Origin of the sequence: Xenorhabdus yunnanensis (assembly GCF_028598805.1) — a bacterium.
GTDB lineage: Bacteria > Pseudomonadota > Gammaproteobacteria > Enterobacterales > Enterobacteriaceae > Xenorhabdus > Xenorhabdus yunnanensis.
Genome location: NZ_JAQRFI010000004.1, coordinates 115343 through 167365, shown reverse-complemented (window position 1 = coordinate 167365; position 52023 = coordinate 115343). Strand labels below are relative to the sequence as shown.

The window sequence follows — 52023 nt, the reverse complement described above, 5'->3', positions numbered from 1 at the left end:
ACTCCAATTTAAATTCGGGGCTGAAACTTCTTTTCATCATGTCACCTGTTGAATTATCGAAGTGAGCATATCACCTCTATAACGGTGACCAAAATCATTGAACCACATCAGAAAACTCCAGAGGCATGAAGGAACGGAAGAATTTTCTGACCAGTTTAAGGCTATCGAGTATGTCAATGCGGCTCGCGCCCATTTCAATATGTCACGCGAAGAGGCTGAACAGTTAACGATGACCGAATTTCAGATGATGCTGAAAGCCAAGTTTCCCGATGAGAAGGGTTTCACCCGTGAAGAGTATGATGCCGTTATTGATGCTGATGATCAGCGAACTAATGACCTGATGAATGGCAAGCGAAGACTGGTTAGCATGAAAAAATAATAGCTTTAAACACCCAATATTATGTATATACAAAATTTATGGCTTAATGATTTATTTTATTTATTAATTACGCGACATTTATCAATATTTCATGAGTCTTTTTGAGTTGTTTGGATCTATTTCGTGGTGTATTCTGTATATACAGATTAACCATAGGTTAAAGATGCCGATACATGAAGCTCTTAATATCATCAAACATTAGGTTGAAGTTAGCAGGCAAGAACCCGCCTGTTAATGAAGAGGATATACTCCAGTGTTTTTCTAATCGGATTGGGCGTTTTCTTGAAGACACAAGAGAAGATAATAAAACTGACCCACCCACTAAATGGTTTATATCTGAAACTGATTATGGTGTTAAGTTGAAGATAGTCTTTATTTACTACCCTGAGAAAGGGGTGGCTATCAGGACAGCTTACGCACCTAACGAAGATGAATTGAGAATTTACAAAAAATACGGCCTAGGAACAGAGAAATGAGCAAACAAACTGATAAGCGAACAGACCTGATAGCTTCCACCGATGAGGCGTGGGAGGATGGTGAGCTTGGTCGCAGTGAAGCTCACATTAAAGTATCTGACGACATCACGGAGGATCTGATTAACGAGGCGCTGGACTTACAGCCAATCTCAATCAGGTTAAATAAGTCTCTGATAGAGGACTTGAAAATGATAGCTGACCTTAACGGCTTAGGCTATCAGCCATTAATCAGACAAGTTTTAAATCGTTTCGCCAACAGTGAAAAGAAACGGATACTCGCGGAAACTCACAGTAAAGCGATGAAAAGCGAAAAAAGAAAGTCAACCAATAAGCGACACAAGGCCGCTTAACCCAATAGCAGAAAGAATAGGAAAACAGCCCCATCACGGGGCTTTTTTGTTGAGTAGTTGCTCAAGCATGGATTCGATTTTGTTGAGTCGATCATTGATAGTATCTAGCTCATCCTGAGGGATATCTATATGAACATCCCCCCAAGCAAGCTTCTCATCTGCTGGGTTCACAGGGAGATATGGAGATACAAACAGATGTCTTGGGTCACCATCCCTTAAGTCAAGTTGATAATGAATAGCAACAGCTAATATGTCTGTTTCTCTATCCATTGGCATTGGCGAATACATTGAATTTAAAGGGCGGAAGTATTTATTGTCAGTATTTGAAATGTACTGCATAAAATAAACTTTTCTTTCTAACTGATGACTTACAAGAACGAAATCACCATATCTTGGACGTAATTGTCTTTCGAAAGTAACAATAGTACTTTCAGGGAAGTTAACACCAAAGGAGATCATTGAATCACCCTTTACCTCGACAGCAAATGCATCATTATCTGCAAGCAGAGGTGCTGGAATAAAACCAGAGATGCAATTATTCGATTTTTCGCTATCAGAATGTAAGTAATCATAGGCATTAGAAAGAGATATAACAGGTATTTCACGAATCGTTACTGTCTTCTTGATATTACTCAAATCAGGAGATTCTCCATCACCCTGAGCCAGCCATTCAATAGATGCACCTAATGCCGCTGATAAATTATTAAGTACCTTATTTCTCGGTTTAGATTCACCACCTTCATATGCAGCAATTTGTCTGCGGACTACGCCCACCCTTTGAGCAAGTTCCTCTTGCGTGAGATTTAACGCTTGTCTCGCCATTGCTATACGCTTGGGGAAATCGTTATCAAACTTCATTTGTGAGTCCTTAAAATGCATCTTGACACAATCGGGTTCTATAGTAATAATGAGTATACAATATGAACTTATGCAGTAACAAACAACAAAGGTGAGATATATGGAAAAAAATAAGAGAATTGCACCGTACCCATTCCGAATGAAGCCAGAAATGCGCCAATGGCTAGAAGATAAAGCCGAAGAAAAGCGTCGTTCAGTACAGGTTCAATTGGAATATATCGTAGATATCGTGATGGAAATGGAGAGAAAAGGTGAATTGCAGCTTCCATGAAAGCGAAACCCCAACTGCGCCAACAGTTGAGGCTTCTAAATCTTCAAACCGTACAAAGTAATTAAAGATTATGTCAACCCATAACAGAGAGTGACAATATGAATAATGTAGCAAATAAAAATCTTCCTGTCATTGCAGGCGTAGAAATCACTACCGACTCAGAAGGCCGTTTTAACCTGAATGCTTTGCATAAGGCTAGTGGTGGAAACGATAGCAAAAAACCAAGTGAGTGGTTGCGCCTTTCATCATCAAAAAGCTTAATAAATGAGCTAAGCGGGAATTCCCACTTAGGTCAAGAAGTACTCAAAGTACAAAAAGGCGGCATTACTCCAGGCACTTTCGCTCATGAACTTCTCGCTGTTTCATACGCAGGATGGATAAGCCCATCATTCCAATTGCAGGTGAACCAGACTTTCATTGATTACCGTTCTGGTAAGTTGGCACCAGTAACTACAGATCCGATGCAGATGTTGCGTGACCCCGATACGCTGCGTGGGATACTCCTTACCTACACCGAGAAAGTGATTGCACTGGAAGATCAGGTCGCTGAAATGAAGCCAGATGTAGATGCCTTTGAACGCATAGCCAAAAAAACTACTGGCAGTATGTGTGTTACCGATGCCGCGAAACACCTGCAAGTAAAGCCGAAAGTTCTTTTCGACACCTTGTCTTCAAACAAGTGGATTTATCGCCGCTTGGGTAAGAAAAATTGGGTTGGGTATCAAGACAAAATACAGCAAGGGTTGTTGGAACACAAATTAACCACTGTCACAAAAGATGATGGAACGGAGAAAGTTTGTGAGCAGGTTCTCTTGACTGCAAAAGGCATTTCCAAACTGGCTAAGATGTTGAGTGTGAAAGAAGCTGCTTAAGGATTTTGGAGGTCAAGGATGGCTTTGAATCAAATAACCATCACACAAATGCCACTTAAATGTGGCGTTTTGCGTTGTTTTACGTAAAAAGGCGGTTATTCCGCCTTTATTATCAAACAGAGGATTTCATTGATGGATAATACTGATTTAAAAAATAATCAAGGTGATCAAAAACCCAAACGATACCCTCAATCTCTAAGGTCTGAAATGTTACGCAAAATTTCTCGTAGGTTTCCCCATATATCTCAAGAGGCGTCCACTCCCAGACAAGTACAGACTGAGTGTATTCGATGGCCTGCTGAGGGTTTTCCATTCCCTGTGAGATCATTGAATCACGGAGATATTGAATAAATAACTCATCCATTATCTTGATGTCTGGCCTGTACTCTATTGGGGATTCCGGTCTTAACGATAAATCTACATAACCCAGTATTGAGTTGTTATCTCCAGAACCTTGAGCACAACCAAAAGACATAAACAGCTTGCTATTTGAGTTAGTATTGACAATGAAATTTTCTAACCAAAAAGCTCCATTTAGTTCATGTATCTCTGAGATTCGGTGTGGTTCTTTTACTAAATCTATTCCTCCATTATTGATATCGTCATCCCTCACTTCTTTTCTGTATGGAAATTTTGTGAAGTGATCGTTATATTTAGAACGTTCCATGCGCCCTCCGAGTTGGTTATTAGGCGCATTAAACTTAATAGATAATGATCAATTGTATAGCCTGATGTTTGTACAGTAGGTGGCTTTTTGCGTTCTTTTGCGCTAATTGGTTGGTATTATGAGCAAAATTTGATGATGAGGGATGGTTATGTTAACGTCAGAAATACCAATACTAGGGTTACCGACCGACTATTATGAAGAAATTAAGACTAACAGCGGAAGTGTGGTTTACAAAGCCAACAGGAACAAGATACGAGAGTTATTGTCCTTTAGAAAGGAATTCATAGATACATCTATTGCTGGTGGTACTGATGAGATGCAAGCAGCTATGAACTGGCTAGATTTGCTAGATATTTTTTTATTAAATGAACCCATAGAAGCGAAAACGGATATATACGAGGTTCTAACTCAAGAGCTAAACATAATAACTCAACAATTAGATAACAAAACAAATGAAATTTACCAAAAGATAAATGAGGAAGAAGCTACCGCTGAAAGTATAGGCAAATGGATAGGTGCTGGTATATTACTTATCTTTATTTTGTTTGTATTTGTTTCAACTAGATAATATAAGTTAACTTAATAGATATTAAAGGGTGTGGAATGAAAAATATTTTAGTTGTTGCATCATTACTGCTATCAAGTTCGGTTTTCGCTTCTAATTATGAAAAACTTGGCGATTGGAGTGTAAGAAAAGAAGAGAACAAACTGACTGATCAAACTGATTACTATGCGATTCTTCCAGCAACAGATCGCGATGTATCACTTGTGCTGCGGTGTCAGAATAATAAAACAGAGGCTTATCTTTCTATGAAAGATTACATGGGAGGAGGTCACGGTTCAAAAGTTACACTAAGGCTAGACAAGGGCAAACCTATTGTACAAACTTGGGGTATGGGTGAAAGAGGAACATCTTTGTTCGCACCCAAGTCACTACAATTGATTCAAAGTCTTGTTGGTAAAAAAAATATGATTGTTGGCTATGAGCCATATGGTAAATCTCAAACAATTGCAGAATTTAACATTGATAACATAGATGTTATTGCTACCAGTATATCCTCTGCTTGCAACTGGAAGATGTAATAATTAGGTATCAATATGACAAAGAAAATTGTTGCTGCATTTATAGTTATCATTATTGCTATATCTATATTTGCATATAACAAAATAATTATTTTTACTGTTCAACCAATAGGTGCCTTACCAGATGGAGCCACTATTGTGATGTGGAAAAAAGACAACATGCGTTTTTTTGAAAGTCCAGACGGCATGTGCCTGCAAAGAACAGGTGGAGTGAGTTTGCTGTGTAGAGCGACAGCTTTAGGTAGCGGCATTGATAAAGATAAAATTATTTTTAGGTTGCCGTACATAGAATATGCATACCTTCAATCAACCAATGGAGAAAGGTTTGATAGATAGGGAATTTGAGTAGGCTAACCCCTTTCTGGGAGTTTTTGCGTTTTTTGCATCAATAAACCCTGCCATTCGGCGGGGTTTTCTTTTTTCAGGAGCTAGAAAATGGCTGAACATCAGGTAGGCAACATTGTTTATCAAGTATCAATGGATGTAGCTCAATTGTTGACCGCACAACGGCAATTAGATTCGCGCTTGGGACAGGTAGAGCAACGCTTTAATCAAACGGGACGTTCAGTTCAGGGAGCAGAGAAAGCATTATTAAGCCTATCAAGAGCTGCCACTGCGGTAACAGCGGCGTTATCCATCGAGAAAATAGCCAGCTATGCGGATGCATGGGTTGTAGTTAATAACAAACTGGTTAATGCCGTTAAAACAAATGAAACGCTGGCAGAAGTGACTGAGCGTGTATTCAATATCGCCCAGAATTCCCGTGCGAGTTTGGATTCTACGGCTGCACTGTATGGTCGCCTTGAAAGAGCTACTCGTAGTTATAGTATGTCGGCTGATGACGTGGCGAAATTAACTGAAACTGTTGCAAAAGGGCTGGTTGTTTCAGGTGCAACCTCTGCGGAATCATCAAGCGTCATGATTCAGTTTTCTCAGGCTATGGCCTCTGGCGTCCTGCGCGGTGAAGAATTTAACTCCATGTCTGAGAACGGAAGTCGCTTAATTGCAGCATTGAGCGATAACCTCGGTGTTAATATTGGTCAACTAAGGAAAATGGCGGCGGAAGGTAAGTTAACGGCTGAGATTGTATCGAAGGCTTTTCTGACTCAGGCCGGAACTATCGCTAAGGAATTTGATAAAACATCAGCGACAATGAGCCAGTCAATGGAAATGGCAGCTAACAATATGACTAAGTTCTTTGGTCAATCAACCACAGTTCAGACAGCACTTAAAGCGTTTAATAGCACTCTGGTTACTGTCAGTGAAAATATGGATCTTGTTGCTGGTGCTGCAACTGCCTTAGCCGTTGTTATGGGGTCAAGGATGGTTGGTGCGATGATATTAGCGGCGCGCCAAAAAATAACAAATGTTAGGGCTTCTATAGCGTCAGCACAAGCTAATAAAGTGGAAGCACAAAGCGCGTTGTATGCCGCCAACATGACATTGCGTAAGGCGGAAATGGATAAAATTGCTGCGATTGAGGCGTTACGCCACGCTGAGGCTGAATACGCAGTAGCAAAGGGAACTGACGCAGCTACAGTAGCACTTGCCAGATTAACCACCGCCAGAGCCACAGCAACTACGGCAACAGCCACATACAAAACCGCGCAAGATGCCGCCACTGCCGCCCAGATCGCAATGAATGGACTCAAAAGTGTCGTTTCTTTTTTAGGTGGGCCGCTTGGTGTGATTACCCTCGCCGCCAGCGCGTTTTTCTTTTTTAAACAGAGGACAGACGAAGCAAGGCAATCTGCCGATCAGTTCTCAGCATCCATTGATAATCTGTCTCAAAACCTGAGCAACATGAGTGAAAAACAACTCAAGGGAGCTAGAGTTATTATTGCTAATCACATAAGAACTCTGGTTGACAAGAAAAAGGAACTGGAAAGCGGACTGCGTGGTGCTGAGACGGATTATAATGCGGCAAAATTCGCTCGTTATCTTTCGCCGGAAACTAAACAGAACAGGATGAAAAAGGCAACCGAGGAAATGGATGCCTACAAAGCTGAAATTGAAAAAACAGAAAACGAAATAACAAAACTTGAAAAGGTATCCAACGACGCATCAATAGCAATTCATGAACAGGGTAAAAAAGCTGATGCCGCTGCCAATTCTACAAAGAAACTGGGTGATGCAATGGGTGGTGCGTCGAAAGAGGCTGGTGACTTTCTTAAAAAATTGGATGATCAGATAGAGCTTCTTAATATCGTAGACAAAAAGCAGAGGGAAATAAGAAAAGCAGAGATGCAGGCGGCTGATGCTGGTGGGAATAAAGAACAGCAAGACAAAGCAGGCAAGAAAGCAGATGAAATACACAATCTCCAAGAGGCTGAAAAGAAACGAGAAGAAGCTAAAAGAAAAGCTGAAAGTGCAGCGGATAAAGCGGCAAGTGATGCTAAAAATAAAGCCAAGGAGATTGAGGAAGCTCTAAAACGTCAACAAGAAGCCTTAGATCGTCTCAATACCGGATATAAAAAAAATAGCCTTGAGATGGCTAAATACGACGCCCGCAAAGCGATGCCAGAAGGTTCTAGCGAATCCCAGCTAAAATCAGCGGAAGCTAATGCCGAAAGAATTTGGCTGGCTAATCAAGAAAAAGACGACAAGATTAAAGCATCTGAACTTGATGTTGCCGCTCACTCTGCCATGCTTCGCAAGAAAGAGGAAGATGACCTCAAGAGGATGTACGATAAACGCCTTATCGACGAAAAAACGTTCCAAGAGCAGATGAAAGCAATTAAGGATAAAGCCGCAGAAGAGGAACGACAACGCAAAGTCAATGAGACCGTATCGCCTGCCATGAAAACCCTTGGGGAATTCGATCCAGTACAAAATCTCATTAATGAGCATGAAAGAAAAATGGCAGCTATTACCCATTTCGAGCAAGAACATACCGAGCTTAAGGAGCAAGCAGAGGCAGCCAGAGCAGCTATCACCAAGAAATACCAAGAAGACCTTACCAACGCCCAATGGGATCAATGGAAGAGCCAAAATGAGATGTATCAATTTCTAGGTGATGCTGTTGAATCATTGGGGCAACGCTCTGCCAATTCCATAACAGGGCTGTTAACCGGAACTCAGACGGCTAATGAAGCCATGAGAAATTTGGCGCTTACTATCACGAATGAGGCGGTCTCTGCACTGGTTCAGATGGGTATGCAGCAAATCAAGAATATGGTGATTGGTAAAGCATTAGCGACAGCATCGACAGCAACAACTATGGCTCAAGCGGCTGCGGCTCAAGCGGCATGGGTACCTGCTGCTCTTAGTGCATCCATTGCGACATTGGGAACGGCGGCGACTACAGGCACCACCGCTTACATGTCTTCTTTGGCTGCAAGTAAGGCGTTTGCAATTGCTGGTGCTCGTAAAAATGGTGGGCCAGTCAGTCCGAACGGGGCTTATCGTATTGGTGAAAATAACAAGCCTGAAATATTCAAGGCTAACAATGGTCATCAATATATGATACCGGGTGACAGGGGTAAGGTGGTTAGTAATAGGGATATGGGGAAAGGGGGTGGTGGAGTTTCTGTCGGCGATATCAATATTTCGTTTAGTGTGCAGACACAAGGTAACTTTTCTGAACAGGATGCGCGATTAATGTCGGGAATGGTGAAAAAATCCATTTATGACGTGCTGATAGATGAGCGCCGACCGGGTGGAATGTTGAACCAATAACCCCCTTTGGAGGGTTATTCATTTCTAATCTCTATATTTGTGAAGTTTTGGCACTAACCGTTTGGTATCATACGGGAAATTTAACGATGAGTGATTGTAATGAAAAAAATATTATTTGCTGCAACATTAGCTTTATCATCTCTGGTTTTAAGTGGTTGTGTAATGCCTCAGCCGCCAACGCAGGCAGAAATGGCTTCAGCTAACTATGGTGAATTGCCCGCCAATTATGAAGCGCTAATTCAAAACTTCTTGTATTCAAATTTAAAAGATCCATATACAGCACAATATAGATTCTTAAAGCCATTTAAGGGTTATGCCCAAAATGGGGCATGGGTACAATCTAAAGAAAGCATTAAATACGGCTGGATAATACCTTTTTATCTAAATGCGAAAAATAGTTACGGTGCTTACATCGGAGAAAAAAAATATTTCTTCATTTATTCTAATGGCAGACTGTATGACGTTACCTTATATACTGGATTTAATGGAATTCATCCAGCTCCTAATCAATAAAATTTGTGCTAATCAACCCTCTTCGGAGGGTTTTTTATTGGGTGAAATATGACAAAACCAGAATTCAAATGGCGGCCTCAGGATAATTATGAGGTTTCTCATGAGCCGCGTGTCAGGGTCGTGAAATTCGGTGATGGCTATGAGCAGAGAGTCAAGGACGGTATCAATAATCAGTTGAAGCGCTATCAACTCAGTTTTGTTGAGAAAGTGGATACAGGGCGAGCCATTGACGAGTTTCTGCGAGTCAGAGGTGCAGTCGAATCATTCACATGGCGAACCAGTGACGATAACCAACTGCGTACTTTTGTTTGTCGTTCTTGGACGGTAAACAGGCAGCGGGTGATCTGGTCTATCAGTTGCACCTTTGAGGAGGTAGTAGCGTGAGAGACATTCCAAAAGAGATGCGGATTGAAGTTACTGAACTGAGTCAGAACGCCATTCTTAATCTCTATGAAATTGATTTAACGGCCTTCGGTGGAGATATTTATCGCTTTCATGATGGCCTGAATGGGAAGCTGGAGCCTGTCGTCTGGCAGGGAATGCGCTATGAGGCTTACCCTGTTGAAGCGTCGGGTTTTGAGATGAATAGTAAAGGGCCAAGCGCCAGACCCAAAATGATATTTGCCAATGTTAACGGATTCATTCCTGCAATAAACCAAGACTTCAATGATGCTTTGGGAGCGGTTGTGACACGTCATCAGGTGCCGGAAATTTATCTTGATGCGGTCAATTTCCACAATGGCAACCCACAGGCAGACCCAACTAGAGAAGCCGTGAGCAAGTACCTGATAGAGCAAAAGCAAGATTCAAACGCTGACTTCGTAACTTATGTGCTCGCATTACCCAGTGAAACCGATGGCGCTTTGATTCCGGCGAGAGTAATTCAGGCTGATATATGTAGCTGGCAGTATCGCTCTGCTGACTGTGGTTATGATGGCCCGCCTGTGGCAGATGAAAAAGACCAGCCAACTACAAATCCACTCAAAGATCGGTGCTCCAAAAAATATACTGGTTGTATCCTGAGATATCCTCGTCCTCAACCCATGCCTATTGGCTGCTTTCTGGGTTCTAACAAGCTAGGTTAATCATGATTGAAAAAGACATTATTGCCCACGCGAAAGCGGAAGGGGTGAGGGAATCGTGCGGCCTGATTTCAGGTAATCGTTATTTTCCATGCCGCAATATTTCGGCAGATCCTGAGAATTATTTCGAAATTAACCCCGATGACTGGATAACGGCAGAGTGTTTTGCGGATATTGAGGTCATTGTTCACAGTCACCCAAATGGGCGGCCTCGCCTGAGTGCAGGAGACCGGGAGCAACAAATTAAAACCGGGTTACCGTGGTGGCTGGCCTGTAGTGATCGGGTTCATAAATTCCGCCCCGTTCCGCGTTTATTAGGCCGGGAATTCATGCATGGCACACAGGATTGTTATTCATTAATCCGTGATGCCTATCACCTCGCTGGTATCGAATTAGACGATTTCAGTCGTGACGATGAATGGTGGAATGCAGGGCAAAATCTTTATCTCGATAATATAGCCAGTCAGGGGCTTGAGCAGGTTGATGAGATAAAAGCAGGCGACATTATTCTTATCTGTTTAGGCAGTCAGATACCTTGTCACGGTGCGATTTATATCGGTAATCAGCAAATCCTACACCACAGGCCAGATCGTATCAGCAAACGCGATGTTTATGACGGTTATTGGCTCAGATACACCCACTCAGTATGGAGACATAAACAATGGTCAAGCTCCAGCTTGGAGGCCATCTTAGAAGATTTGGTCGGCGCTACGAATTAGAAGTTCGTGATGCAGCGGAGGCGGTGAGATGCTTGTGTTACCAGCTAAAAGGCTTTCAGCAAGCCCTCTCTGATGGGCATATCCGCGTGCGCATTGCAGGGCGGGATATGACAGAAAATAGCATTCCCGTTGGTATGAACCATCCTCTCCATGATGGTGACACCGTTACTATCGTTCCGGTTGTTGGTGGTGCTGGTGGTAATGGTGTCGGTATGGCTATTTTGGGCGTTGTAGCTGTTGCGGCTGCATTCTATACGGGTGGTGCATCTATGGCGGCATGGGCGGGTATGTCTGGCGCAGCGGCAACTGGCTTAGCTATTGCTGGTATTGCATTAATCGGCGCGGGTCTGGCCTCCATGTTAACCAAAATGCCTCAAGCCCCTGAAATGGGTTCAAGCAAAGCGGATGGGAACCAGTATTTCAATTCATTAGAGAATCGTATCGGTCAGGGCTATCCGGTTCCCATTGCATACGGTGAGATGGTTGTAGGCTCGAATGTTATTTCTCAAGGCTTGGAGACGGAATAATGGGTAAAGGTGGAGGCGGTGGCAGCACACCAACATTAGTCGATGACAATCTAAAGAACAAACAGTTTTTGAGAGTCGTCGATCTGATTAGTGAGGGACAAATTGAAGGGCCAGTGGGTGGGCTGCATGGGTTCAGGGTTAATGGAACTCCTGTCGTTGATAAAAATGGCAATCCCAATATTAATGGTGTCACTGTACAGTGGCGTGCGGGTACTCAATCCCAAGAGCCATTAAGCGATTATCCATTTATTGAAAGTGAAATTCCTGTCAGCGTTGAAGTAAAAAATGCCACTCCAATTCTCAGGATGGTTTCAAATAAAGATGTAGACAGAGTCAGGTTCACTTTGGGCGTTAGTCAATTAGTTCAGACAGATAGCAAGGGCAACCAGAGTAATAGCACGGTACAACTAGCTATTGCGGTGAATGATGGAGGAGGATGGGTACATGCAAAGACTGTTCAGATAGGACCCGGTAAAATTAGCGGGCAATATCTTGAATCCCACACTATTGATGCGCCCAAGAAAAAACCTTTCCAGATCAGGGTATCTCGCCTAACGGATGACAGTAAAAGCGACCAACTCCGTAACGGTACGGTATGGGCCAGCTATACCGAAATTACCGACACTCTAATGAGTTATCCTAATAGTGCTGTGGCTGGCATGCGCATTGATCGTTCATTGTTTGCTGATACACCCAAGCGTACCTATCACATCAAAGGTGTGATTGTTCAGGTTCCTGATAATTATGATCCTGAGACACGTGATTATAAGGGCGTATGGACAGGACGTTTTAAGCCCGCATATACAAATAATCCAGCATGGATATTCTATGATTTGGTGACCAATACCCGCTATGGCATCGGGAAGTTGATGGGGTCATTTGGTTGTGAAAAATTCGCACTGTATGCCATTGCTCAGTATTGCGATCAGTTAGTTCCTGATGGATTTGGCGGAACCGAACCTCGTTTTACCTGCAATGTGTACATAGCCACTCAACGCAAAGCGCGGGATGTTCTGGATGATTTGGCGTCCGTATTCCGTGGTATGCAGGTATGGGACGGTTTGAAACTTACTGCATTTCAGGATAGGCCATCCGATCCGGTATGGACATTTACTAACGCTAATGTGGTTGAAGGGAAATTTAACTACAGTTCTGCTGCAAAAAAAGCACGCCACACCATGATTGAGGTTACGTGGACTAACCCAGATAACGGCTGGAAAGACGAGCGGGAAATTATCCAAGATGATGAGCTGGTGGCCCGCCTTGGAATCAATATTAAAAAGGTGGCTGCTTTTGGTTGTACCAGTCGCGGTCAGGCCCATCGTGTCGGCAAATGGATAATTGAGACTGAAAAGCTGGAAACTGATTCAGTGACATTCAGTGCAGGTAAAGAGGGGATCAACTGTATTCCGGGCGATATTGTTGAGATTGCAGACAATACATTTGCTACTGCGCGTATTGGTGGTCGCGTTCTTTCATTTTTAGGTAAAGCTGTTCATATTGATGCCCCTGCCGAATTCGCAAAAGGTGAGTCAGGTTATTTTTCCTATATGGGTAGTGATGGCAAGTTCATTCGGGTTGATATCGAATCCGTAAACGGAGATGTTGTCACTCTGAAAGATGCGCCTACGGGATTACGGCAATGGGGCGTGTTCTCAATTTCTAAAAAATCATTGGTCACTCGTCTGTTCAGGGTCATGAGCATCGCCGAGGACAATAAAACGGGCAATTACAACTTCACCTGCATTCAGCATGAGCCGCAAAAAGAGGCAATTGTTGATCACGGGGTTGATTTTAAAGGCAGTCCAGCCACACAAAACGTTATCCGCATTCCTAACATTGAGCGGTTGAGCATTGCCTATATTCTCGATAGTTCCCAGATACAGGCTCGTGCAATGTGGGCTACAACAACTATTAACCGCAATATCACTTTTGATGCATCGGTATATCGTGACAATAAAGTGGTATCGAGAGGTAATACCAAAGAACTTGAATACTACTTTAATGGCCTAGATGCTGGCATTTACATGGTTGGCGTTCGTGCCCGTGACGATAGCGGCATGCTGGGTGATGAATCTAAGGTTCAGATGGTAATTGGCGCTCCTGCCGCACCTTCTGTAGTTAACATTGAGCCGGGATTTTTTGAGTTAAAAGCTATTCCTCATATTAGCGCACCCAAAACTCTTGATACTCAATTTGAGTTCTGGTTTTCCGAAAAACAAATCACCAACATCAATGAAATTGAATCTAAAGCCGATTTTTTGGGTATTGCAAAATTTTGGATAAAAGGCCAGTTAAAAGCGGGAACGCCGTATTGGTTCTATGTTCGCAGCATAAATGAATTCGGAAAATCACATTTTGTTGAAGCGGTTGGTGCGCCTGATGATAACACAAAGGAAATTTTGAACGAGTTAGGCAACAAGTTCCTCACTGCCGAAGCCGGAAAGCGGTTGCAGTCTGATATCGATTTTACCAATGAAGCCATCATGGAAAGCGCCGCCATGACAGGGGCCGTTGTCCAGCGTCAACTGGCAGAAAATGACAACATGCGGGCGGAAATCCTGGAGGTAAAAACGACGCAGATAAGTGACAGTAAGGCGTTCGCTGAGAAGATGGAAAAAGTGCAGGCCGATGTGGGGGAGAATGCGGCTGCGGTGCAGACCAAGGCCACGGCGGTCTTTGATATCGACGGGAACGGTTATGCCATTAACTATGTCGGGGCGGGAGTAAAATACAACAACCAGTTCTATAAAGCCGGGATGGTTATCGGGGCTGAGGTGAAGAACGGACAGGTCAGTACCAATATTGGCTTCAATGCCGAGAACTTCGGCTGGTTTAATCCGGCCAGCGGAAAGATGGAGCCGTTTATGATGGCGAAAAACGGCCAGTTATTTATCCGTGACGCCTTTATTGATATGGCCAACATTCAGAAATTATTGGTGGGCATTGATATCAAGTCCACAAACTATATCCCCAACCAGCGGGGTTTTCGGATTGATGCTGCGACAGGGGAATTTGAATTCAATGACATGCGCTCTCGGGCAGGGTTGCGCTGGGTAAACGGGGCCATTGCCTGCTATGACCCCAACGGACGGGTTCGATCGGCAATGGGGTATCTGAGACAATTTCGATGAGTGATTACGGTTTTGGAGTGTGGGACGAACAGGGGCGGCAGCGTAATACCGGCATTCGCCCTTTTCTTTATGCGGGATTTATGAAACTGGACAGCGGGCAGACAACCGGTGCACTCACTGTCCCCAGAGAGCCGATGAGCGAAGGCCTGCATTTGTCTTATGTTTTTATGTGCACCCAAACGGGGGATTGGCCGAATGAAAAACGCCAGTTTTTAGTGAAAGACAATCAAATCATAATTTCAACGGGTCGCAATACTGCTGCTGAGGGGTGGCTGATTGCGTATTACACAGTGTGAGGATGCTATGGACTGGGGGGCATTTTTAACGACAAATGAGGGGGTTCCGTGGTGGACGCCCAAAACGACACCGCTGTCTTTTGTGAGGAAAGCATCGGTCACAATTGGCCGCTGGCATGACAGCATAGACACCCATATTAGTACGACACAACCCTGTATGGCGTTTATGTGCGCCCGTACGGGTAACGTATTGAATGCGCCCTATGGTGAATTGATGAGCAACAACGGACGCTGGCGCATTGAATTATCTGCCCCGGAGGCTCGCCCCCCAGTTTCGTGTGATATTTATATATTCACACTGGTTTACCCGCAGCCGGTTCCTGACTGGGGAATTGCTGTCTGGGATGAGAGCGGAAAATGTGTCATTACCAGCGACACAAAGCCGTTGGTTATTGAGGGGGAATACAGCACCAACCAACAAATGACATTGCAAGGGAAAAAAGCCATATTAACGCAAACAACAGGGTGGATCAGTTCGACGGTCGATTCACCAGACGAGCCCCTGTTAAAGTATGTCGACACGTCATTTTCTGCGTTCTTCAATGGTCAATCCACACAATTCATCCCAGCGGCCGCGTCAGGTGCGATAGCACTGGTGTCAGAAGTCAGGGTGGATGAACTCGTCAGCCCCTACATCGACTGCGCTCTCTACGATTAACTGCTAACAGGACTCACACCATGTACTATTCACAAGGCACAATTCTCACTACGTCCGGCTCGGCGATTGTCCGGGGAACGGGCACAAAATTTAAATCAAACATTAACGGCGTTGCACCCAGACAGATGATGTTAATTCAGTCCGGTAACAACAATTTTATCCACATGATTCAGGCGGTGAATTCCGATACCGAACTGGTACTGACCGATACGGTCAAGACCACCCTGAGTAACGTGAAATACCAGATTCAGACCACGGTGCCTGATTCTGTTTCCGATGGCGTCCGGCACATGGTGGCGATTTACAGCTATACGCTCAATTTCCTCCAGAACATGGATGAATGGATGTCGAAGTTTGGGACGGTTAACGTGACACTGCCTAATGGCCAGACTGTGTCACTGCAATCGATACGGGCCTTGCAGGCGGCGGTGGATGGAAAGCTGGATCAGGCCAGAAACGGCGCGGATATCCAGAATAAAGCGGCGTTTGTGCGGAATATTGGGTTAGAGAATGCAGCCATCCAGAACTCCAGTGCGCAATTTACTGATACTGTGACGGTAAACGGCGGGGGATGGACTAATTTTTTAGCCCAACATACAGGAACGGGACTGAAAACTAACTTCGGCACGCAGGGGGAATTCAGTTACATTATCATACAAACAGATCGCTATACCCATTCAACTTATCGTTTTACAAAAGGTGTTAACGGTGACGTGCTGGCACTAGGTGGCAATTGCTGGCGTGATAACAATGGATTTATTAAGCAGGGTTCCCCCATCATTGAAATTCACTCTGACGGTAAATTTGAGACCAATGACGAATCCGAAGGGGCAACGGTTCAGCGTCTATCCGAGGGCGTCTATCTCATCAAAAATGTGCTGGGATTTAATGCCGATGCGGCATGGGGTGGTGTCGATGGCGGCGTTGAGATACCGATGTGCAAAAATAAATTACCGTTGATTTGGGTGGATTACAAAGTGCTGCCTGATGGCACCATTAAATTAATGACCTACCACCGTGAGCACCCAAACGCACCAGAATTCGCCCGAAATGTGCGTCAGGGTTATTCGGATGGTGATTTGATTGATATCCCTGTCGGTCGGTCTATTTCTGTCCGCGTCCAGATGCCGGAGGATTCGGTGTGGAATTTGGGGCGGGGGAGAGTGAGTTGGAGTTGTGATGGGGAAAAGTGTCAAGACTATAAATTCGGTGTTCGACCCCAAGCCACGGATGGCTAAAAACTGAAACAAGTTGATACATTTTAATCATCAATGAAACAAAAGAAATACAGCCTACGCTGTTGAACTTAAGGTTCAATGACACTAATATAACCATAGTTATATATCAATTTGATAAATTTGGTGTGTAGTATTTTATTGATTTTATTAAATTAACATGGAGAGTGTTATGCCTACTTGCTTTGATGTGGCTGAGTATTTTTTGACTTGCTGTAATGAGGAAAGCGGCGACACTATTTCCAACCTGAAATTACAAAAGCTGGTTTATTACGCGCAAGGCTTCTCTTTAGCGTTACTGAAAAGGCCGTTATTTGAGGAGCAAATAGAAGCGTGGATGCATGGCCCCGTGGTTCCAGCGATTTATAGAAAATATAAAAAGCATGGCAATCAAGCGCTGCCTATTCCTGCCAGCCTTGATTTAGATAAATTTTCCGATGATGAAAAAGAACTTCTTGATGAGGTTTATAGTGTGTTTGGTCAGTTTTCTGCTTGGAAACTGCGTAACATGACTCATGAAGAAGCCCCATGGAAAGATAACTACATCGAAGGTGTGGGATATCAGATTATTCCTCATGATGAGCTTACGGTTTATTTTCTTACGCGTATAAATTGATATGGCGAAGAACAAGCCCAAGAGAATAAAACCCCCTCAGGATATTCAAACAAATATCGGCAGGCTTAGGCTTGGCCCTGAATTTGATGATGATTCAGAAAATAGACCACCAGAATTTTCTCTGAGGTACTTACAAAATAATTATTGCGTTACTAGCTGTCAGAAGGATGATAAAGCTGCTTTATCCCAGACGCTATTTCAACTTAGTCAATTGACATGGAGTCAGATAAAGCAACAAAATCGACATAAGCTTGGGTTTGAAAAAATCCATAGAACGGCAATAAAGCCAGCCATGCCTCCTCATATCACAGAGGATGTTAACCTGATTGCATTTAGGTTTAGCGGCTTGAAGCCCATGGTTGGCTATAGACGTGATTCTACTTTCTTCATTGTATGGTTGGATAGAAATTTTACCTTATACAATCATGGATAATAACTAAACCCACGCCGGCGGTTTATACAGTTAAATCCCCTTCCTCCCAACTCCTTGATTCCCTTAATCTCTGGCACAGTGATAGAATTACGTAAAATCAATCACTTAGCTAAAGGGGAGAATTGTCCCCTTTTAACTCCTTGATTTAATTGAATTCCGTCTCTGTGCAGGAAATAAGTAAAATCAACAAGTTATCTAAAGGTGGGATTTCTCACCTTTAACTTCTGCATGGTGCAGGTATCACCATGTTGTTCATGCCTTTTGCTCATGTGGGATTTTCACAACTGAAAAGTTTTTTGCAGTTGATGTTTTTGTACATGCGGGATCTTCCCGTATGTGACTGAATGGCTACCGACTAATCTGACGGTAGAGCAAAGCCCGAATTCGGGCTTTGGTGATAACCCATTGATATTTAATCAGACGCCAGATTTGGCGTCTGGTCATAGTTTGGCTGCCCCAATAGTTTTTGGTCAGTTACTTAACCCATTGATATCTAGTCAAGCTGCAAATATGCAGTCTGCTTATAATTTGAACGCCGAAAATATCGGTATGCAAACTGATTGTTATTTGAACCGACGAAAATCATCGATGCAAAATCCAATATCCGATAATCGGACTTTGGGGGTAACTGATAGTTACTCGCAAAATTTGCAGTCATCATTTAGTGGAGCACAAAAAGAAAAGGATAGCATGGCGAATACTACCCTTTGGGATAACGCAAATTTGCGTCATGATATAAATCAATAAGTTAGACAGCTATGGTGAAGATCACCACGGTTGCTTTATCGCTAGGTGATAACTATTTTATTCCTGATATCTTATCAATATGATCAGCGAACCATTGCATCATTTCTCGACGCTTGTCTAGGTATTGAGCGTGATTATATATACCGCGAATACTATTGCGATCAACATGCGCCAATTGACGTTCAATTAGGTCGTGACTAAATCCATGCTCATTAAGAATGGTACTGAACTGGTGACGGAAGCCGTGGCCGCTAGCGATTCCATCATAACCAATTTGTCTAATTACCAATAGAACGGCATTCTCGCTAATGGGTTTTTTCTTGTCATTTCTACCAGCAAAGACGAAATTAGAGATACCGGAAGTCATGGGGTGAAGGATTTTTAGTAAAACAACAACCTGATTTGACATGGGAACTACATGTAATTTTCGGTTTTTCATGATTTCAGGTTCTATAGTAATGAGTTTGTTGTCAAAATCGACTCCACTCCATTTCATGCTGCGCAATTCATTTGTACGCAATGCTGTATACTGTAAAACCTGAGTAGCAATCCTTGAAATAATGCTGCCGGAATATGAAGATAATGACTGATTAAATGCGGGGATTTGGTCTGCTGTTAGAAATGGAAAATGCCTCTTCTTGTATCCGGTCATTGCGCCAGCTAAATCTGGAGCGGGATTATATTTCGCCCTACCAGTTACTATCGCATATTTAAACACTTCACCACATCTGCGCCTTGCCTTGCTCGCTCTTTCCATGGCTCCGCGCTCTTCAAACTGGCGAATCACTTTGAGTAGAACCATCGGTTCTATTTCTTCCATTGTCATATGGCCAATGCTTGGCAAGATGTCGGCTTGAAACATGCTTTGCAATTCTCTTGCGTATCTTTCAGACCAAACAGCTCGTTTGAATTGATACCATTCATTATATATGGCAGCAAAAGTGTCTGTAGTTTCACTATCTTTCTGTTTTGGTACTACAGGTATTAAATCCCCACCGTTGGCAAGAATAGATTTAGCTTCGGCATGTTTTAATCGAGCTGTAACCAGTGAAATTTCTGGGTATGCACCAATAACATAGGTTTGTTCTTTCCCATTTTTGCGGTATCTAAAGCGCCAAATTTTACTCCCTGTTTTCGATACAAAAAGAAATAACCCTCCTCCATCAACAAGGCGATAAGCTTTATCTTGGGGTTTGGCTGACTCAATCTGCTTTATTGTTAACATGTGGGCATCCTAAGTGGGCATTAAAACCGATGCCCGCAAATATGCCCACATTTTATCGGTGTAGTCAAGTTATGTTGGGTAACGGTGGGTAATGCTAATACCGCTTGAAATAAGGATTTTTTTGGGGAAGTGGTTATGGCGGGTAATGCGAGGTTACTTCATTCTGGCGCCCCCTGCAGGAATCGAACCTACAATTAGCCCTTAGGAGGGGCTCGTTATATCCATTTAACTAAGAGGGCAACGAAACACAGTATACCTGTTTTTCTTGTCAGAGATAAGGCATGACGAATCGTTTGCCTATATAATCATCACTCTTTTTGATTACCGCTAATGAAAAATTGGAAGTATATTTAGCATATTTGGGACATTAGCTGGTTTGTAGCGGATGGTCGATGTCGAAAAATAATTATGTGGAGAACAATATGAAGTATCGTCTGAGCGGGGTTGCTCTTACAGCAGTCTTACTTGTGGGATGTGCCAGTTCATCGAACACGATGGAACAGGGGCGTTCTGATCCGCTGGAAGGATTTAACCGTGCTATGTTCAACTTTAATTATGATGTTCTCGACCCTTATGTTTTGCGGCCTGTTGCTGTTGCTTGGCGGAATTATGTGCCGATGCCCGCACGAAATGGTATTAGCAATTTCATGAGCAATCTCGAAGAGCCTGCCAGCATGGTTAACAGTTTTTTACGTGGTGATATTCATGAAGGAGCAAAACACTTTAACCGTTTCTTTTTGAATACCCTTTTGGGAATAGGGGGGCTTATTGATGTTGCTTCCATGGCGAATCCTAAACTGGCAAAAGAAGATTCGATGCGTTTTGGTAGTACATTAGGACACTATAATGTGGGATATGGCCCATATGTTGTTCTACCGGGCTATGGCAGTTTCACATTGCGTGATGAAGGTGGTAACTTTGCGGATATGACTTATCCGGTACTGAATTATCTTACTGGTTGGATGTCGGTAGGAAAGTGGATGTTTGAAGGTATAGAAACCCGTGCCCGCTTGCTGGATTCTGATGGTCTGTTAAAGAACTCTTCCGATCCTTATTTGATGATGCGTGATACTTACTTCCAACGTCACGATTTTATGGTCAATGGGGGCAAGTTGGAGCCAGAAAAAAATCCTAATGCCGCAAGTATTCAAGATGAATTGGATTCCATTGATTAAGTACCCATAATCAAAAAAGGATAGCGAGTGTGAGTGCTATCCTTTTTTAGATCACAGAATTCGGTTAGAACGTGTATTAGAACGTATAGTTAAAGTTCACACCGTATAACCATGCGGTTCCTTTGGAATCGAACTCATAAGGTGCAGTGAATCCTTTTTCCTGGATCTCTTCTGGCAGTTTTTCGCTAACATGTACTTTCTTACCGCGCATATAAGAAACACCAACATCTACAGAAGCATCTTTATTGAATGCATAAGTGGTTCCTACGCTAAACCAGAAACGATCTTGATCGGGAATTGAAATTGAGCGGTTTTTAGCTGGTACTGGGCTTTCATCAAAGGCAATACCTGTGCGGAATGTCCAGTTATCGTCATAGTAGTAAGTCGTACCTAGCGAGATACGATAAGCATCACGAAAACCTTCATGTTTATCAAATGCAACTTTACCTGTATCACTTCTCGTTGCTTTCAATTCTTTGAATTCACTCCAGCCTGTATACAAGAAGCTATAATGAATTGCCCATTGTGGTGCAACACGGTTATAGCCAGAGAATTCCCACATATCAGGCAAATTCAGATCCAATTTACCTTTGACGGTTTTCCCGTTAGTACCACTATCAAAAAGGTTAGGTATGTATGGCAAATCGTTGCTGTAGTCCCCGCTCTTGAACTTAACTTTGACTTTTGAGCGGTAAGTCAGGCTATAACGGTTATTTTCATCATACTGATACAGAAGCCCTGCGTTCCAACCGTAGCCCCAATCTTTGCCTTCTAAGCGGGCAGCTTCATCACTATCTGAGATTGAAAGGTGTTCAAGAGCTTTATTCTTAGTCGCTTTTCCAATAGCGTTTATTTTCTTAGTAGCCATTGGGCCGATTTCACCCATATGGCGAACGATCTTAGCATCGGCATACACAGCATTGACACCTAAGCCAAAGCTGAACTGGTCATTGAATTTGTAAGCACCGCTTAGGTTTAGGTTCATGGTCTTAAGATCTGTCTTACCACCAAGCAGGCCAGCAGAATAGTTATTACTGAAATTAGTTGCTAAGCCAAAATTGGAAGTCGCAGATGCGCCAACAAACCATTGGTCGTTGATCGGGGTAATAAAATGCAGATTTGGGATCCATGCATGTGGTGCGATGTTTTTAGCATCAGTGCTGTTCTTGGTAGGGTATGGAGACTCCCCAGTGATATCAACGTTTGGGTTAACATACACCAAACCGCCAGAAAACGATGGACTATTAAATAAGGTCATGGCAGCAGGGTTACGACTCCCCACGGAAGCGTTGTCTGCAACGACACCTGCCCCAGAAAATGCACGACCTAGTCCTGATGATGAATATTCATTCAATTGAAAACCGGCAGCACTAGCATTGGATGAGATAATTGCAACCGCCACTGCTAATGCTGAACGTGTAAATAGGTTTTTCTGGTTCATAACCAAAACCTCATTGTTTAATTATTATTAACATGCTACTCAAGTAGCTGAGAGCGCGGAATTGTAGATTCGGTTTGTCTCAATGACAAATCAGACCAGTGCACGAAGTATAGGCCTGATAATAGATTATGTTGCAATAATGTTTTCAAGATATAACTAAAATGATTGTTAAATTGGGACTTGCTTAACAAAAAATCGACAACTTGAGTTAATGAAATGTAAATGAATTTTTGTTGACGTGATGAGATCAATGAATAGTGAGATAAATAGTTTCAAATAGCATAAATGCTGGTTATCAATAGTCAGAAGAACGTAGAATTATTAGTAAGTTTTTATTGTCGGAGAAATAAAATGCCTGATGCAATTAACCGCTGTAATGCCGAAGAGACCGCTGCTTGTTGCTGTGTTGATGTGGGAACAGTCATTGATAATGAAGATTGCACTGCTTCTTACCAGTGTGTTTTTGCTAGTGAACAAGAAGCTGAATTAATGCTTAATGCATTGATAAAAAAGGAAAAAGAATTGGAGTCTGATCCATGTGTTATACGCCATAATATCAAAACGGTGGAAGGTGGAATGCAGTTGTCTGTTGATTTCACTTTTAGTTGCCAAGCAGAAGCTTTAATTTTTCAGTTAGGCTTGCGTTAATTCCCCCTGAACAATAGTTTTCTCACTGTTTTGTGATATGAAACAGTGAGAAAACTGCTTGTAAACGATTGCAAGTAGCAGTCTTTTCTTTGTATTTTTGTCGCATATTCTTCATTTAAGTTATATAAATTATAAATCTCTTAAAGTTGAGTTTGTTCTCATTTTTAGTTTATTCCTGTTTGATATTTTCCAACATTGCGTTAACAATGCAAGATCAGGTCTGACCTCTTATGAGGTGAGTAAATATTTTTAATCAATTGATTTAGTTAATGATAATGATTAGGAGTTGCTATGGGTCGTTCTTCAACACAAGTAATAATGCAAAAGGAACGTATAGCTATTGTCAGCGGGTTGCGCATTCCTTTTGCGAAACAGGCAACTTTCTACCACGGTATTCCGGCTGTCGACTTGGGAAAGGCTGTCGTCAGTGAGCTGGTCATTAGGAGCGGTTTGTCGCCTGAGAAGATCGACCAATTAGTTTTTGGACAGGTTGTTCAAATGCCGGAAGCACCGAATATTGCAAGGGAAATTGTTTTGGGGGCAGGCTTAAGTGTGAATACTGATGCCTATAGTGTTTCCCGTGCCTGTGCAACAAGTTTTCAGGCAATTGCAAACGTGGCTGAAAGTATTATGGCAGGGGCAGTCAATGTGGGAATCGCTGGAGGTGCTGATTCTTCATCCGTTTTGCCTATCGGAGTGACTAAATCATTGGCTCGCACTTTAGTTGATATGAATAAAGCTAAAAGCCTCTCCCAGCGACTAAAATTACTCAGTCGATTGAAATTACGTGATTTACTGCCTGTATCTCCTGCTGTTGCTGAATATTCCACGGGATTGAGAATGGGGGATACCGCAGAGCAGATGGCAAAAACTTACCATATCAGCCGCGAAGATCAGGATGCATTGGCGCATCGTTCTCATGTATTGGCAGCTAAAGCTTGGGAGCAGGGGCTTTTGAAGGAGGAAATTACCTCGGCATATTTCCCGCCATACAGCAAGACATTGGCAGAAGATAATAATATTAGAAAGAGTTCAACTTTAGCTTCTTATGCCAAATTGCGTCCGGCCTTTGATCGTAAACATGGCACAGTCACAGCGGCAAACAGCACACCATTGACTGATGGCGCAGCGGCAGTGATGTTAATGCGTGAATCGGTTGCCAAAGAACTCGGTATGGTTCCATTAGGGTATTTACGTAGTTATGCATTTTCTGCAATTGATGTTTGGCAGGACATGTTATTGGGACCATCCTACGCAACGCCGCTGGCACTGGATCGTGCTGGCATCACTCTGAATGAACTCACTCTCATCGACATGCATGAAGCGTTTGCAGCTCAAACACTGACGAATTTAAAAATGTTTGCCAGTGAAAAATTTGCCCGTGAAAAATTGGGGCGTGCTCAGGCAATTGGTGAAGTGGATATGGATAAATTCAATGTATTAGGTGGATCAATTGCTTATGGGCATCCATTTGCGGCGACAGGAGCCAGAATGGTTACCCAGACGTTGAATGAATTGCGTCGCCGTGGTGGAGGGCTTGGGTTAACGACAGCTTGTGCCGCTGGTGGTTTGGGTGCAGCAATGGTATTGGAGGTGGAATAATGACTCAAGCTGAAAAAGACACGGCTGTGTCAGCAATGCAACCGGAGCAATCGGTATTCAGTTTTTCTGTCAGGGACGATAAGGTGGGAATTATCACCATTGATGTACCGGACGAAAAAGTCAACACACTGAAAGCTGAATTTGTTGAACAGTTCTTGATGATGTTTGAAAAAGCGCAACAAGTTTCAGGTTTGAAAGGATTGGTTATCATATCCGGTAAGCCAGATACTTTCATCGCTGGCGCTGATATCAGCATGATAGCTGGCTGTCAAACCCAGGAAGAAGCGACAGAATTGGCTGAGAAGGGGCAAAAACTATTTGCGCAGATTGCTAATTATCCTTTACCTGTCGTGGCAGCTATTCATGGTGTGTGCTTAGGCGGTGGGTTGGAATTAGCATTGGCTTGTCATGTGCGCATCTGTTCTTTAGATGAGAAAACACGTCTTGGTTTACCGGAAGTTCAGCTTGGTTTATTACCGGGTTCGGGGGGAACGCAGAGATTGCCCCGTTTGATTGGCGTCAGCGCTGCTTTGGATATCATATTGACAGGTCATCAGCTTAAGGCAAAACAGGCGCAACGGTTAGGCGTTGTGGATGACGCAGTGCCTTTAGATATCTTGCTGGATGTTGCTGTGCAATATGTTAAAAAAGGCACTGTGAAGCGTAAGCCATTAGCATGGTCGCAGCGTATGCTGGCAAGCCCATTGGGCAGGCCGTTGTTATTCCAGATGGTTCATAAAAAAACGCGAGAAAAAACTCGCGGCCATTATCCGGCACCAGAGAAAATCATCAATGTAATTCGCACGGGGTTGGAAAAAGGCGCGAAGAAAGGTTTTCAGCTTGAAGCCAAGGTATTTGGTGAGCTGGCAATGTCGCAGGAATCAGAAGCATTGCGGAGCCTGTTTTTTGCTTCTACTACGTTAAAAAATGAAACGGGTTCTTCAGAGCAGCCCGCCGAGATCAAGTATGTGGGAGTTTTGGGTGGGGGATTGATGGGTGGTGGTATTGCCAATGTAACCATGACTCGAGGAAATTTGCCTGTTCGCATTAAAGATATTAATGAAAAAGGCATCAATCAGGCATTAAAATATACATGGGATATCCTTTCTAAGCGAGTAAAACAGCGTCGTTTGAAATCAAGTGAACGCTCTCATCAGATGTCTCTATTGACAGGAACCATAGATTACAGTGGCTTTAAACAAGCCGATATTGTAGTCGAAGCTGTATTTGAAGACTTAGTATTGAAACGTAAAATGGTTTCAGAAATTGAAGTGCATACGAAACCCGAAACTATTTTTGCATCCAATACCTCTTCATTGCCAATTCACAAGATTGCTGAAGTTGCAACTCGACCAGAACGAGTGATCGGCCTTCATTATTTTAGCCCTGTAGACAAAATGCCGTTGGTAGAAGTCATTCCACATGAGGGAACGAGTGAAAAAACAATTGCAACTGCCGTGGCATTGGCAAAGAAACAGGGAAAAACAGCCATTGTTGTCGGGGATAAAGCGGGATTCTATGTGAACCGAATTCTGACCCCTTACATTAATGAGGCGGGTTATTGTTTAGAGGAAGGGGAGCCGATTGAACATATTGATAATGCCTTGATGAATTTTGGTTTTCCTATTGGTCCAATCAATTTACTGGATGAAGTTGGCATAGATGTGGGCACCAAAATCATCCCTATTTTGGTAGAGCAATTGGGAAGTCGATTTGCTGCGCCAGAGTTTTTGGAAGCAATTTTGAAAGATGACCGGAAAGGCAAGAAAAATGGTCGTGGCTTCTATTCATATACAAACAAAAAGGGTTCATTCTGGTCTTTTGGGAAAAAAACCAAAGAAGTGGATGCATCCATCTATTCTTTATTAAAAATCAAACCTGCCGTAAAAATGTTGCCTGCTGACATTGCCCAGCGCTGTGTGATGCTTATGCTGAATGAAGCAGTTCGCTGTTTGGATGAAGGCATTATCAGAAGCCCGCGTGATGGTGATATTGGTGCTGTATTTGGTATCGGATTCCCGCCATTCTTGGGAGGGCCATTCCGTTATATTGATAAGCTTGGTAGTGATAAAGTCGTAGAAATTTTACGGCGTCTGGAGCCGCAATATGGGGAAAGATTTGCTCCCTGTGAGCGCTTAGTCCAGATGGCTGAACAGAAAAAGAAATTTCATGCATAACTAAATTTTACTTTTAAATCAATTAGATCGGCTCTTTTAGTTAAGGGCCGATTTTTTATGGAAAATAATTGATTGTTTATTCACAGTTTTTTATTTCTTTATACAAAGATAATCATCTTAACGTAACAATAGATGTATGAAATGTTTTTCAGCCATTTTATTTAGTCTTTTTTTAGGGCAGAATGCGGGTTGGCTCTAACTGAAACTTTTTTATACTCTTCGTATTCTAATTTGCTGTTTTGCTGGCTATGTTCTCTTATCTCAGTCACATGTTTTTTATTTCAATCATAGTTTTCTTATTTTAATCATGGTTTTCTTATTTTAATCATATAGTTAGCCATGTTCCCGAAATTGATTTTCCATGCTGGCGCGTTGCAACTTGAAATCTATAGGGTATATATCGAGTATTAGCTTGATAATAGCGCCTGAGCTTACTTATTAATGCAATATAACCAATGGATTGTCTCAAGAAAGGCTAGTGTGAGTGGTATTGGGATAGGTTTGCAATTAACTAAATGGTGGATTATGTACGTTTTTATTATGCGTCACGGTGATGCTGCTTTAGACGCAATCAGTGATGCAACACGGGAACTTACGCCTCAAGGGTGTCAAGAATCACAGAAAATGGCTTGTTGGCTTTCGCAGCAATCCCCTGAGTTTGACTGTGTTTTGGTCAGTCCTTATATCCGTGCAGCACAAACGCTGAAAGTAGTGAGAGAAAATTTGGCACTGCCTGACGATGAAGAAGTGCTGGCTGAGTTGACACCATCGGGTGATGTATCGTTGGTTGCCAGTTATTTACACGTTTTGTCAACACAAGGGTGTGAATCTGTATTGGTAGTTTCTCATTTGCCGTTGGTTGGATATTTGGTTTCTGAGCTTTGCCCAAGGCAAATTCCCCCGATGTTTGCTACATCCAGCATTGCTTGTGTTGAGTTGGATCACCAAACAGAAAAAGGGTGTCTGTTATGGCAAACATCTCCAGCACAGTTAGCGAAAAACCCCTAACTAGACATCTTAATTACTGGCCTTTAATTCAATATAAAGACCAGATTAGCGCTGCGTAAACTCCTCCATCTCTACCAAAATGAGTAACGCAGCGTTTCCTCCGCACTCTTTAGGCGCTTGATGGAAGGCAATAATATCAGGATGCTGAGCAAGCCATAACGGAGTTTGTTGCTTGAGAATATGTTTACCGTGACCATGCATAACACAGGCGCAATAAACGTTTTCACGACGACAGGCTGCAATTAATGCCCCAATTTCCTGTTTAGCTTGTAATTGGGTTAATCCATGTAAGTCCAGAAAAAGCTCCGGGGAATAATCTCCACGACGCAATTTCTTTAATTCATAATGACTGGCACCTTCCCGTATATAGCGGGTTGGGCCTTCCATATCCAAATTTGGCTGAAACTCATCAGAAAAATAGTAACTGGCATCGACCTGTTCTTGCATCAAGCGTTCAGAGGCAATATGGTTAATTTTGTTTCTTTTCGGGGGATGGGAAACCTTATCTTGCACAATACGACGGGTTCCCGTAACAGATGTTCTAAATAGACTGATGTCTTCTGAGTTTAATTGATGTTTTTTCTTCATTACACGTTAATTTGCTCACAGCTTTTGGTAAGTGTACATGATTTTTTGTGATTTTTCTTGGAAGCGATTGTTTTAAGTAACATATTATTTTAAGTAACAAGTTGTTTTAAGTAACAAGTTGTTCACAAAATGATTTGACAATTATGTTTGGTTATAAAATAAATGTATATACAACATGAGGTCTGATACAAACAAGAAAAATAACAGGATGGTATAATGTCGATTGAACTAAGAGACACTGATGTCATATGGCGCAATGCCAAACTTGCTACAATGAACCCTGCAATTAAAAACACTTATAGTGCAAATGTTGATGGTGACAGTATTGATGGTCTAAGCAATTATGGCATATTAGAACAGCATGATCTTATTGTGAGGGATGAAAAGATCTTGGCGATTTTGCCGACGGGTCGCGTACCAGCCAACCAGTGTAAGATCATTGATGTGGAGCAGCGGCTAATCACTCCTGGTTTGATCGATTGCCATACTCACTTAGTTTTTGGTGGCAATAGAGCTTCTGAGTGGGAACAGCGCCTGAACGGAGTTTCTTATGAAGAAATTAGCGCAAAAGGTGGAGGTATTAACTCCACGGTCAATGCCACTCGTAATAGTTCAGCTCAACAATTGGAAATCGTGTCCCAGAAGCGTCTTAATGCATTGATTGCCGAAGGTGTGACAACAATTGAGATGAAATCAGGTTATGGGCTGGATCTGATAAATGAAGAAAAACAGTTGAATGTCGTGCGGGCATTGGCACAGAAAAACCCCATCGAAATTAGCCCGACATTACTTTCTGCTCATACCGTCCCTCCTGAATATAAATATGATCCTGATGCCTATATCGATTTAGTCTGTGATTCCATTCTGCCCACTCTCTGGCAAAAACAGTTATTCGAAGCTGTAGATGTATTTTGCGAAACTGTTGGTTTCAACCTGAAGCAAACTAAGCGCCTTTTTGCAACAGCAAAACGGCTGAATATTCCCGTAAAAGGTCATGTTGAGCAACTGTCCAATTTGGGAGGAAGCGAACTGGTTGCTGAATATCAAGGTTTGTCAGTTGATCACATTGAGCATTTGGATGAAAAGGGAATTGAAGCTCTCAGCCGTAGTGGAACAGTAGCTGTGTTGCTGCCCGGGGCATTTTATTTCCTGAGGGAAACTAAACGTCCTCCTATTGCGTTATTGCGCCAATATGGTGTTCCGATGGCTATTTCGACAGATTTCAACCCCGGCACCAGCCCTTTTGCCTCTTTGCGGCTGATCATGAATATGGCTTGTGTACAATTTGGTTTAACGCCAGAAGAAGTGTGGCAGGGAGTAACCATTCATGCCGCCCGGGCATTGGGACGAGCGGATAGTCATGGTCAATTGGCAGCAGGTTTTATGGCTGATTTTATTGTTTGGGACGCTCAGAATCCAGTTGATATCTTATACGAACTGGGGCATAACCCATTGGTTTATCGTGTTTATCATGGTGAAATCATGCATCGTGATCACTTAAATCGTCTTAGCGAATTAAATTATCTTAACGAAAATTCTATTTGCGATAATTAATGGTGGTGAGGAAAAAATATGAATTTATGGCATCCAACATCAGAAAATATTTGGCAAGGGCGTAATGATCTTGCAGAAGCTGATAATGCTTTACGTGTATTCCAAACAATAAAACAGCCTGTCAGTTTTACTCCAGCAGAATTTCCTCACCACATTGCGCTATTGGGATTTGAATGTGATGAAGGCGTCAAACTCAATCAGGGGCGTCTGGGAGCGAAATCAGGGCCTGAATATTTGCGCCAATCGTTAGCAAACTTAGCGAGTTATGATGGCCATGATAGATTGGTGGATTTGGGAAATATTCGCGCCAATTCCGGTGAATTGAGTGAGGCTCAGAAGGCACTCAGTGATGCGGTATATGAATGCCAACAGCATAATATAAAGACGCTGATCTTTGGTGGTGGACATGAAACTGCATTTGCTCATGGAATGGGGATTTACCGTGCGTTTCCAGAGCAGCGTGTTGGCATCATCAATTTTGATGCACATTTGGATCTGCGAAATGCGCCGCAGCCCACATCAGGAACCCCATTTCGGCAACTTGCCCATTACTGTCAGCAGAATCATCGCCCATTTAACTACAATTGTGTTGGAGCCAGTTTGGCATCAAATACCCAAGCGTTGTTGGATGAAGCTAATCATCTTGATGTCACAATTATTTGGGATACTCATTGTGTTGAATCCATGTTGGATAAGGTACAGCAGCAACTGCAAGATATAATCAATCAGGTTGATATTATTTATATGACGATTGATTTGGACGTGTTGCCAATTTGGCAAATGCCAGCCGTTTCTGCCCCTGCGGCGCTGGGGGTTCCATTGGAGCGTTTATTGCCATTGGTTCAACTCATCTGTCAGAGCAAAAAATTGCAAGCCGTAGATTTAGTTGAGCTTAACCCTTTGTATGATATCCAGGGAATGGGGGGGAAAGCGGCAGCTCGCTTGGCATGGCAGTTGGTGCACTGGTGGAACGGATAGGTTGATGGGGAGAGTCAGTGGAGAGAATTAAGTGGAAGAGAACAAAAAGTGAGAAGGGGAGGGATAGTGACAGACGATTCACCTGATACATGTGCTAAACCAGTGCCTTTGTATGCGAAAGTTAAACAAGCGATTATTGAAAAAATCTATACGGGAGAATGGAAACCGCATGATCGGGTTCCTTCGGAAGCTGAACTGGTCAAGCGATTTAACTGTAGCCGCATGACGGCTAACAGGGCATTGAGGGAGCTAACGGCAGAAGGTTTTCTATTTCGTTTGCAAGGTGTGGGATCGTTTGTTTCTGAACCGAAAGGGCAATCTGCTTTATTTGAAGTCCACAGTATCGCAGATGAAATTGCTTCCCGCTCTAACCGACATAGTTGCAAGGTGCTGAAACTCTCTGAAGTGAACGCCAATATGACTCAGGCTGTGGAATTCAATATTGCAGTAAGCACACCTCTTTACCATTCCATCATTGTACATTATGAAAACGATGTACCGGTGCAAATTGAGGATCGCTATGTCAATGTTCAGGCAGCACCGGAGTATGTGAGGCAAGATTTTAGTCAGCAAACGGCCCATGATTACTTATCTCAGGTCGCACCACTGACAGAGGGAGAACATGTTGTTGAAGCCGTTGCGGGAGATGCTCGTTCTTGCCGATTATTGCAAATTGAAGTCAATACACCTTGTTTGTTAATTAGCCGGCGCACTTGGTCGAAGGAATTTATTGTTTCCAGTGCTAAATTATTATTTCCTGGGCATCGATATAAATTGAAAGGACATTTTAGTTCATAGTTTGTTTATCCAACCACAAAACACAAAAAACCTCTTTTTCCTTTTTGGGCAGAAGAGGTTTTCTCATCAATCATTGTGACAATAATGTAAAATCAATGTGATATTAAACACAAAACCAGCAAAAACATTTCCCTATTTATCACGGAATAAATCATTATCATCTTATTGATTTTTATCGTAAATAGTATTGTGCTCCGTATTATCAACTTTACCTTCGTCACATTTTTTCCTATTGAACATACATGTATATACAACTATACAATTAACAAAATTCATAAAGATGAAATAGGAAAAAACCGTGACGATGCAAAATAATAAATTCAGCAACGTAACCATTCGCTCTCCCAGAGGGACGCAACTCACAGCAAAAAGTTGGTTGACCGAAGCACCACTTCGTATGCTCATGAATAATCTTGATCCCGATGTGGCAGAAAATCCCTGCGAATTGGTCGTTTATGGCGGAATTGGTCGTGCCGCCAGAAACTGGGACTGCTATGAAAAAATCGTTGAAACCCTGAAAAACCTGGAAAATGACGAAACCTTGCTGGTGCAATCAGGTAAGCCCGTGGGAGTATTTAAAACCCATGAAAACGCTCCGCGTGTATTAATTGCAAACTCGAATCTGGTTCCACATTGGGCGACATGGGAACATTTTAATGAATTGGATGCCAAGGGACTGGCAATGTATGGTCAGATGACTGCCGGTAGTTGGATATACATTGGGAGTCAGGGCATTGTTCAGGGAACTTACGAAACTTTTGTGGAAGCAGGTCGTCAACACTACAACGGTAATTTGACCGGACGTTGGGTTTTGACTGCGGGTTTGGGAGGGATGGGTGGAGCCCAGCCACTGGCTGCAACATTGGCAGGCGTGTCTTCATTAACCATAGAGTGCCAGCAAAGCCGCATTGATTTTCGTTTGCGTACCAAATATGTGGATGAGCAGGCTGTTGATTTGGATGATGCTTTGGCGCGTATTGAACGTTATACCCAAGAAGGCAAAGCAGTATCTGTAGCATTGTGCGGTAATGCTGCTGAAATTTTGCCTGAATTGGTTCGTCGTGGTGTGCGTCCTGATATGGTAACAGACCAGACCAGCGCCCATGATCCATTACATGGCTATTTGCCTGCTGGTTGGACATGGGAAGAGTACTGCCGCCGTGCTGAAAGTGAACCAGAAGTCGTGATTCAAGCGGCAAAAGCTTCAATGGCTATGCATGTTGAAGCTATGCTGGCTTTCCAAAAGCAGGGAATACCTACATTCGATTATGGTAATAACATCCGCCAAATGGCGAAAGAATCGGGTGTTGAACACGCCTTTGATTTCCCTGGATTTGTTCCTGCCTACATTCGTCCTCTTTTCTGCCGTGGTATCGGACCTTTCCGTTGGTCGGCACTCTCCGGTGATCCTGAGGATATTTATAAAACTGATGCCAAAGTCAAAGAGCTATTGCCGCATGACACCCATTTACACCGTTGGTTGGATATGGCGAGAGAGCGTATCAGTTTCCAAGGGTTGCCTGCACGTATTTGCTGGGTAGGTTTGGGAGATCGTGCCAAATTGGGATTGGCATTCAATGAAATGGTTCGCAGCGGGGAACTTTCCGCACCTATCGTGATTGGTCGTGACCATTTGGATTCCGGCTCTGTTGCCAGCCCTAATCGTGAAACTGAATCCATGCAAGATGGTTCTGATGCTGTTTCTGATTGGCCGTTGTTGAATGCCTTGCTGAATACCGCCAGTGGAGCGACATGGGTTTCCCTGCATCATGGTGGTGGCGTTGGGATGGGATTCTCCCAACATTCCGGCATGGTCATTGTTTGTGATGGAACTGATGAAGCCGCTGAACGCATTGCCCGTGTATTACACAATGATCCGGCAACGGGAGTTATGCGCCATGCTGATGCGGGTTATGAAGTAGCTATCCAGTGTGCGAAAGAGCAGGGACTAAACCTGCCAATGTTAGACCTGCCTGTGACTGATACAAAATAAGGAGCGTTGTTGAAATGAGAAACATTACTATACACCCAGGAAAAATGACGCTTGAAGAATTACGCCATGTTTATCAGCACCCTGTTCATATTAGTTTGGACGAACAATGCTTTCCTGCCATTGAGAGCAGTGTCGCTTGTGTGAATCGCATCATCAGTGAAAACAGAACGGCTTATGGTATCAATACCGGTTTTGGCTTGCTGGCGAACACCCGTATTGCAGAACAGGATTTGGAAGAATTGCAGTGCTCTATCGTGTTGTCACATGCTGCGGGAGTCGGTGAGCCTCTGCCGGATGAAATTGTCCGATTGATTATAGTGCTGAAAATCAACAGTCTTGCCCGTGGCTATTCTGGCATTCGTCTGGAAGTGATTCAGGGATTGATTGCCTTGGTCAACGCTGAAATTTATCCTTGCATTCCAAGCAAGGGTTCAGTGGGAGCTTCCGGTGACTTAGCCCCATTGGCGCATATGAGTCTGTTATTGTTGGGAGAAGGAAAAGCCCGCTATCGTGGTGAATGGCTGCCGGCAAAAGTCGCGCTGGAAAAAGCAGGACTCAAGCCGATTTGCCTTGTTGCTAAAGAAGGATTGGCGCTGCTCAATGGTACACAAACTTCTACAGCCTTTGCTTTGAAAGGACTTTTTGCCGCAGAAGATTTACTTGCATCAGCTATTATTTGTGGTGCCTTGTCTGTTGAAGCTGCGCTTGGTTCCCGTAAACCATTTGATGCGCGAATCCATGACGCACGAGGTCAGAAAGGCCAAATTGATGTGGCAGCCCTTTACCGTTTGGTATTGGAAGACCAGAGTGGAATTTCTGACTCGCACAAAAACTGCCCGAAAGTCCAAGATCCTTATTCATTGCGCTGTCAGCCACAAGTGATGGGGGCTTGTTTAACCCAAATCCGCCATGCTGCTGACGTGATTATAGTTGAAGCCAATGCGGTTTCAGATAATCCGCTGGTATTTGCTGAAGAAGATGAAGTGATTTCTGGCGGTAACTTCCACGCTGAACCTGTTGCTATGGCATCGGATAATCTGGCTATCGCTTTGGCAGAAATTGGTTCATTGTCAGAACGTCGTATTGCCTTGCTGATGGACAGTAATATGTCTCAGTTGCCACCATTCTTGGTCGAAAACAGTGGTGTGAACTCCGGTTTCATGATTGCTCAAGTGACTGCGGCAGCTCTGGCAAGTGAAAACAAAGCGTTGGCGCATCCTTCCAGTGTCGACAGTCTGCCAACTTCTGCCAATCAGGAAGATCACGTTTCAATGGCACCGGCCGCAGGTCGTCGCCTGTGGGAAATGGCAGATAACGTGCGTGGAATTTTGGCAATTGAATGGTTGACGGCATGTCAGGGCATGGATTTTCGTCATGGCTTGCAGAGCAGCCTGATTTTGGAAAAAGCCCGCCATATCCTCCGCGATAAAGTCGCACATTATGATAAAGATCGCTTTTTCGCACCGGATATTAAGGAAGCAATCCAGTTGTTGGCTGAGCAGCAACTTTCTGCATTGTTGCCTGTTGGCAAGATCTTAGAAAACTAAGTACAAACACATCGTTTTAGGCCGGATAGCATCCGGCCTTATCGTAGTATTTATCTCTTCCAATCTAATAATAAAAGACACAAGGATAAATCATGCAAAACATCTCACAACTCAAGCGAGGGTTAAGCGTTCGCCACATTCGATTTATGGCTCTGGGATCGGCGATTGGCACAGGTCTTTTCTACGGTTCAGCGGAGGCCATTAAAGCTGCGGGGCCAGCGGTATTGTTGGCTTATGCAATAGGTGGCGCGGCAGTATTCATGGTCATGCGGGCATTGGGGGAAATGGCGGTACATCGTTCTGCACCGGGATCTTTCTCTTATTATGCCACCCACTATTTAGGGCCACTGGCGGGTTTTCTGACCGGATGGACTTATGTTTTTGAAATGTTAGTTGTTTGTCTGGCTGACGTTACCGCATTCGGCATCTACATGAAGCTCTGGTTTCCCCATGTTGAACAGTGGATTTGGGTACTTAGCATTGTCTTTTTCATTGGGGCAATAAACCTATGTAACGTTAAAGTCTTTGGTGAAATGGAATTTTGGCTTTCTATCATTAAGGTTGCTGCAATTATTGCCATGATTGTTGGCGGTTTTGCCATAATGATGTATGGATTTGGTCAGGAAGCGGGTCATGTCACTGGCTTATCTAACTTATGGGAACATGGTGGGTTCATGCCCAACGGTATAGCGGGAGTGATAGCCTCGTTTACGGTCGTTATGTTTGCCTTTGGTGGTATTGAAGTCATTGGTATCACAGCCAGTGAAGCTAAAAATCCGGAAAAATCCATCCCACGCGCAATCAATGCAGTTCCATTCCGTATCTTACTGTTTTATGTTCTTACACTGTTTGTTTTGATGTGTATTTACCCGTGGAATCAAGTGGGGCAAAGTGGCAGTCCATTCGTTCAGATATTCTCTAGTTTAGGAATTGATTCAGCAGCTAATATTTTGAATATTGTCGTGATCACCGCTGCAATTTCTGCGATCAACAGTGATATTTTTGGTGCAGGGCGGATGATGTATGGCATGGCGCAGGAAAAACAGGCTCCAGCTACTTTTACACAATTGACTAAAAGCGGAGTACCATGGGTCACTGTGCTGGTAATGTCAGGGATTTTGTTGATAGGTGTTGTTTTAAATTACTTTCTGCCAGAAAAAGTTTTCATCATCATTGCTTCTATCGCGACATTTGCAACCGTCTGGGTATGGCTGATGATTTTGCTGTCACAATATGTCATGCGTCGTAAAATGCCAGCAGAAGAAGCCAAACAGCTTAAATTCCCAGTTCCCTTTTGGCCTGTTGCGCCGACTCTGGCCATTGCTTTTATGGCATTTGTTATTGCTGTATTAGGCTATTTCCCCAATACCCGAATTGCATTGTACGTTGGGGTGGTATGGATAGCATTATTGACAATAAGCTATTACATATGGGTGAAAAAAGCTAAATAACCAGCAACTGATCTAAAAATGCCGCTCTGCTTGTGTAGGGTGGCATTATACGATTTTCTCTCCTAATACCATTTTTTTCCTCTAATACCCTCTTTTCTCCCAAAGACAATCGATTCTTGAGATAATTCGCATGTTCAGAAAGCTGATTTGTGTCAGGGAACATGGCAAACTAGTGCGTTAATACATTTTTATTATTTGGGGGTGGTTTTTGGATAAGATTTTTGTAGATGAGGTTGTTACAGAGTTACAGACCATTCAGGATATGCTCCGTTGGTCTGCCAGCCGTTTTAATGCTGCCAATATCTATTATGGGCATGGAACGGATAATCCGTGGGATGAGGCTTTGCAATTAGTTCTCCCCACTTTGCATTTGCCTCAGGATATTCCCGAAACAATGATGACATCGCGCTTAACATCAACAGAGCGCCATCTCATTGTTGAGCGTGTTTTGTGTCGTATTAATAAGCGTATTCCAGTCGCTTACCTGACAAATCGTGCTTGGTTCTGTGGTCACGAATTTTATGTTGATGAGCGGGTTTTGGTTCCTCGTTCACCGATTGGCGAATTGATTAACAATCAATTTGCAGGGTTGATTTCACATGAACCATCGACCATTTTGGATCTTTGTACTGGCAGCGGTTGTATTGCGATTGCTTGTGCTCATGCATTTCCTGAAGCTGAAGTGGATGCAGTGGACATTTCAGCTGATGCACTGGCGATCACTGAGCAGAATATCGAGAATCACGGTCTTTCCCATCGCGTCATTCCGATTCATTCAGATCTCTTCCGCGACATGCCACCAATAAAATATGATCTTATTGTCACTAATCCTCCGTATGTGGATGAAGAAGACATGGACGATCTACCAGACGAATTCCGCTGTGAACCTGAATTGGGGTTGGCTGCGGGAGTTGATGGATTGCAACTGGCTCGCCGTATTCTGGCAACAGCACCTGATTTCCTCACGGAAGATGGGGTGCTTATTTGTGAAGTCGGTAATAGCATGGTACATCTGATTGAACAATATCCAGAAGTGCCATTTACATGGTTAGAATTCGAACATGGTGGTGATGGTGTTTTCATGCTGACTCGCCAGCAACTGGTTGAGTATCACGAATATTTCCAACAGTTCAAAGATTAATAATTTTTCATAGTACTCAATGATTAAAACAGACACTGTATTAAATTATACCTAATCAAGTGAAAACCATAGCGTAGCCAATAATGTTGTGGTTTGAAATATCATGGGTTTAAAGGCAAATAAAATTGCTGAAATAAGATAGGTTTTAATCATTGGGTGAGTTATTGTTATTCGATCTCATTTTTAACGCATAAATAATGATGGCAGGGTAGGAATGGCAGGAAATAGTATTGGGCAGTTTTTTCGTGTCACCACATTTGGTGAATCTCACGGAATCGCACTGGGATGCATTGTTGATGGTGTTCCACCAGGCATTGTTATTACAGAAGCTGATTTGCAAATTGACTTGGACAGACGTCGCCCGGGCACTTCCCGTTATACGACACAGCGTCGTGAGCCAGATCAAGTTCGTATTCTTTCAGGTGTTTTTGACGGAGTGACAACAGGGACCAGTATTGGTCTGATGATTGAAAACACCGATCAGCGTTCACAAGATTACAGTGCGATTAAAGATGTTTTCCGCCCGGGCCATGCTGACTATACCTACGAACAAAAATATGGACTGCGTGATTATCGTGGCGGCGGACGTTCATCAGCCCGTGAAACTGCTATGCGCGTTGCAGCAGGAGCAATTGCTAAAAAATACTTATTCGAAAAACACGGGATTCTTATTCGTGCCTGCCTGACCCAGATGGGTGATATTCATTGTGAACTGAAAGATTGGGATCTTGTTGAACAGAACCCTTTTTTCTGCCCCGATGCCAGTAAGCTGACCCAGCTTGATGAATTGCTTCGGGCATTAAAAAAAGAAGGCAATTCCATTGGCGCGAGAGTCAGTGTAGTTGCTGAAAACGTACCCGCGGGATTGGGCGAACCAGTGTTTGACCGTTTGGATGCAGATATTGCTCATGCCTTGATGAGTATTAACGCGGTGAAAGGCGTTGAAATCGGTGACGGTTTCGGTGTTGTAAATTTACGTGGCAGCGAAAACCGCGATGAAATGACGACTGAGGGATTTACCAGTAATCATGCTGGCGGCATTTTAGGCGGAATTAGTAGTAGTCAGCCGATTGTTGCGCATATTGCCCTGAAACCGACATCCAGCATTATGGTGCCAGGTAAAACAGTCAACCGTCAGGGAGAAGAGGTGGATATGGTAACTCGTGGCCGACACGATCCTTGTGTTGGTATCCGAGCTGTGCCCATCGCAGAAGCAATGATGGCGATTGTACTTATGGACCACTTATTACGTCAGCGGGCACAATGTGCTGATGTGACGCCACCGCTTCCACGTTGGTAGTTTAAGGAAGAGGCTCCTGATACCTGATGTAAGCCTCGGCAGAGGCTGAAAGGCATCGTGATAATAGGCAAGCAGTTTTCTGGTGAAATGTATAATGGAATGGACATTGTTAGGGCCGGAAATTTACGGTTTCCTATTTTTGGTTGCGATAGTTGCGGGATTTATCGATTCTATTGCAGGAGGCGGTGGATTATTGACCATTCCAGCCCTGCTATCAGCAGGGGTTTCTCCTGTCCAGACACTGGCAACAAATAAATTACAGGCTGTGGGTGGTTCTTTATCTGCCAGCCTTTATTTTATCCGCCGCGGTATAGTGGATTTGCGTTCCCAGCGTTTTGCGATTGTCATGACGATAATTGGTGCCATGTTGGGGGCTTTGTTGGTTCAATTTGTGTCACCGGATTTTCTGCGTTATTTATTACCGATGCTGGTGATAATTATCGGCCTTTATTTTCTATTAGTGCCGAATATTGGAGCAGAAGATCGGCAACATCGTCTTGGTCCAATTGCATTTGGTTGTCTCGCCGGGTGTGGGGTTGGCTTTTACGATGGCGTGTTTGGGCCGGGAACGGGATCTTTTTTCGCACTCTCTTATGTCATGCTTTGTGGCTACAATTTGGCAAAAGCAACGGCCCATGCCAAGGTACTGAACTTTGCATCTAACATCGGTGCGTTGGGGTTCTTTATTCTTGGTGGACAGGTCTTATGGCTGGTGGGCTCTGTGATGCTGATAGGGCAAATGATTGGTGCGAGGTTAGGCGCTGGTTTGGTGCTGAGCAGAGGGCAGAAACTTATTCGTCCGATGTTGGTGACTATTTCTTTTTTGATGAGCATCAAGCTTCTTTATGACCATTATGGAGATACTATCCGTTCTTGGTTGGCATTTTATTTTTGATTTAGGATTCTGCATTAATACATGACTGCACATCATTATCAACAACTGATTGAAATTTTTGATAATTGCTTTAGTAATGACTATAACACCCGTTTGATAAAAGGTGATGATGAGCCGATTTATCTACCTGCAGATGAGGAAGTGAACTATAACCGAATAGTGTTTGCTCATGGCTTTTATGCCAGTGGATTGCATGAAATTTCTCATTGGTGCATTGCGGGAGAAGAGCGCCGCAAACTGATTGATTTCGGTTACTGGTATTGCCCTGATGGGCGTGATGCTCAAACTCAGGGTGAATTTGAAAAAGTGGAGATCAAACCGCAGTCGCTGGAATGGTTATTCTGTGTAGCGGCGGGGTTTTCATTTAACATCAGTTGTGACAACCTTGAAGGCGATTTTGAGCCGGATCGCCTTGCTTTTCAGCGGAAAGTGCATGGGCAAGTCATGCAATACCTTGAAAATGGGATTCCCACACGAGCTGCACGCTTTATTCAAGGTCTGCAATCGTTTTACAATACGCCTCCACTAAAAGCAGAGCATTTTCCTTATCCGGAAAATCTCTTGGCTAATTGAAATTGATTTTGAGGAAAAAATAATGCTCGCAGAGTTTGAAACACGCATTCTGGCGCAAATTGATAATATGGTTGAACATGCCAGTGATGACGAATTATTTGCTGGTGGATACCTCCGCGGGCATCTGACATTAGCTGTTGCTGAATTAGAGCAAGAAGGGGCAAACACTGCTGACCAGCTCCATCAGCGTGTTGAAGAAAGTGTTAACAAAGCAATTAAAGCGGGAGAACTGACTCCACCAGATCAGGTTTTGGTTTTGTCAACTTGGCAAAAACTACTGGATAGTGCAAAAAATTAATTCATTAATACGCAATTATTTCTATTTAGGGCTATTTATGTAGCCCTTTATTTTTGGTTGAATAGAGTAATCACTTATCTATGATTACAAAAAAATTCGTATTGACTCTCAATAATGAGAATAAATGGCGACATCTTCATCTTTATTTGTTTTTTTGTTATGAACATAAAGTAAAGTGATATGGATTTTTAAATTGATTTTACAGTTAGCAATTCAATTAATTTTTCTTGAGTACTTAAGATATTTTCCCAAACAAAATGGATGATAACAATAATGTTTGGTCTTTCTGGCATAATTATTGCTGCAATGAGGTTTATGTTATTTAATACTCACTAATGTAGAAAAATATAACCTCTGTAGGTGTGTTTTTAGGATATATTTTTTCTATTAATTAATTGAATAAAATTGCAGGGTGCCTAAGGTAATCTATGTTTTCTATTCGTTTAACAAAAAAATCAGATGTAATCCAATTACCCGAAATAGAACATTCTGCTGCGAAGTTATTTAGGTTTATACCTGAATTGGCTTGGATAGCTGATGGTCATGTACAAACGGAGGAGCAGCATTTGGAGTATATTGCGCAGGGCAATAGCTGGGTTGCACTTAATGAGATGTCTCAGCCTATTGGTTTTATTTTGGCTAAGCCGTTGGATGGTGGGCTACATATTATGGAGATTTCTGTGCATGAAGATTGGCAGAGAAATAGCATCGGAAAGGCATTGATTGATAAGGTAATTATAGTTGCAGAGCTGCGCCATTTTAACGCTGTTACATTGACAACTTTTCGTTATGTTAACTGGAATGCTCCCTTTTATCACAAATTGGGATTTGAGATCTTAGATTTTCAGCAGATGACAGAGTCATTACGCCAAATATTACAAAGTGAAATTGATTATGGATTTGCTGAAGAACAACGTTGTGCAATGAAACTTTTGCTTACTGTATCTACTATGCCTGTTATACCTGAATAAGATAATGAGCTTGAGCATGGTTCCAGTTTTTGAGAATGAAGATCTTGGAATTTACACCAGATATGACTTTTTCTATATCTGCATATCTGGTGTAAAAAGATCAACTTCTTTAAGGTTTTTCTGTTTTAACGGTTTTGCCGCGTAATAGTTTTCTAACCCAAAAGCGGTTTGGGTGTAACGCTGCTAATGTCTCATCATCAAGTGGCAGGGCTTCTCCAAAAATCTGGCTAGCCAGTAATTCTGCGCTTAAAGGAGCAGAACATAATCCACGCGAACCTAACGCACCAAGAACAAATAAATTTAGGTAACAAGGAGACTCTTCAATAGCCTTATTAGTATTTATTTGCCGAGATAAATTTGCATATTTATTCATCAGTTCACTTAAAACAGGAACGTTCCCAATCATTGGCATATGATCCCGAATGACACACCGTATACCCTGGCGGGATTTCCCTTCTGAAATATCAACTTCCTGCGGCCAGTCAACATCAGGAAAACATTTTAATAAACGTTCACGGTTTTCTTGTTGTTCGACAGAGGAGTATTGTGTATCCAATTGCTTGCGTTGATAACTGGCACCGATACAGTGATATTGATTATTAGAATTAACGGGTGTCATGTAACCATCGTAACACAGCACACTTTTTAATTGGCGCAGGTTATCTGTAGTTGGGATATGGCTAACTTGCCCACGAACAGCGGTTACAGGAAGTTTTTTAGTTTGTTCAAATTGTGGTAGACAGTGACCATTAGCAATAATGACAACATTGTGATTTTTGCATTGCAGGCTTTCTTTATGTTCAATTTGTAACTGCCAACCGCTTTCACTTTGAATGAGCTGCGTTACTTTATGATTAAAATAAATCTGCATTCCACGCTGTTCAGCAAGTTTAATCACCGCTTGGGTGAGTTGTGCTGGGTATAACCATCCTCCTTGTGAGTAGTGAATACCATCATAATTCACATCTAATCCACTTATGTGGCTTAATTGGTTACGGTTCATACCAAGCGCGATTTCTTCTGGCCATGCTGTTCGTAGCATTTTGCTAATTTTATTCGCACTTTTTTCATCATAAGCTAATTGGCTGACGCCACACCATTGATGATCAAACAATACATTTTCGTCAATTAATTGAGCATACTGACGGCGGGCAAAAGTAAATGCTGATGTAAAGAAGCGTTCTAATGGGTCGTCATTACCGTTCAATAAGGGATAAATAGCACCTTGTTGATTGCCTGATGCATTCTGAGCAGGTTGATCATCCTGACAATATAGTGTGACTTTGGCGCCACGGCGCAATAGAGCAAGTGCAGTCAGTGCACTGGCAATACCGCCACCGATGATTGCAATATCATCGGCATGGAGAGCAGCTTTGCGAGAAAACCATGGTAAGTTGGATAAGGGAGTTGAACCATTTAATGGAGATAAGGTACCAGTCAACATCTCCCTTTTACGCCCAAATCCTTTAAGTTTGGTGACATTAAAGCCTGCTTTTTGTAATCCTCGACGAACGATACCAGCAGATGTGAATGTTGCAAATGTACCTTCAGGGCGACAAAATTTTGCCATTGCAGCGAACAACTGTTCACTCCACATCTGTGGATTTTTGGAGGGTGCAAAACCATCTAAAAACCAAGCATCAATTTTCCCTGTCAGGTTTGAATTTATCTTTGGTAATAGATCATTTACATCCCCGAACCAAAGATCCAGAGTGACTGCGCCATTATCCAGAATCAATCTATGACAACCAGCTAATGGTAAGGGCCATTGTTGACATAATTGTACAGAAAACTCGTTAAGTTCAGGCCAGCGTTGGTGTGCTGTTTTCAGGTCATCTGGTTTTAATGGATATTTTTCAAAACTGATATAATGAAGTCGTTTTAATACAGCTTCAGGATATTGTTGCCTAAAATGAGCGAAAGTTCGCCAAAGTGTCAGAAAATTCAATCCAGTACCGAACCCTGTTTCTGCAATAACACACTCTGGACGGGAATGTGTATTAAAGCGTTGAGGAAAATGGTTGCCTTTCAAAAATACATATAAAGTTTCTTCTAAGCCATCTTGATTTGAAAAATAAACATCATCAAACTGCTCTGAAATGGGGGTGCCCTGCTCATTCCAGCTTAGGGTTGCGCTGTTGATAGTACGGTTTTTCACAATAATGCCTGTACTGTTGATAACAATAATATGGGGATTTTAATGGTCTTCATTTGTTTGCACCACCCATGGTAGAGCTTCAGAGTTGAATCTGGATCAATTTTTCCATGAGTTTTTAACCTGATCGGACTTGTTCGGCGTACAAGTGTACGCTAAAGTGCGAGTGAAGAAATCCCGCAGGTAAACATATTGATGAGGTAAGTAATGAAACGTGCAGTAATCACTGGTCTGGGTATTGTCTCCAGTATTGGTAATAACCAGAAAGAGGTGCTGGAATCTCTGAAAGAGGGCCGTTCCGGAATAACTTTCTCAGAAGAATTTAAAGAAATAGGAATGCGCAGCCATGTTTGGGGCAATGTAAAGCTGGATACTTCTGGTTTGATTGACCGCAAAACCCTACGTTTTATGAGTGACGCATCTGTTTATGCTTATCTGGCAATGGATGAGGCAATTAAAGATTCAGGCCTATCCGATGAACAAGTTTCTGACTTTCGTACTGGCTTAGTCGTTGGTTCAGGAGGCGGCTCTCCCTATAACCAAGTTGCTGGTTCAGATGGTATGCGTGCCCGTGGTTTGCGTGGGGTTGGGCCTTATATGGTCACGCGTGCAATGGCTTCTGGCGTATCAGCTTGTTTAGCTACACCATTTAAAATCAAGGGCGTCAACTACTCCATCAGTTCTGCCTGTTCAACTTCTGCACACTGTATCGGTCATGCCGTTGAATTAATTCAACTCGGTAAGCAAGATGTTATTTTTGCTGGAGGTGGTGAAGAATTAAGTTGGGAAATGGCTTGTGAATTTGATGCAATGGGAGCACTTTCTACTAAATATAATGAAACACCAGAACAAGCTTCCCGCACTTATGATCAGAGCCGCGACGGTTTCGTGATTGCTGGTGGTGGCGGTATTGTTGTTGTTGAAGAATTAGAGCACGCGTTGGCCCGTGGTGCGCATATTTACGCTGAGATTATCGGTTATGGAGCAAATTCAGATGGCGCGGATATGGTCGCTCCTTCTGGAGAAGGTGCTGTGCGTTGTATGAAGATGGCATTAGACGGTGTTGAAGGTGGAGTCGATTACATCAATACCCACGGAACTTCGACGCCAATTGGTGATTTGAAAGAGCTGGAAGCCATCAGAGAGGTTTTTGGCGACAATACACCTGCTATTTCCGCTACTAAAGCGATGACAGGGCATTCATTGGGTGCAGCTGGTGCTCATGAAACGATTTACAGCTTATTGATGTTGGAGCATGGAATTATTGCACCAAGCATCAATATTGAAAACCTAGATGAAAAAGCACAGGGCATGAATATTATTACTGAACCAACCGAACGCGAGCTAAAAACAGTAATGTCCAATAGCTTCGGGTTCGGTGGTACAAATGCATCCCTGGTGATGCGCAAGTATTCAAACTAATTTTTACGTACTGAAAAAATACTGAAAAAAGTACTGAAAAATTTATCAACCGTAATGAATGATAGATAGCCAATCCATTGATTGGGTGGATTGGTTACTTTATTTAATTAGGGCACGATGACTTTACTACGTTGTTGATTGCGGCGTTTATTAATGATGCGTAAAACGGGCGGGACAACAATCACCATTATTGCCAGAACCAGCAAAACTTGAGCAATCGTACTACTCCACAAGATCTCAAAATTTCCATTGCTGATTGATAATGCCCGTCGTAGGTTTTGTTCCAGCATCTCTCCTAAGACGAAACCCAAAATCAGTGGTGACATTGGGAAATTCATTTTTCGGAGTATGTAACCGAAAACACCTAACCCGACCATTAACATAAGATCAAACGTGGTACTGTGGACGGCATATACTCCGACTGCAGAAATAATGGCTATTGAAGGAACCAGAAACCACGTTGGAATACTCAACATACGGGTAAATAGCCCAATCATCGGGATATTCATAATCAGTAATAACACATTGGCAATCAACAAAGCTGCAACAAGCCCCCAAACGATATCAGGTTGTTCTGTGAACATGGTAGGGCCGGGAGTAATATTATAAAGTGTCAAAGCCCCTATCATCACAGCTGTTGTACCTGAGCCGGGTACACCGAGAGTCAGCATGGGAATGAATGAACCACAAGCTGATGCGTTATTAGCGGCTTCTGGTGCAGCTACACCACGGATATCGCCTTTGCCAAATGAATCACTGTTACCACTGAGTCGTTTTTCTGTCATGTATGTGATTGCACTGGCGATTGTAGCTCCTGCGCCGGGTAGTATTCCCACGAAAAACCCAATGACTGAAGAACGTAAAGTTGGCCCCACGCAAGTTGCCGCTTCTTTTCTATTGAATAGTAAGCGCCCTGTTTTCTTTATTATTTTTTGACCTGCTGAAGTACTTTCCAGCATCAATAATATTTCACTGACTGAAAACAGCCCGATAACAACAACGATAAATTGAATACCATCGGAGAGGTGTACGTTATTGAAGGTGAAACGATAAACACCGGTATTGGAGTCTACACCGACAGTTGCCAAGCCCAGACCAATTAAGGCTGCGAATAGTGATTTTATGGGATTTTGACTCATCATGCTGCCGAGGCAAGCAATAGCAAAAACCATCAATGCAAAATACTCAGCGGGTCCAAATGCCAAAGACCATTCTGCAAGAAGGGGAGCAAACAAAATAATTCCAGTGATGGCTAAAAGTGAACCACAAAATGAACTAACGGCCGAAATAGAGAGAGCTACGCCTGCCCGCCCCTGTTTTGCCATTGGATAACCATCAAGGGTTGTCATGATCGCTGCCGCATCTCCCGGTACATTCAGTAAGATCGAAGATATACGGCCGCCATATTCGCAACCAATGTAAACGGTTGCCAGTAGAATTAAGGCAGATTCGGCAGGCAATTTCAGTGCAAAAGCCAGTGGTAGCAAGATTGCTACCCCATTTATGGGGCCAAGGCCGGGCAATAATCCAACAACAGTACCAATAAAACAACCAATTAGTGCAATGAGCAAGTTTTTGGGTACTAATGCGACTTCAAAACCTTGGCTCAGATATACCCAAGTATCCATCGTTATCTCCTTAACTGAGCCAACTGCCAATTGGCAAAGTGACATCTAACAGACGATCAAAAGCAAAAAAGAGTGAACTACCGAGAAATACACCAGAAATAATCGCTGCAAGGAGTGTGGCGTTAAAAAGTAATGCCACACAGATAGTCAATAATGTGGTTGCTAATGGAAAACCCAGCCACTCAAATGACCATGCATAAATGGCTAGAGAAGCAATCAACAAAAGTAAGCGACGTAATACTTGTGGTGTCGGCCAGTGGACGGCATCAGGTTTTTTCAATAGCAACAGTGAAGCACACAGCACCATTAATGAAATAATAGTGATTGGAAATGGGCGGGGACCCAGAGGCTCATAGCTGTATTCGCTATGGATTCCCCATCCAATGACCAGCCCTATCCCACATAGCACTAGCCATACAGTAGCAAAGATACGATCGCTCATGATGCCTCCCTGTTATTTTGCTAAACCAAAGGATTTGGCTATCTCATGGTATTGAATAGCTTGTTTTTTTACATAGTCATCTAACTCTTTGCCAGTCATGTTGAATTCAAATAATCCGCGTAGTTCACGTTGTTTTTTGAATTCATCAGATTGTTGGAGTTTTTTAAAAGTATCCACCCACCATTGATATTGTTCATCAGAAACTTTTGGCCCCATATAAAAACCACGAATGACTGGCCAGACGAGGTTATAGCCCTGTTCTTTTGCTGTTGGAATATTTGCCAGATCACCGCCTAGGCGGTGATCTGCATAAACAGCGAGTATGCGGATTTTATCGCCATTGATATAAGGCAAAGTTTCACTCAAATCACCGGATACGACTTGAATATGATTACCCAACAGAGCAGTGATAGGTTCGCCGCCACCTTCGAACGCGACATAGCGCATTTTGCGGGGATCAATACCAACCTCTTTTGCCAGTAATGCTGTTTTCATCCAGTCTTGACTGCCGATGGAAGCACCTGCACCAAACACAATGCTATCGGGCGCTTTTTTAAAAGCATCCATCAAATCTGTCAGGGTTTTGTAAGGGGAGTCATGGCGCACAGCAATCATGCCGTAGTCCGTACCGACACTAGCCAGCCAGCGCACATCATTTACGTTGTAGCGACCAAATTTTCCTTGCGCAAGATTCAATAAAGAACCTCCGGAAAAGGCGACGATAGTACCGGGTTCAGCAGGTCGTTGGGCAATGATGGCATTGTAAGCAACTGCACCGACACCTCCGGGCATAAATGTCACCCGCATGGGAGAGTCTATGGTTTTGGTTTCCAATAGTGAAATCTGGACGAGTTTACAGGTTAAATCGAAACCACCACCGGGTTTGGCAGGAGCAATACATTCAGTTCTATTAGGGGCTGAAGTTGCAAAAGCGCAGGTACAAATAAGCAGGCTTGCAGCGGTTAATAATGTTTTGAAAGTTTTCATGTTGATTCCTCACATAGCGCCAGTAAAGGATATGAATGACAAATTTCTGGCGCATGTCTATTTATAGAAGTGAAACCTTTCAATTACCTTTCATTAACAATAAAAATTATCTGGATGTGACTTTAATCGCTTAATTTGCGCTGAGCTTCACATGATTGTGTTAATAAATTATTTTCAATTTTGTTTTTTGTTAACCCGTAAACAATTGCTGAATCTTAACATTGCAATTGTGCAATATCTCCGCTTTATTCCTCTGGTTTATTTCAACAATATTATTTCAACAATAGGTATTATTCATGCGTCTCTTATTGGTTGAAGATCATCCAGAATTATCACATTGGTTACAGAAGGCATTGAATAATTCTGGGTTTGTGGTTGATCTGGCTGAAGATGGTATTGTGGCAGATCAGCTTTTGCAGACTGAAAATTATGCTTTATTGATTCTGGATGTTGCTTTACCCAGATTGGATGGGTTGTCTCTGTTAGCCCGCTTGCGTAAACGTGATCAAAACTTACCCGTATTGTTATTGACCGCCAAAACAGACGTTGCGGATCGTGTGAGGGGGTTGAATTCTGGTGCTGATGATTACCTGACCAAGCCTTTTGATTTTCAGGAGCTGGAAGCCCGTATTCGCGCATTATTGCGTCGTGGTACAGCTATACCACAAGAAACACAGAAATTCGGTTCATTGGCTTATGAAGGCGAAGGTTATTTCATATTGAATAATGTACCGTTGGTTCTGACGCCCAGAGAATTATCTGTTTTAACAGCATTATTTCATCGTCGGGGGCGTCAGGTCTCTAAGCAACAACTGTTTGAGCAGGTATTTTCTCTATCGGATGAAGCGAATCCACAAAGCATAGAGCTGTATGTTCATCGATTGCGGAAAAATTACTTAATAGTGATGTCGGGATCAAAACATTGCGTGGGTTGGGGTATCGACTGGAGCGGTTGACGTAATTAACTGTTTGAAAGTAAGAATTATTTGAAAATACTAAATGTTTGAAAATACGAAATACCTGAAAATACCGAGATCATTATTCCACCAATTGTTGCTGTTTTTTGGTGTACCACTACTGTTACTGGGCTGTGCTTCTGTTTATAGCCAGTATATCAGTGTGAGCAATGCGGCAATGTTGGCTTATGATAGAACGCTGCTTGCATCAGCAAGAACAGTCGCTGAACGTCTGACTGTCCAGAATCAGAACTTGATCGTCGATGTACCTTATGTTGTTTTGGACAACTTCGAGCGAAATACGAATGAGCGCTTGTACTACCAAGTTATCTCACCGGAAGGAAAGACGATTTCTGGTTATGATGATCTTCCTCGAATACCGCAGAATATCCAGCGTTCACCTTTGTATACGGCATTGGCTTATTTTTATGATGCAGAGTATCAGGGACATCCGATACGTGTAGTTGGGCTGTATCAGCCTATCAATGAGGATGGCATCATGGGGATGACATTGATATTGGTGGCTGAAACGGTAATTTCCCGCCAATATATGGCTCGCCAATTACTGCTCTCTTCGTTGGTTAATCAGGGAGCTGTCGTATTACTGACATTGCTCCTTGCTTATATCCTGCTCAAGCTATTGCTTAAACCGTTGCGAAAACTTTCAGGCATTATGGCCCGCCGTTCTGCTAATGATCTAACACCATTGCCAAATATTTTACCGTGGTCTGAACTTTCCCCATTGCTTCAATCAATTAACCGATATATCGAAAGGTTGAAATTAATGGTTGGACGCCAAGATCGGTTCAGCGCGGACGCTTCTCATCAATTGAGAACCCCTTTAGCTGTATTGAAAACGCAGGTTGCTGTAGCACGTGGTGATTATAATCAAGAGCAGAGGGATAACATACTGATGGCGATTGATAAGAGCTTGGATAACATGATCTTATTGACTGATCGCTTATTACAACTTTCACAGCTTAAAGTGCATGAAAAAGAAGCAATACAAAACTATCAGCCAGTCAATATCGTGGAGCTATTGCAACAAGCCTGCTTTTCCCGTTTACAGCAAGCAGAAAGTAAACATATTGACTTAGGCTATGAAGGTGAAGATGCCTTGTGGATCAAAGGTGATCCTCTGTTGTTGACTGAAATGTGTGCCAATTTACTGGACAATGCCATCAAATATACCCCTCAAATGGGAATGGTGACGGGAAGGGTTAACATCATGTCGGATAAAAATTACAGTTGCCTTGAGATCGATGATTCAGGGCCGGGTATCGCTCAAGAAGATATCCATCAATCGTTCATGGCGTTTAACCGTTTGGATAATGCGGCAGGGCTGGAGGGGGCAGGATTAGGGCTGACCATTGTTAAAGAAATCAGCCTCTATCACGATGCCATCCTCCAGCTTTTACCCAGTGAAGTATTAGGTGGGTTACTGGTGAGAATTGTATTCAGACTTCCCGCGAGTAAGCGGGATGCGTAACTGTTGTGCGAGTATCACACCAGCCAGAACAATGCTGCCTCCGATCAAGTGATAACTGTGCATTTCTTCATGGAGAACCAAGATAGCAATGATGGCAGTAAATACGGGAGCCAGATTCATAAAAATAGAAGTCATGTTTGCGCCAATGCGAACGACACCCTGTATCCATAAATAGGGGGCAATAATTGAAGCGGGAATGCCGGCAAATAGAACGAGGGAAATATTATCAGTCGTTAACTGAATATTGTCGGTCATTATGAAATTGGGCAGAAGCAATAAAACGCCAAACCCAATTTGTACATAAAGTGATTGCCAGTTAGGTAATGGAATTGCCCAGCGTTTTGTTAAAACCCCATACAAGGCGTAAGAAGCTGCTGCGATAAACATCATCACTTCTCCGATGCCCATGCCATGTTGCAATAAGGAAGAGGGATCGCCTTTGCTGACCAGCCACATAAGGCCGAATACAGACAGAGCCGTACCAAGAGTGATCCCAACAGTAGAGGCAACCCGCAAGGCAAAGATGCTGATAATAACGGTTAATAATGGTATTAATGAAGTGAAAATTCCTATGATTGTTGCACTGACAGTATGGGCTGCGTAATACGCCAGGCTTTGATTAAGCACCATGCCCAGAGATCCCAGAACCAATAATTTCCACCAATATTGAGCAACAATTTTCCGCTGCTTCAGAACCGATAATAAGATAAAAGGCGTCAAAACCAGAAAGGCAATGAACCATCGATAGAATGCAATTGCCGCAGGTTCAATAAGGGTAGCTGCCGCTTTACTGACAACTGCATTGATTGACCAGATCAGTACAGCGACGAGGGGGAACAATAAATTCTTCATTGAGCTAGATTATTTATGTAAGTGTATCGTTCATTTATTTTAGCAGTGGCCAATTTATTATATACATTGATAATTAGCCAACAAAGAGGCAATTTGAAAGATGAAGGTATATAGGTTTTATGCGGATAAAGTGGC

Annotated in this window: 48 protein-coding genes, 1 tRNA gene and 3 pseudogenes; 41 read left to right on the top strand and 11 right to left on the bottom strand. The window is 42.9% G+C overall.

Annotated elements, in window-relative coordinates; genetic code table 11:
- Positions 1-106 precede the first annotated feature (106 nt).
- The 3 genes and pseudogenes from PSI23_RS03275 to PSI23_RS03265 form a co-directional block, all read left to right on the top strand.
- A pseudogene (locus PSI23_RS03275) lies at positions 107-379 on the top strand (DUF6246 family protein); the annotation flags it as partial.
- 173 nt (positions 380-552) lie between these two features.
- Positions 553-855, top strand: a complete 303-nt coding sequence (locus PSI23_RS03270) for a hypothetical protein (protein WP_273553733.1) — start codon at positions 553-555, stop codon at positions 853-855.
- Positions 852-1205, top strand: a complete 354-nt coding sequence (locus PSI23_RS03265) for a hypothetical protein (RefSeq protein ID WP_273553732.1) — start codon at positions 852-854, stop codon at positions 1203-1205. The genes PSI23_RS03270 and PSI23_RS03265 overlap by 4 nt, the downstream gene beginning before the upstream one ends.
- A 33-nt stretch (positions 1206-1238) precedes the next feature.
- On the opposite strand, the gene PSI23_RS03260 is transcribed toward PSI23_RS03265, so the two are convergent.
- A complete protein-coding gene (locus tag PSI23_RS03260) occupies positions 1239-2063 on the bottom strand; it encodes a helix-turn-helix domain-containing protein (protein ID WP_273553731.1) in 825 nt (274 codons plus the stop codon).
- A gap of 100 nt (positions 2064-2163) precedes the next feature.
- On the opposite strand from PSI23_RS03260, the gene PSI23_RS03255 reads away from it, so the two are divergent.
- On the top strand, positions 2164-2334 hold the full coding sequence (locus tag PSI23_RS03255; protein WP_273553730.1) for a hypothetical protein: 171 nt from the start codon (positions 2164-2166) through the stop codon (positions 2332-2334).
- Positions 2335-2432: 98 nt separating this feature from the next.
- Positions 2433-3206, top strand: a complete 774-nt coding sequence (locus tag PSI23_RS03250) for a phage antirepressor KilAC domain-containing protein (protein WP_273553729.1) — start codon at positions 2433-2435, stop codon at positions 3204-3206.
- Positions 3207-3318: 112 nt separating this feature from the next.
- Here the strand turns inward: PSI23_RS03250 and PSI23_RS03245 are convergent, their stop codons facing one another.
- Positions 3319-3873 carry a hypothetical protein gene (locus tag PSI23_RS03245; protein WP_273553728.1) on the bottom strand — a complete coding sequence of 185 codons (555 nt, stop codon included), beginning with the start codon at positions 3871-3873 and terminating at the stop codon, positions 3319-3321.
- A gap of 148 nt (positions 3874-4021) precedes the next feature.
- On the opposite strand from PSI23_RS03245, the gene PSI23_RS03240 reads away from it, so the two are divergent.
- From PSI23_RS03240 to PSI23_RS03165, 16 genes are all read left to right on the top strand, one after another.
- Complete coding sequence (locus PSI23_RS03240) at positions 4022-4441, top strand: hypothetical protein (protein WP_273553727.1); 420 nt, start codon at positions 4022-4024, stop codon at positions 4439-4441.
- A 35-nt stretch (positions 4442-4476) separates the two neighbouring features.
- Positions 4477-4956: a type VI secretion system-associated protein TagO gene (locus PSI23_RS03235; RefSeq protein ID WP_273553726.1), complete on the top strand. Its 480-nt coding sequence runs from the start codon at positions 4477-4479 to the stop codon at positions 4954-4956.
- A gap of 15 nt (positions 4957-4971) precedes the next feature.
- Positions 4972-5292 carry a hypothetical protein gene (locus tag PSI23_RS03230; RefSeq protein WP_273553725.1) on the top strand — a complete coding sequence of 107 codons (321 nt, stop codon included), beginning with the start codon at positions 4972-4974 and terminating at the stop codon, positions 5290-5292.
- A gap of 99 nt (positions 5293-5391) precedes the next feature.
- On the top strand, positions 5392-8634 hold the full coding sequence (locus PSI23_RS03225; protein WP_273553724.1) for a tape measure protein: 3243 nt from the start codon (positions 5392-5394) through the stop codon (positions 8632-8634).
- 99 nt (positions 8635-8733) lie between these two features.
- Entirely contained in the window at positions 8734-9147 is a 414-nt protein-coding gene (locus PSI23_RS03220) for a hypothetical protein (protein WP_273553723.1), read from the top strand.
- A gap of 48 nt (positions 9148-9195) precedes the next feature.
- Complete coding sequence (locus PSI23_RS03215) at positions 9196-9531, top strand: phage tail protein (RefSeq protein WP_273553722.1); 336 nt, start codon at positions 9196-9198, stop codon at positions 9529-9531.
- A complete protein-coding gene (locus PSI23_RS03210) occupies positions 9528-10232 on the top strand; it encodes a phage minor tail protein L (RefSeq protein WP_273553721.1) in 705 nt (234 codons plus the stop codon). The genes PSI23_RS03215 and PSI23_RS03210 overlap by 4 nt, the downstream gene beginning before the upstream one ends.
- A 2-nt stretch (positions 10233-10234) precedes the next feature.
- Positions 10235-10948, top strand: a complete 714-nt coding sequence (locus PSI23_RS03205) for a C40 family peptidase (protein WP_273553720.1) — start codon at positions 10235-10237, stop codon at positions 10946-10948.
- The gene (locus PSI23_RS03200; protein ID WP_273553719.1) at positions 10891-11475 is read left to right on the top strand and encodes a tail assembly protein; all 585 of its coding nucleotides are present in this window, start codon (positions 10891-10893) and stop codon (positions 11473-11475) included. Before PSI23_RS03205 ends, PSI23_RS03200 begins: the two co-directional genes overlap by 58 nt.
- Positions 11475-14609, top strand: a complete 3135-nt coding sequence (locus tag PSI23_RS03195; RefSeq protein WP_273553718.1) for a TipJ family phage tail tip protein — start codon at positions 11475-11477, stop codon at positions 14607-14609. Before PSI23_RS03200 ends, PSI23_RS03195 begins: the two co-directional genes overlap by 1 nt.
- Positions 14606-14905, top strand: coding sequence for a hypothetical protein (locus PSI23_RS03190; protein ID WP_273553717.1), 300 nt, complete (start codon positions 14606-14608; stop codon positions 14903-14905). Before PSI23_RS03195 ends, PSI23_RS03190 begins: the two co-directional genes overlap by 4 nt.
- Positions 14886-15563 (top strand): hypothetical protein, encoded by a 678-nt coding sequence (locus tag PSI23_RS03185; RefSeq protein ID WP_273553716.1) that lies wholly within the window; start codon positions 14886-14888, stop codon positions 15561-15563. The genes PSI23_RS03190 and PSI23_RS03185 overlap by 20 nt, the downstream gene beginning before the upstream one ends.
- A gap of 20 nt (positions 15564-15583) precedes the next feature.
- A complete protein-coding gene (locus PSI23_RS03180; RefSeq protein WP_273553715.1) occupies positions 15584-16801 on the top strand; it encodes a phage tail fiber protein in 1218 nt (405 codons plus the stop codon).
- 169 nt (positions 16802-16970) lie between these two features.
- Positions 16971-17414 carry a Panacea domain-containing protein gene (locus PSI23_RS03175; RefSeq protein WP_273553714.1) on the top strand — a complete coding sequence of 148 codons (444 nt, stop codon included), beginning with the start codon at positions 16971-16973 and terminating at the stop codon, positions 17412-17414.
- A gap of 1 nt (position 17415) precedes the next feature.
- Positions 17416-17847 (top strand): hypothetical protein, encoded by a 432-nt coding sequence (locus tag PSI23_RS03170; RefSeq protein ID WP_273553713.1) that lies wholly within the window; start codon positions 17416-17418, stop codon positions 17845-17847.
- Between the two features lie 336 nt (positions 17848-18183).
- On the top strand, positions 18184-18594 hold the full coding sequence (locus PSI23_RS03165; protein ID WP_273553712.1) for a hypothetical protein: 411 nt from the start codon (positions 18184-18186) through the stop codon (positions 18592-18594).
- Positions 18595-18646: 52 nt separating this feature from the next.
- On the opposite strand, the gene PSI23_RS03160 is transcribed toward PSI23_RS03165, so the two are convergent.
- Positions 18647-19819, bottom strand: coding sequence for a tyrosine-type recombinase/integrase (locus PSI23_RS03160; RefSeq protein WP_273553711.1), 1173 nt, complete (start codon positions 19817-19819; stop codon positions 18647-18649).
- A gap of 164 nt (positions 19820-19983) precedes the next feature.
- Positions 19984-20058 (bottom strand) — tRNA-Arg (locus tag PSI23_RS03155).
- 183 nt (positions 20059-20241) lie between these two features.
- On the opposite strand from PSI23_RS03155, the gene mlaA reads away from it, so the two are divergent.
- Positions 20242-20994 (top strand): phospholipid-binding lipoprotein MlaA, encoded by a 753-nt coding sequence (gene mlaA / locus PSI23_RS03150; RefSeq protein ID WP_273553710.1) that lies wholly within the window; start codon positions 20242-20244, stop codon positions 20992-20994.
- Positions 20995-21133: 139 nt separating this feature from the next.
- On the opposite strand, the pseudogene fadL reads toward mlaA, so the two are convergent.
- Positions 21134-22435 (bottom strand): annotated as a pseudogene (gene fadL, locus PSI23_RS03145) (long-chain fatty acid transporter FadL); the annotation flags it as partial.
- A 351-nt stretch (positions 22436-22786) separates the two neighbouring features.
- On the opposite strand from fadL, the gene PSI23_RS03140 reads away from it, so the two are divergent.
- From PSI23_RS03140 to sixA, 4 genes are all read left to right on the top strand, one after another.
- Positions 22787-23083 carry a YfcZ/YiiS family protein gene (locus PSI23_RS03140; protein ID WP_273553708.1) on the top strand — a complete coding sequence of 99 codons (297 nt, stop codon included), beginning with the start codon at positions 22787-22789 and terminating at the stop codon, positions 23081-23083.
- A gap of 291 nt (positions 23084-23374) precedes the next feature.
- Positions 23375-24685 (top strand): acetyl-CoA C-acyltransferase FadI, encoded by a 1311-nt coding sequence (fadI, locus tag PSI23_RS03135; RefSeq protein ID WP_273553707.1) that lies wholly within the window; start codon positions 23375-23377, stop codon positions 24683-24685.
- Positions 24685-26862: a fatty acid oxidation complex subunit alpha FadJ gene (gene fadJ, locus PSI23_RS03130; protein WP_273553706.1), complete on the top strand. Its 2178-nt coding sequence runs from the start codon at positions 24685-24687 to the stop codon at positions 26860-26862. Before fadI ends, fadJ begins: the two co-directional genes overlap by 1 nt.
- Before the next feature lie 525 nt (positions 26863-27387).
- Complete coding sequence (gene sixA / locus PSI23_RS03125) at positions 27388-27870, top strand: phosphohistidine phosphatase SixA (protein ID WP_273553738.1); 483 nt, start codon at positions 27388-27390, stop codon at positions 27868-27870.
- Between the two features lie 45 nt (positions 27871-27915).
- Here the strand turns inward: sixA and smrB are convergent, their stop codons facing one another.
- Positions 27916-28458 carry an endonuclease SmrB gene (gene smrB / locus PSI23_RS03120; protein WP_273553705.1) on the bottom strand — a complete coding sequence of 181 codons (543 nt, stop codon included), beginning with the start codon at positions 28456-28458 and terminating at the stop codon, positions 27916-27918.
- A gap of 216 nt (positions 28459-28674) precedes the next feature.
- On the opposite strand from smrB, the gene hutI reads away from it, so the two are divergent.
- The 12 genes from hutI (at position 28675) to PSI23_RS03060 (ending at position 41957) form a co-directional block, all read left to right on the top strand.
- A complete protein-coding gene (gene hutI, locus PSI23_RS03115; protein ID WP_273553704.1) occupies positions 28675-30012 on the top strand; it encodes an imidazolonepropionase in 1338 nt (445 codons plus the stop codon).
- 18 nt (positions 30013-30030) lie between these two features.
- Entirely contained in the window at positions 30031-30990 is a 960-nt protein-coding gene (gene hutG, locus PSI23_RS03110; protein ID WP_273553703.1) for a formimidoylglutamase, read from the top strand.
- A 66-nt stretch (positions 30991-31056) separates the two neighbouring features.
- On the top strand, positions 31057-31788 hold the full coding sequence (hutC, locus tag PSI23_RS03105; protein ID WP_273553702.1) for a histidine utilization transcriptional repressor HutC: 732 nt from the start codon (positions 31057-31059) through the stop codon (positions 31786-31788).
- A 298-nt stretch (positions 31789-32086) separates the two neighbouring features.
- Positions 32087-33781, top strand: a complete 1695-nt coding sequence (gene hutU / locus PSI23_RS03100) for a urocanate hydratase (RefSeq protein WP_273553701.1) — start codon at positions 32087-32089, stop codon at positions 33779-33781.
- A 14-nt stretch (positions 33782-33795) separates the two neighbouring features.
- Positions 33796-35328, top strand: a complete 1533-nt coding sequence (hutH, locus tag PSI23_RS03095; protein ID WP_273553700.1) for a histidine ammonia-lyase — start codon at positions 33796-33798, stop codon at positions 35326-35328.
- Positions 35329-35420: 92 nt separating this feature from the next.
- Positions 35421-36779: an L-histidine transporter HutT gene (gene hutT / locus PSI23_RS03090; protein WP_273553699.1), complete on the top strand. Its 1359-nt coding sequence runs from the start codon at positions 35421-35423 to the stop codon at positions 36777-36779.
- Between the two features lie 208 nt (positions 36780-36987).
- Entirely contained in the window at positions 36988-37920 is a 933-nt protein-coding gene (gene prmB / locus PSI23_RS03085) for a 50S ribosomal protein L3 N(5)-glutamine methyltransferase (RefSeq protein ID WP_273553698.1), read from the top strand.
- Between the two features lie 214 nt (positions 37921-38134).
- Positions 38135-39220, top strand: coding sequence for a chorismate synthase (gene aroC, locus PSI23_RS03080; protein WP_273553697.1), 1086 nt, complete (start codon positions 38135-38137; stop codon positions 39218-39220).
- 94 nt (positions 39221-39314) lie between these two features.
- Positions 39315-40115: a sulfite exporter TauE/SafE family protein gene (locus tag PSI23_RS03075; RefSeq protein ID WP_273553696.1), complete on the top strand. Its 801-nt coding sequence runs from the start codon at positions 39315-39317 to the stop codon at positions 40113-40115.
- Between the two features lie 21 nt (positions 40116-40136).
- Positions 40137-40688: an elongation factor P hydroxylase gene (locus PSI23_RS03070; protein ID WP_273553695.1), complete on the top strand. Its 552-nt coding sequence runs from the start codon at positions 40137-40139 to the stop codon at positions 40686-40688.
- A 22-nt stretch (positions 40689-40710) separates the two neighbouring features.
- Positions 40711-40986: a YfcL family protein gene (locus PSI23_RS03065; protein WP_273553694.1), complete on the top strand. Its 276-nt coding sequence runs from the start codon at positions 40711-40713 to the stop codon at positions 40984-40986.
- A gap of 428 nt (positions 40987-41414) precedes the next feature.
- Positions 41415-41957 carry a GNAT family N-acetyltransferase gene (locus PSI23_RS03060; RefSeq protein WP_273553693.1) on the top strand — a complete coding sequence of 181 codons (543 nt, stop codon included), beginning with the start codon at positions 41415-41417 and terminating at the stop codon, positions 41955-41957.
- A gap of 109 nt (positions 41958-42066) precedes the next feature.
- Here PSI23_RS03060 and mnmC read toward each other — a convergent pair whose 3' ends face one another.
- Positions 42067-44115 carry a bifunctional tRNA (5-methylaminomethyl-2-thiouridine)(34)-methyltransferase MnmC2/FAD-dependent 5-carboxymethylaminomethyl-2-thiouridine(34) oxidoreductase MnmC1 gene (mnmC, locus tag PSI23_RS03055; RefSeq protein WP_273553692.1) on the bottom strand — a complete coding sequence of 683 codons (2049 nt, stop codon included), beginning with the start codon at positions 44113-44115 and terminating at the stop codon, positions 42067-42069.
- 204 nt (positions 44116-44319) lie between these two features.
- Between mnmC and fabB the strand changes: the two genes are divergently transcribed.
- Positions 44320-45534 carry a beta-ketoacyl-ACP synthase I gene (fabB, locus tag PSI23_RS03050; protein ID WP_273553691.1) on the top strand — a complete coding sequence of 405 codons (1215 nt, stop codon included), beginning with the start codon at positions 44320-44322 and terminating at the stop codon, positions 45532-45534.
- 107 nt (positions 45535-45641) lie between these two features.
- Here fabB and PSI23_RS03045 read toward each other — a convergent pair whose 3' ends face one another.
- Genes PSI23_RS03045 through PSI23_RS03035 form a run of 3 tightly spaced genes read right to left on the bottom strand, consistent with a single transcriptional unit; the run spans position 45642 to position 48591 of the window.
- Positions 45642-47162, bottom strand: a complete 1521-nt coding sequence (locus PSI23_RS03045; RefSeq protein WP_273553690.1) for a tripartite tricarboxylate transporter permease — start codon at positions 47160-47162, stop codon at positions 45642-45644.
- A gap of 10 nt (positions 47163-47172) precedes the next feature.
- The gene (locus PSI23_RS03040; protein ID WP_273553689.1) at positions 47173-47604 is read right to left on the bottom strand and encodes a tripartite tricarboxylate transporter TctB family protein; all 432 of its coding nucleotides are present in this window, start codon (positions 47602-47604) and stop codon (positions 47173-47175) included.
- Positions 47605-47616: 12 nt separating this feature from the next.
- Positions 47617-48591 (bottom strand): Bug family tripartite tricarboxylate transporter substrate binding protein, encoded by a 975-nt coding sequence (locus tag PSI23_RS03035; protein ID WP_273553688.1) that lies wholly within the window; start codon positions 48589-48591, stop codon positions 47617-47619.
- Between the two features lie 296 nt (positions 48592-48887).
- Here PSI23_RS03035 and tctD point away from each other — a divergent pair.
- Both tctD and PSI23_RS03025 read left to right on the top strand, forming a co-directional pair.
- Positions 48888-49552 (top strand): annotated as a pseudogene (tctD, locus tag PSI23_RS03030) (transcriptional regulator TctD).
- A 38-nt stretch (positions 49553-49590) separates the two neighbouring features.
- Positions 49591-51036, top strand: coding sequence for a sensor histidine kinase (locus PSI23_RS03025; RefSeq protein WP_273553687.1), 1446 nt, complete (start codon positions 49591-49593; stop codon positions 51034-51036).
- Here the strand turns inward: PSI23_RS03025 and PSI23_RS03020 are convergent.
- A complete protein-coding gene (locus tag PSI23_RS03020; protein ID WP_273553686.1) occupies positions 50986-51888 on the bottom strand; it encodes a DMT family transporter in 903 nt (300 codons plus the stop codon). The genes PSI23_RS03025 and PSI23_RS03020 overlap by 51 nt on opposite strands.
- Positions 51889-52023 lie beyond the last annotated feature (135 nt).

Bases quoted from the DNA above. Each gene is read 5' to 3' on its own strand.
- PSI23_RS03240 (WP_273553727.1), top strand. From the start codon at position 4,022: ATGTTAACGTCAGAAATACCAATACTAGGGTTACCGACCGACTATTAT.
- PSI23_RS03270 (WP_273553733.1), top strand. From the start codon at position 553: ATGAAGCTCTTAATATCATCAAACATTAGGTTGAAGTTAGCAGGCAAG.
- PSI23_RS03075 (WP_273553696.1), top strand. From the start codon at position 39,315: ATGGAATGGACATTGTTAGGGCCGGAAATTTACGGTTTCCTATTTTTG.
- PSI23_RS03250 (WP_273553729.1), top strand. From the start codon at position 2,433: ATGAATAATGTAGCAAATAAAAATCTTCCTGTCATTGCAGGCGTAGAA.
- PSI23_RS03245 (WP_273553728.1), bottom strand. From the start codon at position 3,873: ATGGAACGTTCTAAATATAACGATCACTTCACAAAATTTCCATACAGA.
- PSI23_RS03065 (WP_273553694.1), top strand. From the start codon at position 40,711: ATGCTCGCAGAGTTTGAAACACGCATTCTGGCGCAAATTGATAATATG.
- PSI23_RS03200 (WP_273553719.1), top strand. From the start codon at position 10,891: ATGGTCAAGCTCCAGCTTGGAGGCCATCTTAGAAGATTTGGTCGGCGC.
- PSI23_RS03160 (WP_273553711.1), bottom strand. From the start codon at position 19,819: ATGTTAACAATAAAGCAGATTGAGTCAGCCAAACCCCAAGATAAAGCT.
- PSI23_RS03225 (WP_273553724.1), top strand. From the start codon at position 5,392: ATGGCTGAACATCAGGTAGGCAACATTGTTTATCAAGTATCAATGGAT.
- PSI23_RS03060 (WP_273553693.1), top strand. From the start codon at position 41,415: ATGTTTTCTATTCGTTTAACAAAAAAATCAGATGTAATCCAATTACCC.
- PSI23_RS03140 (WP_273553708.1), top strand. From the start codon at position 22,787: ATGCCTGATGCAATTAACCGCTGTAATGCCGAAGAGACCGCTGCTTGT.
- PSI23_RS03230 (WP_273553725.1), top strand. From the start codon at position 4,972: ATGACAAAGAAAATTGTTGCTGCATTTATAGTTATCATTATTGCTATA.
- hutI (WP_273553704.1), top strand. From the start codon at position 28,675: ATGTCGATTGAACTAAGAGACACTGATGTCATATGGCGCAATGCCAAA.
- hutT (WP_273553699.1), top strand. From the start codon at position 35,421: ATGCAAAACATCTCACAACTCAAGCGAGGGTTAAGCGTTCGCCACATT.
- PSI23_RS03020 (WP_273553686.1), bottom strand. From the start codon at position 51,888: ATGAAGAATTTATTGTTCCCCCTCGTCGCTGTACTGATCTGGTCAATC.
- PSI23_RS03260 (WP_273553731.1), bottom strand. From the start codon at position 2,063: ATGAAGTTTGATAACGATTTCCCCAAGCGTATAGCAATGGCGAGACAA.
- PSI23_RS03040 (WP_273553689.1), bottom strand. From the start codon at position 47,604: ATGAGCGATCGTATCTTTGCTACTGTATGGCTAGTGCTATGTGGGATA.
- fadJ (WP_273553706.1), top strand. From the start codon at position 24,685: ATGACTCAAGCTGAAAAAGACACGGCTGTGTCAGCAATGCAACCGGAG.
- PSI23_RS03045 (WP_273553690.1), bottom strand. From the start codon at position 47,162: ATGGATACTTGGGTATATCTGAGCCAAGGTTTTGAAGTCGCATTAGTA.
- PSI23_RS03025 (WP_273553687.1), top strand. From the start codon at position 49,591: ATGTTTGAAAATACGAAATACCTGAAAATACCGAGATCATTATTCCAC.
- PSI23_RS03180 (WP_273553715.1), top strand. From the start codon at position 15,584: ATGTACTATTCACAAGGCACAATTCTCACTACGTCCGGCTCGGCGATT.
- hutG (WP_273553703.1), top strand. From the start codon at position 30,031: ATGAATTTATGGCATCCAACATCAGAAAATATTTGGCAAGGGCGTAAT.
- PSI23_RS03220 (WP_273553723.1), top strand. From the start codon at position 8,734: ATGAAAAAAATATTATTTGCTGCAACATTAGCTTTATCATCTCTGGTT.
- PSI23_RS03170 (WP_273553713.1), top strand. From the start codon at position 17,416: ATGGCGAAGAACAAGCCCAAGAGAATAAAACCCCCTCAGGATATTCAA.
- PSI23_RS03190 (WP_273553717.1), top strand. From the start codon at position 14,606: ATGAGTGATTACGGTTTTGGAGTGTGGGACGAACAGGGGCGGCAGCGT.
- PSI23_RS03175 (WP_273553714.1), top strand. From the start codon at position 16,971: ATGCCTACTTGCTTTGATGTGGCTGAGTATTTTTTGACTTGCTGTAAT.
- PSI23_RS03195 (WP_273553718.1), top strand. From the start codon at position 11,475: ATGGGTAAAGGTGGAGGCGGTGGCAGCACACCAACATTAGTCGATGAC.
- fabB (WP_273553691.1), top strand. From the start codon at position 44,320: ATGAAACGTGCAGTAATCACTGGTCTGGGTATTGTCTCCAGTATTGGT.
- PSI23_RS03255 (WP_273553730.1), top strand. From the start codon at position 2,164: ATGGAAAAAAATAAGAGAATTGCACCGTACCCATTCCGAATGAAGCCA.
- mlaA (WP_273553710.1), top strand. From the start codon at position 20,242: ATGAAGTATCGTCTGAGCGGGGTTGCTCTTACAGCAGTCTTACTTGTG.
- PSI23_RS03215 (WP_273553722.1), top strand. From the start codon at position 9,196: ATGACAAAACCAGAATTCAAATGGCGGCCTCAGGATAATTATGAGGTT.
- PSI23_RS03205 (WP_273553720.1), top strand. From the start codon at position 10,235: ATGATTGAAAAAGACATTATTGCCCACGCGAAAGCGGAAGGGGTGAGG.
- smrB (WP_273553705.1), bottom strand. From the start codon at position 28,458: ATGAAGAAAAAACATCAATTAAACTCAGAAGACATCAGTCTATTTAGA.
- hutH (WP_273553700.1), top strand. From the start codon at position 33,796: ATGAGAAACATTACTATACACCCAGGAAAAATGACGCTTGAAGAATTA.
- fadI (WP_273553707.1), top strand. From the start codon at position 23,375: ATGGGTCGTTCTTCAACACAAGTAATAATGCAAAAGGAACGTATAGCT.
- PSI23_RS03235 (WP_273553726.1), top strand. From the start codon at position 4,477: ATGAAAAATATTTTAGTTGTTGCATCATTACTGCTATCAAGTTCGGTT.
- aroC (WP_273553697.1), top strand. From the start codon at position 38,135: ATGGCAGGAAATAGTATTGGGCAGTTTTTTCGTGTCACCACATTTGGT.
- sixA (WP_273553738.1), top strand. From the start codon at position 27,388: ATGTACGTTTTTATTATGCGTCACGGTGATGCTGCTTTAGACGCAATC.
- PSI23_RS03070 (WP_273553695.1), top strand. From the start codon at position 40,137: ATGACTGCACATCATTATCAACAACTGATTGAAATTTTTGATAATTGC.
- PSI23_RS03035 (WP_273553688.1), bottom strand. From the start codon at position 48,591: ATGAAAACTTTCAAAACATTATTAACCGCTGCAAGCCTGCTTATTTGT.
- PSI23_RS03265 (WP_273553732.1), top strand. From the start codon at position 852: ATGAGCAAACAAACTGATAAGCGAACAGACCTGATAGCTTCCACCGAT.